We start from the raw sequence: 57,671 nt of genomic DNA on the forward strand, positions 1-57,671 counted from the left end.
CTCTTCTGATAGGCTCTATCAATTCAATTTTGAAAATCATAGTATCTCCCGGAACTACTTTTCTTTTGAATTTTACTTTATCAATTTTAATGAAATAGGTAGAATAATTTTCAGGATCCGGAACGCTAGCCAGTACCAGGATACCTCCTGTCTGTGCCAAAGCTTCTACCTGAAGTACTCCAGGCATTACAGGCTCTTTTGGGAAGTGGCCTACGAAGAAAGGCTCATTCATCGTTACGTTTTTCAAACCTACCACATGGGAATCTGAAAGCTCGAGAACTTTATCAATCAGTAAGAACGGAGGTCTGTGCGGCATAAGACGCATAATTCCGTTGATATCGAAAACTGGTTCTTTGGTAAGGTCGAAATCCGGTACATTTTTCTTTTTCTGAAGCTTCCACTGACGGTTCAGTTTTTTTGCAAACTGGGTATTTACAAAGTGACCCGGTTTATTGGCTATAACTTTTCCTTTTATCTTTACACCAGCCAATGCAAGGTCTCCAATCACATCGAGTAATTTGTGTCTTGCCGCTTCGTTAGGATAATTTAATGTAAGATTATCTAAAATACCGTTGGGTCTGATCGAAACATTGTCTTTCCCAAACGCTTTTTTCAGTTTTTCGGTAGTATCCGGAGTAAGGTCCTTATCTACATAAACGATAGCGTTAGAGATATCTCCACCTCTGATCAAGCCATGATCAAGAAGCATTTCCAGTTCATGCAGAAAGCTGAATGTTCTGGCAGAGGAGATTTCGTCTTTAAATTCTGAAATATTTTTAAGAGTGGCATTCTGTGTACCTAATACTTTGGTTCCAAAATCCACCATGGTTGTTACTTCGTAAGTATCTGAAGGAATAATTGTAATTTCCGATCCTGAAGCCGGATCTGTGTAGCTCAGCACTTCTTTTATGACCAGGTATTCTCTGGCGACTCCCTGCTCTGCGATTCCCACACTTTCAATAGCTTCAACAAAAAACTTTGAAGATCCGTCTAAAATCGGGGGTTCAGAGGCATCCATTTCCAGGATGGCGTTATCGATATCACATCCTACCAACGCCGCCAACAGGTGTTCACAGGTAGTGATTTTTACGCCTAATTTCTCAAGTGTTGTTCCTCTTTCTGTAGCTACTACATAATTAACATCAGCTTCTACCTGAGGGTGTCCCTCTAGATCTGTTCTTACGAACACAAAACCTGTATTTTCTTTGGCAGGTTTGATGGTAAGTTTTACTTCTTTACCTGTATGAAGGCCAATTCCGGAAAGTGTTACTTCTTTCTGGAGTGTTTTTTGCATATCACTCATTAGTTTTATCTTTTGAGATATCCTCAAGATTATTTATTCTCTTTACAATTTCAGTAAAATTCCTGAAATGGACATAGTTTCTAAGATAGTCATTATAGCTTATCGCCGGGGATCCGTACAATGTTTCTTTGTCATTAACACTGGAGTTTACACCACTCTGGGCCTGGATTTTCACCTGATTACCAATTTTAATGTGGCCTACCACTCCTACCTGTCCGCCAATCTGGTTCCAGTCTCCTATTGTAGTAGATCCTGCAATTCCTGCCTGCGCTGCAATAACGTTGTTCTGTCCGATTTTCACGTTATGAGCAATCTGGATCAGATTATCAATCTTTGTTCCTTTTCCGATAACGGTGGAACCGATGGTAGCTCTGTCGATGCTGCAATTGGAGCCAATCTCCACATCATCTTCAATAATTACGTTTCCTAGCTGAGGAATCTTCTTAAATCCTTCCGGAGTAGGCTGAAAACCGAACCCATCTCCTCCTACAACCGTATTAGAGTGAATCACGCAATTATCACCTATAATACAGTAATCGTAGATACGGGCTCCACTGTCAATTTTACAGTTTTTACCGATCTTAACTCCTTTACCGATGTATACATGCGGATAAATTTGTGAGCCTTCCCCGATTTTGGCTTTTTCCGAAACATAAGTAAATGCCCCTATATAGACCTTTTCACCAATCACAGCAGTATCATGAATAGAAGAACCGGTTTCGATTCCCTCTTTTCTTCCCTGCATTTCCTGGTACAGATTCATTAAAACCTGGAAAGAAAGGTAAGCATCCTTTACAACAATTAAGGTAGGATTATAATTAACTTTATCTATAAGTTTTTCCGAAACAATAATTACGGAGCATTTTGAGGTATTTAAAAAATGTGAAAATCGATCCTGTGCTATAAAAGAAAGATGTCCTGATTCACCATTTTCAATTGGTGAAACCCCTGTAATAACCGTGCTTTCGTCGCCTATTATCTGTCCGTTAATAAAACTTGCAATTTGCGAAGCTGTAAATTCCATATTCTGCAAAGATAAGAAATTCTATAATTCGCAAACATTTTTTGATTTTCGGAACGTGAATTTTAAGATTATTTAAGATATTATCTTGGAAATATCCCTTGGAAAGGTAAGAATATACCTTGCCGTCTTGTGTACCATAAGCCCGGATAACAGCTGGTCCTGCGACTCTTCCAGCCTGATTTTTTTGCCATTTTTCTGAAGGAGATAAATAGGCTGCTTTTTGGTATCATAGGGCAGCAATTTTCTTTTAATCTCATGTACAAGCTCTTTTCCATTATCGATTCCGAAAAATTCATTGGTTTTTTTTACTTTTTCCTCAATAAATTTTCGCTTAAAAGGATGGGTTGAAATGACCGTTTTCGGGAGGTTTCTCTGGATCACACATCTGCACCAATAGGAAAGAATAAAGTCTTCAGAATCCTGCCATGATTTCATCGCATGAATTATATCATTGTCGTCAAGTTGTGTAAATCTGTAAATATCTTCATCGGTCGCTGAACTTTTCCCACGGTTCAGGAAGTATTTCAGGTTTTCTCCCGCAGGCAGATCCATCCCTTCAGAAATCAGGTATTTTGCTCTTTCCAGGATTTTAACCAGAAGAAATTCTGCCAGTGCCGAAGTTTTATGATAATACACCTGCCAGTACATGAACATTCTGGCGGTCAGGAAATTTTCAATGGAATATACTCCTTTGGCATCGATAACCAATTCGCCTTCACTGCAAACATTCATCATGGAAATGATCCGCTGTGTATTGATATTCCCTTCCGAGACACCGGTAAAAAAGCTGTCTCTGTTCAGGTAATCAAGCCTGTCTACATCAAGCTGGGAAGAGATAAGCTGGTTGAAAAATTTCCTGTGGTATTTTCCCTGAAACATTTCAATAGCTACGGAAAGCTGTCCATCAAATTCCTCATTTAATTTATTCATCAGCAATAGGGAAAGCTTTTCATGGTGCCAGTCGTCCATCAGCATATTTTCCAATGCATGGGAAAATGGCCCATGCCCAATATCGTGCATCAGGATGGCAAGCATTGCTCCTTTTTCTTCTTCCTCTGTAATTTTTACTCCTTTCTGACGTAAGGTTTCCAATGCCGTAAACATCAGGTGCATCGCTCCCAGTGCATGATGGAACCTTGTATGGGTAGCTCCCGGGAAAATAAGATTCAGAAGACCGGTTTGCCCTATCCTCCGCAATCTTTGAAAGTAAGGATGTTCGATAACGTCAAATAAAATTTCATGTGGGATCCTGATGAAACCATGAACGGGATCGTTGATGATCTTTAGCTTATTCTGCATTGAAACGTCGATATTTAGTAAACAAAGTTAGGGATTTTAAATTGTAAGCGTCATTAAATTGGTGTTAAAGAATGCCTGCCCGCTAAAAGAGATAAAATTTTTCTGATGAATCTATGTTTTATTTTTAAACAAAGATTGTAAGGATTTGCACAGATGTTTTCTGCATATTCTGTTTTAAAAATATATCTTTGAGCTATTAATAACTCTTCATTTTAAATGAGAAAAGTTTCTCTTTTTATTTTACTTTTTTTCAGTTTACTTTTTTCCGCCCAGACTCTATCAGAAGTACAAAAGCTTGAATCATTGTGCAGGGTGTGGGGATTTTTGAAATATTACCATCCTCATGTGGCCAAAGGTAATTTTGATTGGGACCAGCAGCTTTTTCAAAAGATTGAGGAGCTTGAAAACATTCAAGATAAAAGCCAGCTGAACGAATTATATTCCCAATGGATCATCAGTCTTGGAAAAGTGGAAGAATGTAAAAAATGTCTGAAAGAAGATAAAGCAAAAGTATATTTTCTGAGAAACTTTGATCCTGGCTGGATGGGTAATGAACAAATATTCAGTAAAACAGTCACCGAACAGCTCTTATTTATCCAGAACAACAGAAATTTAGGAAGCAGCCATTATTTCGGAAGAGGCGGAAAAAAGGTTTTCTTCAGGAATGAAAATTCATACGGTTCAAAATTCATTTCAAAAAAAATTGGACTTTTGGAACTTTTCAGATACTGGAATCTGGTAGAATATTTCTTTCCGTATAAATATCTTACTGATGAGAACTGGAATGATGTATTAACGGAAATGATTCCCAAATTCCTCAGCATTGATAATGATGAAAGCTATCATCTCAACCTTGCGGAACTGGTCACAAAAACTGATGATTCTCATGCCTTTTTATACTCGCCCCTGATCAATGCCAACCAATACGGAAGAAGAAAGGTTCCGGTAGAATATCTCTATGCGGAAGGAAAGCTGGTTGTAACAAAGATCAGAAAAAATAAATTCAATGAAGAAACACCCTTGAAAACCGGTGACATTATTTATGATGTGAATGGAAGGACAATTCCTCAGCTGGTCAACAATTTTGCCCGATATGTTCCTGCTTCCAATTCCTGGGGTAAGATCACAAAAGTGAAAAACCTTTTCCTGTTCAGCAATAATGATTCTATTTCCCTTAAAATAGAGCGTGACGGACAAAATCTGGCTGTGACTGCAAAAACCTATCTCCTTACGGATATTACAGGAGAAAAGCCGGCGATTCAGCAGAAGTGGAAATTTTTAGATACGGATAAAAAGATTGGCTACGTTAATATGGGGATTCTTGAAAAAAGTGATGTGGATGATATGTATAAGGACCTAAAATTTTCAGCATCCATCATTTTTGATCTCAGAAATTACCCGAAACAGACCATTTTTCCTTTGAGCAGGCTGATTCTTCCTGAAAAAACAATTTATTATCAATTTAATTTTCCCGAGACGGATTATTTGAGTAAATTTTATAGCTTAAAAAACAGCATCGGCAGAAAGAATCCGGATTACTATAAAGGAAATGTTATCGTACTGGTAGACGAGAGTACACAGAGCCAGGCAGAAACAACAACGATGATGTTTAAGCAGCATCCGAAAGCCAAAGTAATCGGAAGCAATACTTCAGGGGCCAACGGAGATGTTATCCGGTTTAAAATTGCCGGTCTGGATACGTGCTTTACAGGGCTCGGTGCCTATTATCCGGACGGAAAGGAAACGCAGAGGATCGGAATTATCCCGGATATTATTGTAAAACCCACTGTGAAGGGTATACACAACAAAAAAGACGAAGTTCTGGAAAGAGCTTTAGACTATATAAAGACCGGTTTTTAAAGAAATTGAATATCAGTAATAATGAACAGGGTTTCATTTAACTAATATTTAACTTTTAGCCTCTCTAATTTGTGAGAAATTAAAAGGAATTGGTCAACATTTTGATGCAATAACCATGTAAAAAAATAAATTATGTCGGAAAAGATATTATGGATAGATGATGAAATAGATTTACTCAAACCCCATATCGTATTCTTAGAAAAAAAAGGTTATCAGGTAACCCCTGTTAACAATGTGAATGAAGCTCTGGAACTAATGGATTCGGAGAAGTTTGCATTAACGCTTATTGATGAAAATATGCCCGGTATTTCGGGGCTGGAAGCCATTCCCATGATCAAAGAGAAAGATAACTCTTTAAAGATCGTGATGGTAACAAAAAGTGAGGAGGAACATATTATGGAAGAAGCTATCGGATCACAGATTGCGGACTACATTCTAAAACCTGTAAATCCTAACCAGATTTTATTATCGTTAAAGAAGAATCTACAGGAGGATAATCTTGTGGAGCAGAAAACAATACTCCAGTACCAGCAGGAATTCAGAAACCTGTCTATGGAGCTTTCCTATATCAGAACTTACCAGGAATGGGCGGAATATTATAAGAAGATATTAAGCTGGGAGATTAAATTTGATAAGGTGGAGGATAATGAATTTTCCGATCTTCTGCAGTCACAGAAAGAGGAAGCAAATATTCAGTTTGCCAAATTCATTGAAAAAAATTACGAAGGCTGGCTTACCGACTCCGATAAGCCTCTAATGAGCCACACACTTTTTAAAGAAAAGGTAAAACCGGAAGTAGAGAAAGAAAAAGTTCTTCTTCTTATGGTAGATAATCTGCGTTTTGACCAATGGAAAGTTATTGAGCCGTTATTTACAAAATACTACAATAAAATTTCAGAAGATTACTATTACAGTATCCTTCCTACCGCTACGCAGTATGCAAGAAACTCTTTCTTTGCAGGACTGATGCCGTCTGAAATCGAGAAACGTTTTCCTGATAAATGGTTCAATGATAATGAAGAGGGAAATAAAAATGAATTTGAGCGTGATTTCCTGGAAGACCAGATGAAAAGAATAGGCCTGGGATCTAAATCCATGAAATACCTTAAAGTTTTGAATGCTGATTTTGAACGAAAAATCTATGATGACTTCAACCAGCATAAAAATAATGACCTTTTGGTTATTGTTTACAACTTTATCGATATCCTTTCGCATGCCAAAACAGATAATCATATTGTAGACCAGCTGATCCGTGATGATAAAACGTTCAGATCTCTCACGCTTAACTGGTTTGAGAATTCATCATTACTGAAGATCATTAAAGCAGCAGCAGAAAACGGTTATAAGCTCGTAATTACCACGGATCACGGAACAGTTTATGTTAAAAAACCGAGCAAAGTGGTTGGTGACCGCGAAACTTCCACCAACATCCGTTATAAAACCGGAAAGAGCTTAACCTATGATGACAGCGATGTATGGGCTGTTACCAATCCTGAAAAGCTGTTCCTGCCCAAAGGAAACCTAAGCTCGAAATACATTTTTGCAAAAAATAATATTTTCCTGGCTTATCCTAAGAATTACAATCACTTTGTGAATTACTATAAAGAGACCTACCAGCATGGAGGAATTTCACTGGAAGAATGTATTATTCCTATCAGTATTTTAGAACCCAAGTAGTTTTTTTCATAGTTTATTTAAAATTTTGGGTTTAAGGCGGCAAAAATCGAATGATTTTTGCCGCCTCTTTTTTTCAACTCCTTTTAATAGTCTTGAAGAGTTCATATCTTAGCAAAAAAACAATGTTTATTATTTCACTGACCTATAAAACCTCTCTGGAAAATGTAGAACGTTTTATTCCGGAGCACAACGATTTTCTTGAAAAATATTACCGTTCCGGAAATTTCATTGCTTCCGGCAGAAAAGAACCAAGAACAGAGGAATCATACTAGCAAATGTCCATTCTAAAAATGAAGTTGAAGAGATCATTAAAGAAGACCCCTTTTATATTCATCAGGTAGCAGATTATGATATTACAGAGTTTTTCCCCACAAAATATAACGAACACTTTAAATTTTTCATCAAAAACCCATGAAGTTAATCACGTACAACGTTAACGGAATCAGAGCTGCCTTTACAAAGGATTTCCTGGGCTGGCTGAAGATTGCTGATCCGGATATTATCTGTATTCAGGAAAGTAAAGCCGGTAACGATCAGATAGACATTGAAAGCCTCGAAAAAATCGGTTATCACAGCTATTGGCATTCTGCAGTAAGAAAAGGCTACAGCGGTGTCGGAATTGCGTCAAAAATCAAACCTAATCATATCGAATACGGATGTGGAATTGAAAGCTATGATAATGAAGGCAGAATCATCCGTGCAGATTTTGACGAATACTCTGTCATTTCGGTTTATGTTCCTTCTGCCAGCAATATCGATAGGTTAGAATTCAAAATGCAGTTCTGCCATGATTTCCTGGCTTATATAAAAGAGCTTAGAAAAACGATCCCTAACCTTGTTATTTCGGGAGATTTTAATATTTGTCATCAGGCAATTGATATTCATGATCCGGTCCGTTTAAAGAACGTTTCCGGCTTTCTACCGATGGAAAGGGAATGGATGACTAATTTCATTGAAGAATGCGAGCTGATCGACAGTTTCCGTTTTTTCAATAGCGAACCTGATAATTATACCTGGTGGAGCTACAGGCAAAATTCCAGAGCTAAAAACAAGGGCTGGAGACTTGATTATAATTTTGCTACCTATACCTTAAAAGATAAGCTTTCAAGAGCCGTTATATTAAAGGAAGCCGTACATTCAGACCATTGTCCTGCTTTATTGGAATTAAATGTCTAAATGACTATATAAAAGTAAAAGCCAGCTGAATCAGCTGGCTTTTTAAATTTAAATCATAAATTTAGTCGACAATTTCATATTCAACCGGAATGGTACCACGACTGGTATCCCCGATTTCATCGAACGCAGCTTTAGAAATATCTAATGCTCTTGATGCATGGAAAGGTCCTCTATCATTAATCTTCACTATCACCTGTTTTCCATTGTTCAGATTGGTAACTCTAATATTAGTTCCAAACGGAAGCGTTCTGTTTGCAGCAGTAAACTTTGAATTACTAAAGATTTCTCCGCTTGCTGTTTTTCTACCGTTAAATTTATCGTGGTAGTACGATGCATAACTTGTTTTCTTCGCATCTAAGGTGTTACCTGTAAAAGAATAAACACCTAGGGTTGAAATCATCATTATGATTACGAGAATGAATCTTTTCATCATCTTGAATTTTATTGGTTTTGACGGAGCAAAAGTATAAGGAATGTTGTAAAGTCCCTACTCCATATGTTAAAAACCGTTAACGAAAAGTAAATAATATGTTAATAAGTCTTGTAACTGCCTATTATCAGGGGTTTTAAATACCACTGTTAAAAAACGTTAAAAAAAACACTTAAAAGTTAACATATTTAACTTTTTGTCAATAAAATCCAAAATTCAATTATCTTATATTGTTGTAATTCAATACTTTATAAATTTTACAAAATTATAATATTATCTATTTAAATAGTTAGAAGACTAAAATAATTTAAGATATCAAATGGTATGAAATACTTTTAATAGAAGCAATTTAAAGTTATGAAGTAAATCACTCATATTTATTTTAACAGTGACTTTACCATCCAAATAACACTTTAATTATTTCTAATCAATTACTTCATTTTCTTCCTTATATTAGTATGAATATCAAATTAAATACCAATAAGCAAGTTCTTAACCTAAAAGCAAGTATATATAAAAAAACAAAACCAATGATTGCTCATTGGTTTTAGTATATTAATAAGTATTAATCTTATTTCAAATATTCTATTACATAGTCATATGTTCCAGCAGGATATACTACTGACATACTTGGAGAACCTGTAATTGCATTTCCTGCAGTGGTTGCAATTGTATAAGAGTATAAACTTCTGTCATAAACAGTGTTTGTACCTGCTTTATAAATAGTAATACCATATAAAGCAGTCATACCTGTCGGCGCAGGAATATTTACTGCTGTTGAGCTTCCTGTAGCTGCAAATGTTCCTTTGATAGCATAAACCTGCTTGCTTGCTACTAATGTATTGGTAGCTGTTTCAGCAGAGGTTACATCAAATTTAGCACTACCTCCTCCTAGTGGTCTCCAAACTCCTGAAGTTACATTACCGTTTGATGCACCATTTGGATTATAGAAAAAATAATATCCTGGTGTTACGGCTGTTGATGTTGAAGATCTGTTACCTGTTGTAAGGGTATTTCCTGTAGCATTATTATATACAATCATACCGTCGAAGTAAGTTGGGAAAGTAACACTATCCGCCAATGTAAGATCAAACTGGAAGTTAACCAAGTCTACACTTGGAATAATAACTCCTTTACCAACATATGGCTGAGCACCAGCTTCAGTACTGAAGTTTGTACTTCCGTCTAGTAAAACGTTAGAGTTTGTAATGGTAGCATTTGTTGGTTGGTTAGTAAGAACCTGGGCATAGCTGACTGTTCCAAGTCCGGCTAATAGTAAAAGGCTAAATATATTTTTCATCGTTGTATAAAATTTAAAAATTAAATATTGTTTCTATTATATATTATAATCCAATACTTACCCAATTGGTTCCTGTCCAAACTAATGTTCTACCTCTAAGTTGATTATTACCTAACTGTCCTATTGGACCAACAATTGTATTTGCTGCAAGTGAAGGGTTATTATTAAATACAAGTACTGTACGTCCTGCATCAGCAGCTGTTAAAGGAGGGAAAGTAAGAGTGGCACCTCCGGCCGCAACAGTTGTTACTATTAAATAATCGTTTGCAGCAACAGTATAAGCTCCTGCACTGGTAGTTGTTACCGTTCCTTTAATTGCTTCATACTTCTGAGTTGGGGCAGCAGCACCTCCTCCTACAGCAACCCAAACAGAGTTTGGAGCGTCATAGTAATAGAATCCTGTTGCAGTTACATTCACTGTTTTACCAGCTGCAGAACCATCCAGAGTATTAACAAATGTAAGGGCGCCATTTTGAGCAGTTGTATATGCTGCATCTTTAGCTGCTAACTGAGCTCTTGACAAACGAGGGACTAGTAAGGCATCAGGTCTAGCATTGTCAGTAGTATTAGCTACTACGTCTAGTGTTGCGGCTGGTGTAGTTGTGTTAATACCTACACGACCCGTTGTCTGAGCCTTGGAAACTGCCGAAAGGCCAACGAGCATCGTCGCTGTTAATAAAAATTTTTTCATAAGTTTTTAAGATTTAAATTACACTATTTTCCATCAATATTTCCAAAACGGAAAATGCATACCAACTTGTGCTCATCTTCAAGGTTAGACATTTAAACTTGTCAGAACGGCAACTTATTGAAGCATTTGATTTTAAAACATTGCTTATTGCGCAAATTTAAGATATAATTTTGAAATTTATTCATTTTATATAAAAAAATAAATGACATTTATTAATCAAAAATATAAAACATTGAAAATCAACACTATCAAAAATTAACAATCGATAAAAAATACTGTTAAATTTTAGTAATATTAGGAAAAATGATCGGTTAGATATTGGATGTAAAATGCGGATTATCAGATCAGTTCTCCATATAAATCAAATTCCTCCGCCGAAGTTATTTTAACATTAGCAAATTCACCTATAGAAATATATGTTTCTTCTGCAGAAACCAGAACCGTATTATCCACATCAGGCGAATCATATTCTGTTCTTCCAACAAAATAATTTCCTTCTTTTCTGTCGAAAATGCATCTGAATACTTTTCCGATCTTCTCCTGATTCTTTTCCCAGGAAATTTGTGACTGAAGTTCCATGATTTCCTCCACTCGTGCTTCTTTTACCTCCTGCGGTATATCATCTTCAAGCACGTAAGCTCCTGTATTTTCTTCATGAGAATAGGTAAAACATCCCAATCTGTCAAATTTTTGTTCTCTTACCCAGTCTTTCAATTCCTGGAATCTTTCCTCAGTTTCTCCCGGATACCCAACAATCAAAGTGGTTCTAACCGCCATATCCGGAACTTTTTCTCTAAACTTTGCTAATAATGCATTGGTTTTTTCATGAGTGGTTCCACGTTTCATGGATTTCAACAGGTCAGAATTGATGTGCTGAAGAGGAATATCAATATAGTTGCAAACTTTAGGTTCTTCACGGATGATATCGAGAACATCTTCAGGGAAACCACTTGGGAAAGCATAATGAAGACGGATCCACTCTATCCCTTCAACTTTTACCAGCTCTTTTAAAAGCTCTCCAAGAGCACGCTTTTTATAAAGATCAAGACCATAGTAAGTAAGATCCTGGGCAATAAGGATAATTTCTTTAGTCCCTTTTTTTGCCAGTTTTTGAGCTTCTAAAACCAGTTTTTCAATAGGGGTGGAAACATGTCCGCCTCTCATTAAAGGAATAGCACAAAAAGAACAAGGACGGTCGCAGCCTTCTGAAATTTTAAGGTATGCATAGTGTTTTGGAGTAGTAGTTAATCTCTCTCCTACCAGTTCATGCTTATAGTCTGCACCAAGGTGTTTAAGAAGAACCGGAAGATCTCTTGTTCCGAAGTATTGGTCTACATCTGGAATTTCTTTGATAAGATCCGGTTTATATCTTTCAGAAAGACAGCCTGTAACAAACACCTTTTCAACCTCGCCTCTGTTTTTTGCATCTACATAATCAAGAATGGTATTGATAGATTCTTCTTTAGCATTGTCGATAAACCCACAAGTATTGATGACCACAATATCTCCGCGGTCTTCATGAACCACTTCTTTTCCATTGGCTTTCAGCTGGCTCATTAATACTTCAGAATCGTATACGTTCTTGGAACATCCAAGAGTAACAACATTGATTTTCTTCTTCCCTACAGATTTTGTGCGCATCGTTTTGATTTTGAGTGTGCAAAGATACAAAATAATAAAAGAGTAGGCTCAAAAAATAAAAACCACTTTAGGAAAGTGGTTTTCAATATATTATTTAAAAATTTTGTTCAGCGAATTTAGGCAATACCTTATCTTTTTCAGAAAGGATAACAACGTCAAGAGGTAATTTCCAGTCAATATTCAAATCCGGATCGTTCCAGATTACACTGCCTTCAGAATCTTTGTTATAAAAATTATCGCATTTATATGCAAAAACTGCTGTTTCACTCAAAACCGAAAAACCATGTCCAAAGCCACGGGGAACATAAAGCTGAAGTTTATTCTCCGGCGTAAGCTCAACTCCGAACCATTTACCAAATGTCGGTGAATCTTTCCTAAGATCAACTGCCACATCAAAAACTTTCCCTTCCAGACAGGATACCAGTTTAGCCTGAGCATGTTCTCCCTTCTGCAAATGAAGTCCTCTAAGTACACCATATGAAGATTTTGAAATATTATCCTGAACAAAATGTCCATTCATTCCAGTCAATTCTTCAAATTTTTTTTCATTAAATTTTTCGAAGAAGTATCCTCTTTCGTCTTCGAATATAGTTGGCTCAATAATATAACAATCTTTTAATGGTGTTTCTTTTATTTTCATTTTTTGTTGTTTTTATAAATTATATTCTTTTTTTAAATTCCATTTTAATCCTAAATACATTCCACCCGTGGGAATAAATATAATCAATATAATAGCCCAAAGAGGAAATTGTGAATGAATCAAAAATATATTAATCAATAACTGAACAATTGCATACACAGAACTTATGATTAGATGAGAAATTTTTTTCTCATTAGCAAAGAGCTGGTAAAGATGTCTTCTGTGGGCTTCAAATATATTTTCTTTTAATAATATACGCTCAATAATAGTAAGAACAACTTCCATCCCGTAAATTGAAAGTAATAAGATGTATTTGTATTCTCCAGTTCTCATAATAAGAAGGGTAATAAGACCAATTACCCAAAAGCCGATTCCCATGCTGCCTACATCTCCCGCAAAACATTTCGCTCTTTTTCTGAAATTGAAAAAAAGAAAAACAAGACAGGCTAAAACGGGATAAATAATAAAATCCAGATCTGTAAACTCAACAATATCTTTATTGATATAAGCCAGAGATAAAAGGGTAACAAGGCTGTATAGACCTGTCATACCATTAATTCCATCCATAAAATTGTAGGCATTAAGCGTTCCAATTATTAAAACAAACAAAATCGGCCAGACCCAAAATGGCATTAGAATAAAAGCACCCGTAAAATACAGAAGAAGCATAACGGAAACGAAATGAACAGAAAGTCTGATTTTATTGGATAAAGTTATTACGTCATCAATAAAACTAATTGTACAGATTGCAAGAAGCCCCAGGCCGAAAGACCAATAATGCTCAGCAATCATATGCATATTAAAGCAGCAAAAAACAATAAATGCAATAGGAAAGATAATTCCTCCGCCTCTTAGAGTAACCTGTGTATGTGCACTTCTATGGTTGGGTTTATCAATGATATCATACTTATCTGCTAAGTTGAAATAAGAAATCATTGCTATGAAAAGTATTAAAGTTAGTAATATAAAATGCATTTAATTTGCTTGAATTATTTTATTATTTTTTCCTTTATTTTGATTTAGATTATTCATAATGTCATTTGTAACTTTTGGCAACTCAAATATTACTCCTTCACCATAAAGATTGTCTTTATTTTTAATAAAGTTTTTAAACTTTGTACCAATATAAGCATTGCCAAAACCGAACTTAATATTATTTAACGGCAAGCCTTTATATTCCAAAAGATACACATTATCATCATTCAGAAAATTAAAATAATTACCTTCTAAAACAGTCGCATTAGAATAATTTTCAAAATTAAGTGCCACCTTAAAATTTTCAAAGTAACTGCTTCTTATTGTTACTCCCGCTAATTCACTATTAAAATATATACCTGTATTACATCCTTCTACAGATAAAGTTTCCAGATTTAATGCTGCAAGTAGCCCATTTTCGAAACTAAAACAAATATCTGAATTACCAGCAACCAATTTCGTAAATTTATTTAATCCATGATATCCTTCAAATTTAAATCTTTTACCTTCTCTAAGTTTACTATTCAAAAGAGAATTTATATTATATAGTTCTAAATAGTAATTATTAACAGAATGCAATAGATTTTTTGAATAAAATGAGCTCACATTTTGTAATTTAGTTCCTTGGTGGTAATCCTGAATTTTAATTGCATAACTATTCAGGTTTCCAATTTCACTAATAATTTCAAAATTTTCTATTGTCATACCAGTAGTAAACTTTGAATCCAATTTTGTTCCCCAATTGTCACTTTGCAAAAGTGTAATATCTTTATTTAAAATAAGCTTAGAATTTGAGAAATCAATCACCATATTTCTCATAGAGAAACTAAAATGCTGAGGAATAAAAATAGTCTTACTAATATTATACCTACCAAAAGGAAAGACTAAATTCTGGCTTGTAGAAACAGCATAGTTTATCGCTTCCTGAATAGCGTTAGAATCATCAATATCGTCATTGGGTAAAGCCCCAAACCATCCTGCATTTAATGCTCTATCATAATATCTTCTATAATACTTATTATCCTTCTTTATATAGATAACTCCATCTACCTTAGCCTCTGTCATGTTTTTACCATCTTCCCACTTATCAACAGAATTATAGACAAAAGTTTCTTTTGTATATTTATCAACTAGGCTTAGAGATTGGGCAAGGCTTAGTTGGGCTAATAAAACAAAATATAAAATGATTATTCTACTCAACATTATTAAAGCTTTTAATTGTTTTCTCAAGACCGTCTGAAGCAGAAAGTGGCAATTCTTTTATACCAAGAGAGTGTTTTATTTTTTCATTAGATATAATAAGATTTGAAGTCATTTTTTTTAATCTTTTTGTATTAAAAGGCAATTTAAGTAAATCTCCTGTTTTTGCAAAAAAATTAATTAAAACAATAGGCAAATATAAAATAATAGCTTTTCTTCCTTGACTCTGAGCTATTATCTCAATAATTTGTTTGGTAGATATTGGATAATCATCACATATATTATATATTCCACTATTAATATTTTCCCATCTAATTATTATTTCATTTAATAAATAAGCAACATTATCTACTGAAATAAATGATCTCAAATTATTAAAACTACCTAAGGGATAAGGGATCCCTTTTGAAATAATCTTATAAAGAAGCTTTAGATTTCCTTTATCTCCATCTCCATGAATCATTACCGGTCTTAAGATAATCAACTTTTTGCCCTCTGGTATCTGTTGGGCTAAAAGATAATCTTCAGCAGCTTTTTTAGATTTGCCATAATGAGAAACAGGAAAGCATTCTGATTGTTCATTAATAATTCCAGCTCTTTCATTCTCTTCTACTACAGCAATTGAACTTATATGAATGAATAAAAAAGCTTTACTATTTATAAATTCTTTAAAAAGTGATTTTACTACTTCAAAATTTGCTTGATAAAAATCTTTTTCAGTAGCTATTCCCGAATGATCATGGGCTTTCCCTATACAATTTATAAAAACACTAACATCATATGGCATTTCTTCTTGCCAATTTTCTTTCCTGATGTTTACAGGTACAATATTTTGGGGCAATGATTTTTTCAAGTGTGACCCTAAAAACCCAGAAGCACCAAAAAGCAAAATATTCTCCATTATCAATTAAACCAATAATTATCCTGATGTTCAAAAAATAAGCACTCTAGCCAACTATCTAAAGACATTTTGTAAAGACTATCTTGCCCAATATCCACAGTATCTGATTCAAAAAATAATTTAGATAATTTAATATTTTCCCGGTCAATAATTAAAATATTCTGCGCATTGTAAAACGGGTAATATTTAATTTCAGAATTAGTAGTAATCAATTTCCGTCCTGCTCCCAAAGCTTCAAAGGTCCTCATTGTAAGACCCTTTTGCCAAGGATGATTAATATCTAAAATTGCCTGGGAACTTTTATATAAATCGATTATCTCAGAATGTTTTAAACTCTGAAAACTAATTTTGTTTATATCAAATTCTTTAAAAGTTGATTCAAATAGTTTTTTAAACAAAAAAACAAATCTGCTAGGTGAAAAATAAAAGGCAAAAGAGCTAAAATTATTCATTTCACACCATTTCTTTACAGCCTCACTTATCACATATCTATCCGAATGAGCAGTTCCTATAAACATAGTATTGTAAGTAACCGTATTTTTATAATCTCTTATTTCTTCATATTCTTTAGAATAAAAAAGTGGTCTAAAATGAATATTATAACTTAAAGCATCATTTCTGTCAAACGTAAATTTTTCATCAAAAAAATGTAAGATATGCTCAGCATTCGGATTGTTTTTAAATGAATCATAATTATAATAAACAGTCTTAATATCTTTATTTATTTTTTTTATGCTTTCAATAAAAAATGGAGGGATTACTTCACCTTTAATTAATAAAAAATAGTCATATTGATTATCTTTTATTTCTTCCAATATTTTCTGATAGTATTTATTAATTTGAGTCTTATAAAAATCTTTTTTTATTCTTATTATTCCTTTAGCCAATATTGAATTAGAAGGTCTTTCATCATAAAAGTCCACAGTAGCGCCTAGCTCTCTAAGACGCTGAGCAATTATCTTTTCATAATTGAAAAAACTAACTGTTAGCAAAAGAACTTTTTTATCCTTAAAATTCATATCTCTTTTCATTTATACAGCCCTTTTTTCTTCATCTCTTCCAACGAATCATTAAGCTTATCCTCCTGAATTTCTTGTTGTAAAACCCATTCTGAAAACCTTTTAATTCCTTCCTCAAAATATACAATAGGTTTAAATCCTAATTTAGAATTTATCTTTGAAAGATCAGCAAAATTGTGGCGAATATCTCCTAGTCTAAAATTCCCAGTGACTGTAATTGGAACTTTAATCTCATAGGAATTGATTAATGTGTTAGCTACAGTGAGTACATCTGTAGGAACTCCTGTCCCCACATTAAACACTTCTCCATTGGCCTCTTCTTTTTCAATTCCCAATATAGTTGCATTTACAACATCATCAATATAAACAAAATCTCGGGTCTCTTTACCATCCTCAAAAATTTTTATCCCATTGCCATTTCTTATTTGTGTAGAAAAAATCGAAAGAATCCCTGTATATGGATTAGACAATGATTGTCCTGGCCCATATACATTTTGATATCTAAAAGCAACAGGAGCAATTCCAATTGTTGGGCAAACAGTCATAATCATTTGTTCCTGATTTTGCTTTGTAATGCCATAAACAGAAGATGGATGAATTTTGGACTCTTCATCTGTTGCCATAAGCTCTACATCTACTCCATTATATTTGACTTCAAAATCTCCATCCAACATTTCTTTTTCGTTTCTATGTGTTGGATATACTGCTCCCAATTCGGGATGCTTATATTTTCCTTCCCCATATATTGAACGGGATGAAGCAATAACTATCTTTTCAACCGTCCCATTATTTGTATTAGCTAATATATCTAGCATAATTGCTGTTCCTTGTATATTAACTTCAGTATACTTTTCTATACAATACATAGATTGCCCAGTCCCTGTTTCAGCTGCTAAATGAACAATTACATTTTGACCTTCGAGAGCCTTTTCCCAATCGCCTCTAGAAGTTACAGTACCTTTAATAAAATTAACTTTATCTTTTATGCTGTTATAAAGCGGTGATGTTCTTTCAGGATCATTCCCATGAATTTGAGGTGATAGATTATCCAATATGGTAATATTATAGCCTTTTTCAATTAATTTCAAGGCCAAATTACTTCCAATAAATCCGGCACCTCCTGTGATTAGTATATTTTTCATTAATTCGATATTTTTTCCCATTTTTGAGTTTCAAAATTATATTTTTTAATTGGTTTAGCAGGTACTCCTACGATTACACAATAATCATCAAACTTACCTCTTACTACAGAATTTGCACCTACAATGCATTGCTTCCCCAATATTGTTCCTGCCTGAATTGCTGCACCTATACCGATAAAACAGTTTTCTCCAATTTCTGTTTTTTTTATTATATTTTCCTGTTCTAAAATAGGAACACCAATTTTTTCATAATTATGATCTATATCTGTTATAAAAACATTGGCTAAAATAGTGGTCGACTTTCCAATAACTAATGTAGACCCCGTAGTTATATGAACATTCTGACCTATTGCAACATTATCACTAATTATCAATTTTGAATTTTCCCCATGAGCTTCTAACCTAACATTTGGGTAAATTCTTACTTTTTTTCCTATAAATATTCTTTTTAAGCCATAAATAAATGTTGGTTTTCCTATGTAAGATGGAAAACGAACCTTTCCTAAGAAAGGAGCATATATAATCATCCTTAGCCCCCAAAAGATTTTTTTCATCATTCTTAATTCTTTACAAATATATTCTTCTTATATACTTTATCTTAGAAAAAAAATTAAAAAAAAGATATTCTAAAACATTAATTTTCTTCAAATAAAACATTTCTTTAATATTTTTTTGTACACCTAATTCCATTTCTGAAAAGTTTGAAGAAAGCCCTTTCTGTCCATAATCATTATCTGTTATTACAAGTTTTTGATTCAATAATATCATTTTATTGTTTAAGGATATCCTTAGCCAATAATTTGCGTCTTCTGAATACTTTTGTTTTTCATCAAAATAACCTGTATTTTCAAGAATCTTTCTTTTAAAAATAGCTGTTGATGTTTGTCCTACTGTCTTCAATAATAATTTTCTTAATGTAATCTCAGCTATTCCATTTTTTACTTTGTAGGGATAAGTAATATGATCATTATTCCTTAAGGCGCAGATAAAATCTATATCATCATTGAAATTTTCCATTTGTACTTCCAATTTATTATTTAACCATACGTCATCAGAATCCAAAAAACAAATATATTCTCCCTTGCTCCTCTTTAGTCCTTCATTTCTAGCTTTAGAAACTCCACTATTTACCTGGTTTATCAAAATAAGATTAATATTCTTATTTTCATTTTGATAGTTCTCAACCATATTTTGTGTACTATCTTTGGAGCCATCATTAATTACAATAATCTCAATATCACCTTTATAAGTCTGATTTTTCACAGAGTTAAGAGCTTTTATTATTGTATCTTCAGAATTATATGCTGGTATTATTACACTTATCATGTATTTGTCTTAAAATTAGAATCAACCAAATAATTTAATCTTTCACTTATTTTCTTACTTGAGAATTTAGTTACATTTAATCTTGCATTTTTTCCTAACATTCTGCATATGTCTATGTTGGCGGTAAGAAGATTTACTTTATCAATGAATCCGACTTCATCACCTACTTCTACCAAATATCCATCATTCCCATTTGTAATTATATCTCGAGGACCACTTGGACAATTAAAGGATATACAAGGCAAAGCGCAGGCCATAGCTTCTGCAAGTACTAAACCAAAGCCTTCAGCCCTAGAGGTAAAAAGAAATAACGAGGCATTTAAATATTCTTCAATAATATCTTTTGTAGGAGGAGTTATAATAACATTATTTTCTATCCCTAGTTCTATAATTTTAAGTTTAATTTTATCATAGTTTTCACCCTTTCCGATAATTTTTAGAGTCCATCCTTCTTTTATAGCATTAGATCTTGCCCATAAATCCAATAACAAGAGATGTTGTTTATCATCTGTAAATCGTCCGATATTTAATGCTACTTTATTTTTATATAAAGTAGTTTCTTCCGGATAAAAGGGTAATGGATTTGGCAAATACTCATTTTTAATTCCATTCTGGTTATATATTTCAGAATCCAGTGTTGTAGGTACTGCTAAAAGCTTAATTTTTTTATAAAAAACAAATGCTATTTTTTTATATATGGAATTATATCCCGTAATAGATGCATGCTCAGTTACAAAAATCTTTTTATAATTTCTTATACTAAAAATTACTTTTAATAAATTCAAAGGGTGAGCTGTATATACACAATCTGGATTTATTTCTTTAATTTTTTGTCTCAATAAATTTACATTTTTAAAAAAAGAGTAACTAATTTTAAAAATTCTCTTAAGACGACTTTCGTTTAATAAAAGTTTGGTATCTATATTAAGATAAATATGTTTAACGTTTGCAGGTAGCTTATAAAAAGAAGCCTCTGAATCATCGGTAATGAGTATTAATTCATTTTTTCCAGAAAGAAAATGCATATGTTGAGCTATAACACGCTCAATTCCACCTGCAGGGGCCATTGAATTTATGTAAAATATGATTTTCATAATTTAAAAAATAAATTTATATTGGTATGATTCAAGTCCTGTATAGGTATATATTTTATATATCACAACAATACTATAAACAGCTGTGATAAAAATCTTTTGGTGCAGTTTTTTAGAAAGATATAACATGTTACCTACTAATATAGTATCTAAGACCAGATAGTAACTTCCAAATCTTACCCCAAAATCTGCCGATATTAAATAGGTTGAAACATAAATAATAAAACCTAAAAGATATAGATTAAAAAAATAAACAAATCTATCATCATTAAAAAATGATTTTCTGAAAATAAGGACTAAAAAGATGACAATAAATCTCTTTAGTAATCCTACAGTATAAGCAACATATATATTACTTTCTACTTCTTGAATCTCAGAATAAAAAATAAATTTTTTGTTTAGGTATTCAACATTTTCTATTAAAAATCCAATTCCTAAAAAAGCCAAAACAGACAACATAATAAATTTTACATAATCTTTTAACTTAAGACTATTTCTAGGGATAAAGATTGCAAGTGCAAACACTATTGCTGTAATATGAAATAACGAAGCACATATTATAAGGAAAAAAAACTTTTTATAGTTTAAATTTATAGCATAATAAAGAGATACACATGTAAATGACAAAGCAATTGCCTGCCTTATACCACTAAAATTGTAATATAGAAAGAAATCTGAAAAATAAATTAATAATGGAAACAGATAGAAGTAAGAATTTAATTTGATAAATCTAGCTATTAATATTAATGATAAAGAATTAATAAAAAGAAGAAAAATAGTATAATCTGCATGCAAAACTTTTGAAAAGAATGTATTCAAAAATTCATATCCAAATTCCGTACTCCAAAATCCCGCAATATAGTTAAAACAGTATGCAGGTGAATCAGTCCCTACTGTACAACCATCTCTTAATCCAACGAAAAGGATCATTATTATAGAGAAAAAAATTAAAAAAAGGTTCGAAAACCATTTATTATATTTAAGAATCTCTATGTAGGCAAAAAGCATAATAAAAATCCCGACAACCAGATAAATCACTACTGTTTTCTTTATTCTATTATCTAAACTATAAATTTACCAAAGTAAGTATATCTTTTAACTTGTTATATACTATCTTTAACCTCTTTAAATTTTTCAAGAAATTGAGTTCCATAAACATAGTCTGGTTCGAGGTAATTCCCTTCAGCCCATTCATTCCATGATTTTATAAAAACAAGATTATTAGTTGAAGATTTATTTTTTACAACATCCAAAGTACTTTTAACATGTTCTTTAAAAGCTTCTGGTGTAAAATCTGTTAATACTAATGCCTCTTTCCCACTTCTTGGTGAGTGATCCCAGCCCGTAATAATTGTAGGGTAAATATTCTCTTTTGAATCTATTTCCGTATTTATAAAATACTTTGCTACAGTAGAATAATCATATAACTGAGGAATATCTGCTAAAAACTTTTTCAAATGCTTTGTTGCCTTTTCAGCAACAGATCTTACATTAACCTGATATGAATCTAAACGAACCGTATTAACAGCATCTACACCAGTATTTAGAACGTCATTAAGGTCAATCCTAGAATCAATTACTTGACCAATAAAATGAAAGTCTTCCAAGCCATTCTCTTTAGCAAGTTTTCTCCAGGTTTCAATAAATAAGGGAATTGAAGCATCTGCTAGTGGTCTGTAAATCATAAACAATGGCTTCCCGTCGACTTTAATATATCTTTTATCTTTAAAAGCAGGCAGCAATTCATAAAAATGATTTTTGAAATCTTCTACTCCCGGATATAATTGCTCAATAAGAGTATTTCTATTTTTTAAACCATGAGCAAAACCTTTCCAAGTTTCATTTGCCCAAGCTAAACAAAAAGGAAAATCTGGTTCCCCTAAAGCAACAACTTCATTGAAAGGACGTTCTATTAATCTCTTTCCATTTCCAAACCAATAATGCCAATAACAAAATCCATCAATTCCAAATTCTTTTGCCATATTGGCTTGAGCTGCTCTTGTTTCAGGAACCCTTAAATCATAATACCCCAGGTCTTTTGGAACCCTTGGCTGATAGTGACCTTTAAATAAAGGTTTTGCTTTACCCACATTGGTCCATTCTGTAAAACCTTTTCCCCACCATTCATCATTTTCAGGAATTGGGTGAAATTGAGGTAAATAAAATGCTATAGCTTGAATATTCGATTCCATAATTTTTTTATTTGTTTGTTTTTTTTAACTTATTTAATCCTATATATACAAATTCAGAAATAGTAGTTTCCCTTACTATAAATAATAATAAATAATATAGTATATATGATAAAGCCAGGCTAATTAAAAGTATAAATACATTTGATAAATCAATTTTAATTTTAATTAACAATGCAATACTAAATACAATAATTGAGCAAAAAATAATTTTAATAAAATTCCTATTAAATATTGACATTTTCTTAACCTCTTTCCTTTCAATATAAAACATAATAACAATTGCAAAAAGTTCTGCCAATACAGAAACTAAAGCTGCACCGTTATGATAATATAATTTTATTATAAAAAAATTAACCGAAAGACTGAACAGAGCTGAAATGATAACAGCAATAGTATATATTTTTTCCTTATGTTGTGTATACAATAATAAATATCCTATAAAATAAGCAAGCCCTACTATAATACATAAAGGAGACATAATCTGCATTGTAACTATTGATTCTTTAAATTCAGGACCGGCCATTAAATTTATAATGTTCTCTGCATAGACTAAAAATATTATAGTTGAAGGTATGGCTAGCAACAATATAATATTAAAAGATTGCTTCAAATACATATAATATGATTTTAAATCTGTATTATATAAACTGGAAAGTCTTGGAAGCATGACTGTGCCAATAATTGTAATAAACGATATAACAAATCTTACCAATTTATTAGAAACACTGTAGTATCCAACATATTTATCTCCTACCAACGAGCCTATAAGAAAATTATCAAGCTGTAAATAAATATTAACCGAAATGGTTGCCACAAAAATTGTAAGCACAGGCTTCATGTGTCTTTTAAGATGAAGTTCTCGAATCTTTATACTTTTAAAATTTAATGTTTTAACAAGATAAAATAGATTAAATAAATTAGAACCACAAATTGTGAGAACCATTATAAAGGCATACATTAAATAGTCATCTGGACTATTTATTGAATAAAAAATCAAGAATATAGTTACAACTCTTACAATAACATATCTTACAGTAATATATAATTGATCTTCCATTCCCTGAAAGTACCACTCTGCTCCAATATTAGTAAGAAATATCATACTACTCATCAGCAGAATAAGATCTTTATAACTAGCAAAATAATTTAAATTATATAGAACTCCTAGCAAGATAATATAAGAAAGTATAGACGTTATGAATAAAATACTCAATAACTCAACTGTTGCTTTAGTTCTTTCCTCAAGATTATTCTTTACCTTCGATATTTCCCTTATTCCATACATAGGAATACCTAAAGCTGAAAATAGAATAAAATAATTAATAATAACATACACATATTCAACTTTCCCTATGCTTTCTGGACCTAAAATCTTATTAATATAGGGCATTATAAAAACTCCTACCAAAGCTGAGGAAGCAACTCTGAATAAGTTTAAGAAATAATTAGTTTTTACACTTCTTTCCTTCATCAAATTTGTAAATACTGCTATTATATAAGTTTCGAAAAATTGTTGACAAAAATAACTTACTTAAAGATGTTCTTAAGTCTAGTCAAAATACTTTTATGTTCTGTATTAGTATAACCATAACCATATTTATTTCCATATCCAAAATAATCTCTTGGAACATCATTTAAAACAAAACCTACATTTTTAATCTTATTAGAATCTATATTTTTATTTGCAAAATCTATTAAAGATCTTTCTGTATATCCTGATCTAGCAACATAAATAGTAACTTCTGCAAATTCAGAAATAAGAAAAGTATCTGTCACTAACATTAATGGAGCAGTATCTAATATAATATAATCATACTTATCTTTTAATTCTTCGATCAATTTTTCATATCTTCCATTAGTAAGAAGTTCTGTCGGATTTGGAGGAATACTACCTGAATAAATCACATCTAAATGTGGATTAAAACTTGAAACATGAACAATATCAGTAATAGAAGTCTTTTCATCATATAAATACTCAGTAAGTCCTTGCAAACCCTTTCTTGCTCTATTGTATCTTTGAAGTTGAGGATTTCGAATATCAGACCCAATAATAATAACTTTTTTGCTAGGTGTCGCAAGTGTAAGTGCTAAATTCACAGAAATAAAAGTTTTTCCTTCCCCTTTTACCGTAGATGTTACAAAAACAACTTTTGCTTCTTTCTTTTTAGGAAGCATAAAATTCATATTAGTTATGAGAATTCTAAAAGCTTCTGCTAAAGGTGATAAATCATTAACTTTTACCAACTCTTCTTCTCCTCTTCCCATACTCGGTATTTCACCAATAACTGCCTTACCGTGAGAAAGTTTTTCTAAATCATGTTTTGTCTTTATTTTATCATTAAATAATTCTTTAAGATAAATAAAAATGAAAGGCAAAAGAACTCCTACTAATAAGGCAACCAATAAAAAGATTAACTTTTTGGGAGCTACTGGTTTAGGAGAAGCATAGGCATAATCTATTATTCTCGCCTTACTTGCCGTAACAGCCAACGAAATTGCAGTTTCTTCTCTTTTTTGTAATAAAAGCAAATATAAATTTTCTTTTATTTGTTGCTGTCTTTCAATACTCCTAAACATTTTTTCTTGGGCAGGAATCTTTGTAATTTTTGAGCTGATCTTATCCTGCTCACCTTGATATTGATTCTTAGCCAGCTGTAATCCCGTTTTATTTTTTAATAAGCTTTCCATAATAGACCCCCTAAGAGAGGATATTTGCTTATTAAGATCAATAACCAAAGGATTTTGTGGAGTAGCATTTTCAAGCAGCCTATTTCTTTCTAATACAAACTGATTATAAGCCGAAATATTAGCAGATGTTGTTGCGTTATTTAAACCAATATTAGAAGGTAGTACTTGGGTATTATTTTGTCTCCCCATAAAATCGATCAAAGCGTTAGTTAATTCAAGCTGAGATTCTAAATCGATTTGTTTACTTCTTGCTTCTGCTGATGTTTCAAGATTGATTTTAGCTTCCGTTGACAAATCTGTAATCTGATTGCTTGATTTGAAACGTTCCTTTTCATTTTCAACCTGTCCCAATTCTTTTGAAATAATGTCTATCCTATCATCAATGAAATCTTTCGTTTTCTTGGACTCAGAATTTTTGTCATAAATAGCATCATTATTATATACTTTTACTAAAGTATTAACAATGTCTTTCGCCTTATCAATATTTGCGTAATTTAATGACAAACCTATAACAGTTGCATCTTTATTAACTAAATTTACGCTCAACATATTTTGAAAACGATTTACAGTTCCGTCAAGCGAAGAATAAGTAAAATACATATCACCTATATCTCCGGAATTAGATTTATTATACCCCGGATTTTTAATTATTAATAGATTAGCATAAGGGAGGCTTATTGTTTTGCTTAATTGTGTTTTGATTTCTGAAAAATCCTTACTTGTTAAAATAATATTATCACCAGAAACCTGAATTGCCACAGGATGTATTTCTTTTGTATAAAGCTTTTCATTAATAATCTGAATAATTATCGGTGATGTATCTTTATAAAGTTCCCTATCACTAAACTTGGATTTAATATATATTGAAGTTTGTAATTTATTTTGTTTTACAACTTCATACATTAATTTTTTAGACTTAAAAATTTCAATTTCATTTTCAATACTATTAGTTCCCATACCTCCGAATCCAGATAAATCTTTTAGAACCCCAATTTCTGAAGAGACGGTAGGGTTCTTTTTGGCATCCTTAATTAATACTGATGACTGAATATTGTAAATAGGTGTTGCGAACCTTAAATAAAAATAAGTTATAATTAAAGAAATTATAGGAACAATAACAAACCATAACCAATTTTTTAAATATGGTTTAATTATTTCCTGAATATTAATTTTTTTTTCTGATTCCTCAATAACTGGATTATCCATTATTTAGTTTTAAATTTTACAAGTTATTCTGTTATATATTAGCAACAGAGATTAATTAGTTTATTATCTTAGATTATAGTCTTGCATCTACCAAACTTCTATCAATACAAGCTTTAGCATCAAAAATAACGCTATTTTCCTTTTTCATTTTCTTAAAGTCTAATGTAAGAAATTCCTTATGAGATACTGCTATGATAATAGAATCATATTTCTTACCTTTCGGAAATTGATCCAAGATATCAACTCCATATTCATGTTTAACTTCCAATTTATTTGCCCATGGATCAAAAATATCTACTTCTATACCGTATTCTGTTAATTCGTTATAGATATCGATTACTTTTGTATTCCTAATATCAGGGCAATTTTCTTTGAAAGTAATCCCTAAAATTAAAGCTTGTGAGTTCTTAATAACCTTACTCTTTGATATTAATAATTTAACGACTTTCGAAGCTATAAATTTTGTAATTGAGTCATTTACTCTTCTGCCGGATAGAATAACATCGGGATGATATCCTAGCTGTTCAGCCTTGTGAGCTAGATAATATGGATCTACAGAGATACAATGCCCACCGACCAATCCTGGCTTATATTTAAGAAAATTATATTTTGTTCCTGCTGCTTCGAGAACATCATTTGTATCAATCCCCATTCTATCAAATATTAATGCTAATTCATTAACAAAAGATATATTTACATCTCTTTGAGCATTTTCAATTGCTTTAGATGCTTCAGCTACCTTAATGCTAGGTGCTTTATGAGTTCCTGCTATAATAATTTTCTTATACAGATTATCTATCTCTTCTGCTATTTTTTTTGTAGACCCAGAGGTAACCTTTTTTACATTTATTAAAGTATTTACTTTATCACCTGGATTAATTCTTTCAGGAGAATATCCCACAAAAAAATCTTGATTAAATTTTAGCCCAGAATATTTTTCTAGTACCGGAACACACTCTTCTTCTGTACATCCAGGAAAAACAGTAGACTCAAATATTACTATATCACCTTTTTTTATAATTTCACCAAGCATTTTTGAAGCAGAAATTAATGAGCTTAAATCTGGGGCCTTATATTTATCAATTGGTGTAGGCACAGTTACTATAAAAACATTGCAATCAGAAATATCATTCAATTCACTAGTCCCTTTATAGCCTACATTACCATTTGAGTCTTTATATTTTTTTAAACATTCCTCAAGCTTCTTTGTATTTGCTTCAAGAGTTACATCAATGCAATTATTAAGTTTATCAATTCTTTCTGTATTTATATCAAACCCTAAAACCGGAAAGTAATTTGAAAACTCCAAGGACAGGGGTAAACCAACATATCCCTGTCCAATAACAGCTATTTTATATAATCTAATTTCATTCATTTGTGTTTAAGCTTGCTAAAAGATTTAAAAAAAGAGCATACTTACTTTAGATCATTCAAATTTTACCCCTATTTTTTAATTAAACTTACCACAACTGCAACTGCAGTTACAGCAATTGATATAGCCGTTAAATATATTCCTGTATTTGGATTTTGTTTTGATATTATATCTTTAGTATTATTTGCAGGAACTATAATTGCATCTCCTTGTTTTAAATTGTAATATGGTGAATTAATTAGATTTGCATCTAATAAATTTACTTTTCCATGGGTAACATTACCATTTTCTGTTCTAATAACTAAAACATCATCTCTCTTTCCATACACCGTCAAATCTCCTGCTAAACCTAATGCATTTAAAATTGTAGCCTGGCCATTTGAAACAGTATAGTCTCCTTGTCTATTTACTTCTCCAAGAACTGTAACTTTAAAGTTGGTAAGCCTTATATTCACAGTAGGGTTAATTACATACTGCGCCATTTTATTTCTTAATTCTTCTTTAAACTCAACCAATGTTTTATTTGATGTACTAAGTTTACCCAATATCGGAAAATCGATATTCCCTTCAGAATCCACAATATAAGTAGGCCCTGTAATACTATTTGATCCTTGATTAGGAGTATTTCCGCCTGCAAGAGCATTTGTCTGAACAAGCTCCGATGAAGAATAATTTTGATTAAAAGGCTTTACTACGTCCATATCCTTAGCTGTCACCAATATCACCAATTGATCCCCAGTTTGAATCGTATTACTAGAATTTCTGGAAGAAGACTCAACAGCTACCTTCTCTATATTCTGCATATAATTGAGGTCATTTTTGGCATTCGGATTAGTTTTGCAAGAAACTAACCAAAATGCAACTAATACAACCAATATTTTACTTTTCATATCTTAAAAATTGTACAAATATACATTTATTTATATTTTTTATTTATCTAAGGCCTCGTAGATGGAATTATTACTTCTAAACTCAGGCACAATTGTTTTTAAAAGCTTCACTACATTCACTTTATCTTCCATTACAGAAGCATCTGTTACCAGATTTATCAGGGCTTCTATTTCTGAGAATGACATTGCAGGATCCTTAGAAATCATGATCTTGTCATTATGGGTTGGAAGTGTTTTTGCGTTATCACTCAAAAGCTCTTCGTATAGCTTTTCACCAGGTCTTAAGCCTGTATAAATAATTTTTATATCTATATTAGGTTCAAAACCGGATAATTTGATCATTCTTCTGGCCAGGTCCAGAATTTTTACCGGCTCTCCCATATCAAAAACAAAGATTTCACCTCCTTGCCCCATTGTTCCTGCCTGAAGAACAAGTTCACAGGCCTCCGGAATGGTCATAAAGTATCTTACAATATCCGGATGGGTAATGGTTACGGGACCTCCTGCCTCTATCTGTCTCTTAAAGTGGGGAATAACGGAACCGTTTGATCCTAATACGTTTCCAAATCTCGTTGTAATGAATTTGGTAGTATTTCCCTCAACATGATGTAAGGACTGAACAAAAAGTTCAGCTGCTCTTTTGGAAGCCCCCATTACATTCGTAGGATTTACAGCTTTATCCGTAGAGATCATTACAAATCGGTTCACTTTATAACGGCTGGATAAAACAGCAATATTTTTTGATCCTAAAACATTGACGCGGATAGCTTCATTGGGGTTTTCCTCAACCAACGGAACATGTTTATAAGCAGCTGCATGGTATACCATTGAAAAATTGTAGATCTGGAATACCGGCTCAACACGGTGTATATTAGAAACATCTGCTAATACAAATTTAAATCTGATATGAGGAAATTTCTCTTTCATTTCAAGCTCAATATCATACAAAGGTGTTTCTGCCTGATCCAAAACAACAATCAATGCAGGATTAAACTGGGCGACCTGTCTTACAATTTCACTTCCGATAGATCCGGCACCCCCTGTTACCAGTATATTTTTGTTGAAGTGTCTGCTTTTAACTTCTTCACTTTCAATTTTTATCGGTTTTCTGTTGAGAAGGTCTTCAATCTGAAGATTTCTGATGGCTCCTCCCAGATCACTGTCTCTTAATTTCTGTACGGATGGAGCTTTGAATATATTTAAGTCTTTTTCTAAAAATAAATTCACCCAGGAATTCATTTCGTCTTTAGACATCATTTCTTTAACAATGATAACTCCGTCGATAATAAGATCTTCTTTTGTAGCTTCCTCTATCCTTTTCTTCTCATAAATAGGTTTTCCCAATAACGAGGCTCTTTTTGAGTCTGTTCTCTGAGTAAGGAAGCCCACTACCTGATAAGGCAGGCTTGGATTATCCAAAATAGCACGGGCTATAGCAATGGACTGTTCGTCGATACCAAGGACCAAAATTCTTTTTTTCAGGGCACTCCTTCTATATTCCCGGACAATATGGAAAAACTCTTTCACATATAACCTGAAAAGGAATAATCCCATAAAAGAAATAATGAAGTATAATATAAGGAATGGGGTAAGGATAAATTTTCCTCCGGTAGACCAGAAATAGATCAGGTTTACTAATCCTACTACAGTCATGGTACAAAAACATGACACAAGCAGTTTAAAAAGGTCAATAAAAGTAGAGTGCCTTATAATTCCTGCATAGGTTTTGAATAAATACATAAAGATTGTATTTACCAAAATAATAAAGCCAAAAACAATACTTTTATCTTCATGATAAATGAACTCTTTCTGGGTAATTTTTTCTATAGTATAGGTGGAAAGAAATAAAGACATGACCAGAATAATAATATCTATTACGAGTATTATCCATCTGGGTAGATATCTTACGTCTGAGAGATTGACAACATTATCACCTCCGAATATTTTTTTTCTAAGAGAGCTGTACATTGTCTTTGTTTGTGTTCATATTCAAAATGGGGTTAAACCCTGTTTTATTAATACTCTTTTTAAGAATGGATACAAAAATAAAATAAAATCCTATCTATCCATAAATTTTAAAAACAAATTTAGGGAATTTCATTTTCTAAAACTTCAGAAATTCTATTTCTGCAATCATTCGTTAAGTTGGTTCCTGACGGTAGGCAAAGTCCTGTGTCAAAAAGCGTACCAGATAAATTATTTCCAAAAAATTTGCAATCTTTATACAGGGGTTGAAGATGCATTGGTTTCCATAGATATCTGGTTTCTATATTATTCTGTGAAAACTTATCCCTAAGTATTTCCTTTGAAAGTGTGTTTTTCAGAATAACAGTATTGAGCCAATAATTTGAATAAAAATCAGTGCTTGGAGCAGAAAATAAATCAATATTTTCATTATTCTTCAATAGTTCGTGATAAAAATCATGATTTTTTCTCCGTGCGATGATTTTTTCTTCAAGTGTTTCCAACTGCCCTCTTCCAATCCCGGCTGCAATATTATCCATCCTGTAATTGTATCCTAATTCGGAATGGTTATAAAATTCTTCGTTGTCTTTACCTTGTGTGGCAAGAAAAAGTGCTCTTTTCTTTACCTCCTGGTTTCTTGAGATCAACACTCCCCCGCCTGCAGTAGTGATAATTTTGTTTCCGTTAAAACTTATAACGGAAAGATCTCCGAAAGTACCACAAGGCTGGCCTTTATATTTACTGCCTAATGCTTCTGCACTGTCTTCAATTACGGGAATATCATATTTCTTTGAAATCTGGAGTATCTCTTCCGCCTTAAAAGGCATTCCATACAGGCAAACTGCGATAATTGCTTTTGGTTTTTTTCCTTGTTGAATACAGTATCTCACCGCATCTTCCAAAGCGTCCGGGCACATATTCCATGTTTGGGCCTCACTGTCGACAAATACCGGAACGGCTTTGAGGTAAAGAATAGGATTGGCAGAAGCCACAAAAGTAAAAGACTGGCAGATAACAAAGTCTCCTTCTTCAACATTCAACAATCTAAGGGCCAGATGAATAGCTGCAGTTCCTGAAGATAAAGCCGTTACATGAGAATTGTTTCCCAAATAGCTTTCCAGGCTATGTTCAAATTCATCTATATTGGAGCCGTATTGGGAAATCCAGTTGGTATCAAATGCATTATGCACGTATTCAAGCTCATTTCCCCCCATATGCGGAGGTGAAAGCCAAATCTTATCTTTTTTCAATTACTTATTTATGTTTCGTCAAAAGTATCATTTATTTTTTCATATTCAAAGCCCCGACTCATTAAATATTTTATTGTTTTAGATTTTTTTTGATACTCTTTCATCCCTTTCTGCCTTGAATAGTAGTCTTCAAAGGTTTTTCGGATCATTTTTTCATAATCCGATTCATCTATTTCATCGAAACAGCTGTTGATGAGTTTTTCAGAAATCTGTTTCTGCTTAAGGTGCATTTTTATTTTATTCCTGCCCCAGTGTTTGATGTAAAACTTTCCTCTGATATAGCTGCGTGTAAATCTTTCTTCGTTAAGATAGTTTTCTTTCAAAAGGTAGAGGATAATTTCATCCTTTGCTTCATCAATGAGCATAAATTCTCTCATTTTCTGCTCAACTTCTGCATGACAGCGGTCCTGATAGACACAATAGTTTACCAGTTTCTGTTTTATTTCATCAAAGGTGAAAGATTTTTTCTCCATAACAGATGTATATGAAAAAGAATGGACAGGCCGCCCATTCTTTATGATAATATTTTAATTCTGATTAATAATTGAACAGGGCTTTACCTTCCATCAGTTCATTTACTTTCTTTCTTACAGAACCTATAACTTCTTCATTTTTGATATTGTCTACCACTTCAGAGATGAATCCCGCAATCGTGTCCATATCGTTTTCTTTAAGACCTCTTGTTGTGATAGCTGCAGTTCCCAATCTGATACCGGAAGTTGTGAACGGCGATTTATCATCAAAAGGAACCATATTTTTATTACATGTGATATCTGCAAGTACCAGAGCCTTTTCTGTTTCTTTTCCGTTGACGTTCTTGTTTCTAAGGTCTACCAGCATTAAATGGTTATCTGTACCTCCGCTTACAATATCGAATCCTCTGTTGATCATCGCTTTTGATAATGCCTGCGCATTGGCTTTAACCTGTTTCGCATAGGTTTCAAACTGAACGTCTAACGCCTCAGCGAAAGCAACAGCTTTACCGGCGATAACATGCTCAAGCGGTCCTCCCTGAATACCCGGAAAAACAGCACCATCCAATACCTGACTCATCATTTTCGTTTCTCCTTTCGGTGTTTTGTGGCCGTATGTATTTTCGAAGTCCTTACCCATCATGATCATTCCTCCTCTCGGGCCTCTTAAGGTTTTGTGAGTGGTAGTGGTCACTACATGGCAGTGCTCGAATGGAGAATTTAATAATCCTTTTGCCACTAAACCAGCCGGATGAGCAATATCTGCCCAAAGCGTAGCTCCTATTTCATCTGCAACCTCTCTGAATTTAGCATAATCAAGATCTCTTGAATAAGCGGAGAAACCTGCGATAAGCATTTTCGGTCTTTCTCTTAAAGCCACTTCTCTCATCTGATCGTAATCGATAAGACCTGTTTCTTTCTGAACCCCGTATGAAACCACCTGATACTGAATTCCGGAGAAATTTACAGATGAACCGTGGGTAAGGTGTCCTCCCATTGAAAGGTCCATTCCCATAATTTTGTCTCCGGCTTTCAAAACTGCAAGATAAATGGCAGCATTAGCCTGTGAACCTGAGTGCGGCTGTACATTCACATAATCTACACCGAAAAGCTCTTTGGCCCTGTTAATGGCTAATGTTTCAACCTCATCTACTACTTCACATCCTCCGTAATATCTTTTTCCGGGATATCCTTCAGCATATTTGTTGGTCAGTACACTTCCCATTGCTTTCATTACGTTCTCAGAAACAAAGTTTTCTGATGCAATAAGCTCTAATCCATGGGATTGTCTTTGTCTTTCTTTTTCAATCAGGTCGAAAATAATGTCCATTTTACTTTTAGTTTTTGAAATTTTTCACCCCAAATGTACGGAATTTCCTGCTAGATTTTGGCATCCTGAAATATGATTTTAACTCTGTAATTTTATAAAAAATCAGAATTCTTCATCTGCAAGCTCCTTATTGACAATAGCTCCGGTGAAATTCCCCTGTGCAACGGCATTGGCAACAGATCTCATCATAGTCACATTATCTCCGGCTGCAAAAACACCAGGAATATTAGTTTTATGCATATCATCAATTTTAATAAATCCGTGCTCGGTAAGCTCACACCCCAGATCATCAGATACATTGATATTCTGTTCAAAAGGTATTTTAGCATACAGGGCCTGTAAAGAGATTTCTTTTCCGCTTTTAAAGATTATTTTCCGGATATAGCCGTTTTCATGCTCTATTTTTTCAATTTTATCTTCAACTAAACTGATATTATTCTGAGCGAGTTTATTTTTCTGATCTTTTGAAAGCTCCGACTGTCCATTGCTGAATAAAAAAAGATCTTTGGTCAAGTTATACACCACCTTTGAAAATTCGTAGCCCATATCGCCATCTGAAAGTATTCCCGTTACCTCATTTTTCACTTCATAACCATGGCAGTAGGGACAATGCAGTACTGAAATCCCCCAGCATTCTGCAAATCCGGGAATTTCCGGCATAACATCCTTTACTCCTGATGCCAGGATCAGCTTTTTAGCATAAAATTTTTCTCCTGTAGAAGTTTCTGCTTCAAAACCTTCATCTGCTTTCTTTAAAGCTGCTACAAAACCTTCATGAAACTTCACGGTATCATATGCTGCAACCTGCTCCCGGGCAAGGTCCGAAATTTCTTTTGGTGTTTTCCCATCGTGAGTGATAAAGTTATGGGAATGTGGAGTCTGCCTGTTGCATGGCTTACCCTTGTCAATAATCAATGTGTTTCTTAATGATCTTCCCAGGGACATGCCTGCGGACAATCCTGCGTAGCTCCCTCCTATAATGATGACATCAAAATTTTTCATTTAAATTAGGTATTGATTGATGGTTAATGGTTGTAGCTAAATGAACAATTTCACTTTTTTATTGATCCATTTGAATTACAAAGATAAAATAATATTTTATTAATGAAACATTGTTGCATTAATATTTATTAATATATAGTTGGTTGAAACTATCAAACCGAATCAGCTTACTTTAACCTGTAAAACTTTAAAATCAGCTGTTATTTTATTAATATCTGTTCTTCACTTCTTTGATTTCATCCGCAATTTTGGGGCGGATATCAATTTTCGCTCCTTTAAAGCTGAAAATAGTGGTTCCTTTTTCCCGGGCAAATCTATTGACAACAGAATCTGCTACTTTGGAGGTTTCAAAATAAGGACCTGTTTCTTTCAGTTCATTATCTTCAGTGGAAGCTTCTTTTACACGGATCAGGTTATCAAATTTTTTACCAAGATCAAACCAATTGATATAATCTGCATTAAAAGAAACTGCCTTTACTCCTTTTTGGGAATAGTAATTAATAGCTCCTGCCTGCCCATAATTATCACAAAGCACTAAAGTCCTGCCACTTCCGGAAAGCATGGAATATTCTTTATCAACTTTCTGCGCAAGTTCCTTCCATCCCTGCATATCTGCAAAATCCTGGGGCAGCAGATGGTCTTTACCATCTTCCCAGCGGAGCAGTCCCATTTTCTTATATTTTTCAGGATGGCTGACTATATATTCCGGCCTTTTATTGGGAAAAGCCAGGTTATACAAAGGCAGGAACAGAAGAACAGGAATAAGGATAAAAACCGGTTTAAGAAACTTCTTCCAGCCTTTATCAAAGATATGCGCCAGAAAAACAGCACCGAACGCTATGAAAACCGGATAAAGTCCAACAGCATAATAATCTTTAGCCCTGAAAAATAAAAACAAGGCAATAGTTATAACATATGCCCAAAAGAAGGATCTGAATTTCTCAAACGGTTTATAAAACAGCAGCGCATAAAAGCCGGCAATAATTACCAACAGAGAGCCTATAAAGAAAAGGACCTGTGATTTAAAGAAATCAAACCTGTCGACATGCACCAGCTGTCTTTCTGAAAGTTCTTTCATGTGCGAAACAACCGGAAAGTCGAATTTATATTGCCAGATCAGGTTAGGAAGCATGATTAATACAGCAACCAAAGCAGCACCGTAAAGATGAGGCTGAAGAAAAATTTTTCTTTGTCTGGACAGAAGGATAGCAGGAATCAGTCCGAGCACGGAAAAAGCTATATTATATTTATTCAGAAAACCTATTCCAAAAACTACGGCTGCGCTATAAAGCCATTTTACTTTTTCTGAATTAAAATACAGGATCAGCATATAATACATAAGTGTCCACAGCAGGATTTCCAGGGAAGTAGGCTGAAAAAGCATATTGATCCGGAGAAGTACGGAGAGTAAGATACCGGTTGAGGCTAAGATTTTAGCATACAAGCTTCCCTGAAGCTCTTCAATGATTTTCCATACGACAGCAAGGGTGAGCGCTCCAAAAAGAGCAGGAAAGAATTTTACCCAGAATACGGACCCTCCGAGTAATTTAATAAGCCACGCCAGCCATGAATTCACAGGAGGTACAGAAAGATATCCCCATGCAAGATGATTAGCCTGGTCCAGATGCAGGTATTCGTCCCTGTGAAGTTCGTATTCAGGGCTGATCAGGGAGTATTGAAGGATGAATTTTGCAATTATAAAGAAAATGAGAAGGAGGTAGTTTTTCTTCATCAGCTATGATGTTGTACGGTTATTATTCTATTTTAAGACAATTTATTAAAAATATTCATTACATCGGTTTCGTCAATAAAAAATCCCGGGAAAGTTTTCCCGGGATCATACAGTTTAAATATATAGTGATGGTTTACTATTTTTTCTTTTCTTTAAGTTCTTCTTTATCTTTATCGGAAGGGTTCCAGACTTTCACTTCAGAGTCTTTGGTGATTCCTGAAAGGATCTGAACATTGATTCCATCGCTGGCACCTAATTTCACATATACTTTTTTGAATTTTCCATCAGGCTGCTTCACTTCTACGAAAGGGGTGTCCTTACCGTTTTTCTTTTCGTACTGAATAAGGGATTCGTCCAACAGCAATGCATTTTTCTCAGATTTCAGCACAATTTCACCATTGGCAGAAAACCCTGCTCTGATGTATTCGTTGTTAGGGTTGTTCACATCCCCTTCCACCGGGAATTTTATGGTTCCGAGATTATCTTTTCCTTTAGGGGCGATCATCGTCAGCTTTCCCGGGAACGTTTTGTTCTGAAGGGCTCCGATTACGATTTTCATATCCATTCCCTGCTTCAGCTTTCCGGCCTGGGCTTCGTCAATTTCTCCCTGGAAGATCAAAGAATTAAGGTCCGCAATGGAACAGATTGTTGTTCCTGCATTGAACGAGTTGGCTTCAATTACCTGGCTTCCTACTTTCACAGGAACCTCAAGAACGGTACCTGCTGCTTTGGAACGGATCTGTGTTGTTGCAAGACCCTGAAGTTCAGGGGTAGCTCCCGTTTTTACAATCTGTAATCTTTTTTGAGCGGTAGCCAGCTGCTGATTGGCATTTCTAAGGGCCTGCTGCTGTGAAAACAGTTGCTGCTGCGAGTTTAAATACTCCTGCTTGGAAATAACACCTTGCTTATACAGTTTTTCCTGCATAGCATATTGCTTCTGCATGTTATCCACATTCATTTTAGCATTGCTGATCTGCAGCTGGGAATTCACTACTTCCTGCTGAGCATTGTTTACATCAGCAATATTAGGAATGATTCTCACGGTTGCAATCAGCTGTCCTGCTTCTACCTTATCTCCTTCATCTACCAGAATCTTATCGATGATTCCTGCAATATTAGGTTTGATCTCGATCTCTTCTTTCGGAATAATTTTTCCTGTAGCCATTACCTTGTCTTCCATATCCTGGTACTTTGGTTTTCTGGTCAGGAAAGCTTCACTCTGTTTAGAATTTGATTTCACGAGATACCCGATCCCGGAGAACAACGCCACTGCAAATAAAAGCCCGAGTACAATATAAATGGCCTTTTTCCAAGTGAATTTCTTTTTCATATATCTAGTTTATTTTTACTATTAAAGGTTATTAGTTTATTTAAATATTTAATGATTAAAAAATTTAAACAAATCGTCATTTTAAATTTTTCAAATTAATATCATCCCGTTATTACTCTGACCTCAGTGCTTCAATCGGGCGGATTTTTACTGCACGCTGTGCCGGGATCATCCCGATAATCAGGCCAAGGATCACCATCACAGCCATGGCACCGAATACGTTTCCATAATTTACGGTCGGGTTGTAGAAAGGAAAATCGTCCTGATTCTGGGTTACTACATTTAAAATAATGAGGACAAAAATTCCGCACATAAACCCGAGAATTCCTGATGACAGCGTAATCACTACACTTTCCAGAAGAATCTGGTTTCTTACTTCAGCCGGCTTTGCTCCTAAAGCTCTTCGTATTCCTATTTCTTTGGTTCTTTCCTTTACGGTAATCAGAAGGATATTTGAGATGGCGATAACTCCTGCAAGAATGGTAAGCGTTCCTACAATAATCGTTAAAAGCTGCATTCCCGTAAGAAAACCTGTAAGTTTCTTAAATTCTTTTCCAAGGTTGAAGCTTCCGAAGGCATTGGTATCTTCCGGAGATACTTTGTTTTTATTCTTCAGGACCTGTTTTACATCTTCTTCCACTCCGTTGACGTTAGCATTGGGTTTGCTCACAATCGCAAACATATCAATCTGTTCTCCGGCATTATACATTTTTGTATAGGTTGAAAGAGGTATAAAAGCAGTTCTGTCGTTTTCAAATCCACCGCCCTTTTTTACTCTGAAAACACCGATCACATTAAAAAATATCCCTTTTATATTAACCTGTTTCCCAACGGGATCTTCTTTTTTCTTGGCATCAAAAAAATTCTTATAAATCTCTTCTCCAATAACTACCACATTTTTATTTCCCTGAACATCCGCATCATTAATGTAACGCCCGAAAATAAGTTTCTTTTCAGAGATTTTATTCCCTACCGAATAGTCTCCGGTAAGAGAATAGGTTCCGTTTTTACCATTTCTCGACATGGATTCTCCTGGCGTACCGGTAAAGCTTCCTCTTGCATTTTGCGGTGAGATATAGTCTATGGCAGTCACTTTTCTTTTCAGCATTTCCATATCGGACAGATTGAGATGCACTTCTCTTCCTTTAGGAAATCCGTCGTATGGAATGGAGGTTTTCTGAGCCCAAAGAAAAATGGAGTTGGTGGCAAATCCGGAAAATAATTTATCAAAACCGTTTTCCATCCCTTTTGCAGCTCCAAGAAGACTCACATACAAAAACATTCCCCAGCCCACACCAATCATGGTAAGGAACGTCCGAAGCTTATTATTCCTCAGTGAATAATAAATTTCCTGCCACGTATCTTTTTTAAATAAAATGTTCACTTCTTTGAGTTATAAGTTTTATTATTATAAATGATCATTGATGAATGATAAGTGATGTTTTGATTCGTTTTATCATTTCATCTTCGGATCAACCAATCCTTCACATTAACACATCATCATTCCGTTCTCAGTGCCTCTATCGGTTTAATCCTTGAAGCCCTGTATGCCGGAACAAATCCTGCAATAAGTCCTGAACATACCAGTGCTATAAATGCCATAAAAATGGTTCCCCATCCTACGCTAGGGTTTTTAATAAAATATTCTTCAAGGCTGTCTCCTATTAAGCTAAGTGCCAATACTCCTACGGCAACTCCTATAATTCCTGAAATTACTGTTATCACAACACTTTCCTGAACAATAAGGGCAACAATACTTCTGGGTTTGGCACCAATTGCCTTTCGGACACCTATTTCCTTGGTTCTTTCTTTTACGATATAAACCATGATGTTACTAATCCCGATAATCCCTGCCAGCAATGTTCCCAGCCCGATAAAACCTACAATAAGGGTAAGGACTGCCATAAACTGAAAGGTCTCGTTCATATTCCGGGCATTATTCCAGACGCGGACCCCGTTTTCATCGTCAGGGGCAACGTTTTTTCTTGCTTTTAACCTATCTTTCAGCTCGTCACCATATTTAATGGCTTCCTGAGGGGTTAGCTTTTCGTTGTAGGCAATAAATGTGGTAGATACTGTATCAGAACCTTTTTTCATTTGCTGAAGGGTGGTAATGGGAACCGTGATATGTCTTTCATCCCAGTCGCCTCCATCATCGGAAAAAACGCCTACAACTTTGAACATGGTTCCATTGATATTGAGGTCCTTTCCTACCGGGCTTCCGTTTTTGATCAGGTCACGCTGAACCATTCTCCCGATTACAGCTACATTCAGCTTTCTCTCAAGGTCCATCGGCGAAAGATAGCGTCCGTCAATCATCTTTCGGTTTTCAATAACCTGCTCCCCGGGTTCTGCTCCGTTGATCTGGTAAGTTCCGCTTTCTTTCCCGTATTTCACCATTAAGTTGGTGGTGTATCTTGGACTGGCATCCCCTACTTTTTCTTTGTCGGTATTGATCAGAAAATTATAGTCATCATTATCCATTGTGACTGTCCTGTCAGACTGAAGTCCTTTATAAGCTATCGTGGTTTTACCCGTAAGTATCGTGATAAGATTCTGTGCATCTCTTGCAAAACCTTCGGTAAAGGCATTCTGAAGTCCTCTTCCTATCCCGAAAAGAACAACAAAAATAAACAGCCCCAAAGCCACCGTAAACCCCGAAAGCACTGTCCGCAATACATTACTGCGGATAGAACTGAATATTTCCTGCCAACGATCTAGGTCAAACATTTTTTATTGGTATTAAAAGATTGAAAAAATTTAAAGATTAAAAACAGTAGGCTCTAAATTTTCAAATTATCTCATTATCAAATTTTAAAATCAGCACATTTACAAAACAATCTGCTTAATAAACTCATCACTTTCTATGATGCCATCTTTCAGGATCACATTTCTTTTCGTTTGTGCAGCTACATCAGGTTCATGGGTTACTACAATGATGGTTCTTCCCTCGTTATTGATATCCTGGAGAAGTTTCATAATATCGTGTGTTGTCTTGGAATCCAGTGCTCCGGTTGGTTCATCGGCAAGAACGACCTTAGGATCTGTAATCAGAGCTCTTGCAATAGCTACTCTCTGTTTCTGTCCTCCCGAAAGTTCATTGGGAAGATGGCCTGCCCATTGTCCGAGACCTACTTTCTCAAGGTATTCCAATGCTTTTTGGTTACGTTCTTTCCTGGGAACATTCTGATAGTATAAAGGAAGGGCTACATTTTCAAGGGCTGTTTTGTAGTTGATCAGGTTGAAAGACTGAAAAATAAAGCCCAGAAACTTACTTCTGTACTCTGCGGCTTTCACCTCAGACAGATGCTCAATCGGTACACCATCCAATTCATAAGTCCCTGAATCTTTTTCATCCAGAATACCTATGATGTTAAGAAGTGTGGATTTTCCGGAACCGGAACTACCCATAATGGAGACAAACTCGCCTTCGGAAATATTAAGATTAATTCCCTTCAGAACGTGCAGCTTGCTTTTTCCTGTGTCGTATGATTTATGTAAATCCTGAATTACTAACATTAAGTGATGCTTGTTTTATACCCAATAAGTAGATGATATTTTCAATTTGTTACAAGAACAATAATTTATTCGAATATTTTATTGTTTAACTCATTAATCCTTTATTAGTAATACATTACATACAAGTGTTTAACTGTAACTTGAATTTTTCATTCATTTTTTGCCTGTAACCCTCCGTAAGCCATTATCTGTGCTGGTTTCATGTAAATGTGGAAAACTTTTACAGTTAAAACTCAGCCAATTAGTATTTACCCCTTTCAAAATCGTTTCTTTTTTTCGAACTTTGTCATTAGTTCTTTACAAGAAACCGACACCAGTCAATGTGAATATGTTTCATATGTAAATACCAAACATACAACAAGTTAAGCATTGCTTCAAAGTTATCCACAGTGATGCAAATTATTTAATTTTAAAGATATTTTAAATATGGGAATTTTCGATAAAAGAGTAAGTTACAAGCCATTTGAATACCCTGAGGTTCTTCAGTTTGTAGAGGCGATCAACAAATCGTTCTGGGTACATTCGGAAGTGGATTTTACTGCAGATGTTCAGGATTTTCATTCACAGTTGGAGCCACACGAAAAACATGCTGTGAAAAACGCACTTTTAGCGATTGCACAGATCGAGGTGTCTGTAAAGACATTCTGGGGAAACCTATACAACCACTTGCCAAAACCTGAACTTAACGGGCTTGGAGCTACTTTTGCAGAATGTGAATTCCGCCACTCGGAAGCCTATTCCCGACTGTTGGAGGTTTTAGGATATAATGAAGAATTTAATTATGTTGTGGAAATTCCTGCCGTGAAAAAGAGAATTGACTTCCTGTCCAATGTACTGAAGCACGCCAATTCCACTACGCCGAAAGAATACGTTTCTTCTCTTTTATTATTCAGCATCCTGATTGAAAACGTATCGCTTTTCTCACAATTTGCCATCATCCTTTCTTTCACAAGATTCAAAGGATTTATGAAGAATGTTTCCAATATCATTGCCTGGACTTCTGTAGACGAACAGATCCACGCCAATGCAGGAATCTACCTGATCAATAAAATCCGTGAAGAACAGCCGGATCTGTTAACAGATTCAGATATCGAAGACATCTACACATTGGTAGATCAGTCCATCGAGCTGGAAGGTGAAATCCTTGACTGGATCTTTGAGTTAGGAGAACTAAGCGTTTTCTCCAAAGAAGACCTTCTGAACTTTATGAAGTACCGTGTAGACGACAGCTTAAAGAAAATCAACATGGAAACCCGTTACAACGTTTCCCCTGAGCAATACCGTCCAATGAAATGGTTTGAAGAGGAAGTTTTCGCAAACTCTATGGACGATTTCTTCGCAAAAAGACCGGTGGATTACACGAAACACGATAAGAGTATTACGGCGAACGATTTGTTTTAAATCAGGAAAAGCGCGAGCGAAGCGAGCGGCAAAACAGTTAGTATTAGCAATGTCATGCTCAGCTTGCCGAAGTATTATTTAATAAATTCATTAAAATAGCTTAATGTACAATAATGATCAATGTAATTGTAACCTACACCGTAAACCCTGACTACGTTTCAGAAAACAAAACCCATATTCAAAAGTTTCTGGAAGATTTCAAAAACCTGGATCAGGAAACATTTGAGTATAAAGTTTATGTAAAAGAAGACGGTGTTACTTTTTTACATTATTCAAATTATATCAATGAAGAAGTTCAGCATGAGGTTTTAAACACACCTTCTTTTAAAGAATTTCAGCGGTTAAGAGATGAAAGCGGCCTGAACGGTACGCACAAAGTGGAAATATTACAATCAATATAAGCAACAAAATTCCGGAGTATAAAAACTGCCCCGGAATTCGAAAATATAACATCTATGGAAGAACAAAATACAAATATATGGTGGCTCAATGAAGAGTCTGAGCAGATGCTGAACAGAGGCTATCTGTTAAAAGGAGAAACTGTGGACGGAGCCATCGACAGAATCACTACTGCTGCTGCAAAAAAACTATACAAGCCAGAATTACAACCTGCTTTCAAAGAAATGATCACCAAAGGATGGATCAGCTTCTCATCCCCTGTCTGGGCGAATATGGGAACGCAGAGAGGTCTTCCTATTTCATGTTTCAACGTGCACATTCCGGACAGCATTGAAGGAATTACCCACAAAATGGGTGAAGTAATCATGCAGACAAAAATCGGCGGTGGAACTTCAGGATATTTCGGAGAACTGCGAAACAGAGGAACTGCTGTAACAGATAACGGAAAATCCTCAGGAGCGGTTTCGTTCATGAAATTATTCGACACTGCAATGGACGTAGTTTCTCAAGGAGGTGTTAGAAGAGGGGCATTTGCCGCTTATCTGGATATCGACCACGGTGATATTGAAGAATTTTTATCCATTAAAGATATCGGAAGCCCGATCCAGAACTTATTTACAGGAATTTGCGTTCCTGATTACTGGATGCAGGATATGATCGATGGAGATATGGACAAGCGTAAGATCTGGGCAAGAGTTCTTGAAAGCCGCCAGCAGAAAGGCCTTCCATATATTTTCTTTACCGACAATGTGAACAGAAACAAACCGCAGGTTTATAAAGACCTTGGAATGCCTGTTAATGCAAGTAACCTTTGCTCTGAGATCATGCTTCCTTCTACAAGAGAAGAATCTTTTATCTGCTGTCTGTCTTCCATGAACCTGGAATTGTATGACGAATGGAAAGATACAGATGCCGTAAAACTCGCTGTTTACTTCCTGGATGCTGTTTTAACCGAGTTTATCGAAAAAACAGAAGGAAACTACTACCTGCAGGGAGCAAGAAACTTCGCATTGCGTCACAGAGCCCTTGGATTGGGAGTTTTAGGATATCATTCTTATTTACAGAAAAATATGATTCCTTTTGAGAGTTTTGAAGCTACTCAGTTCAATGCAAGAGCTTTCAGACACATCAAAGAACAGGCGGAAACCGCTTCAAGAGAGCTTGCCAACATCTATGGTGAACCGGAATTACTGAAAGGGTACGGATTGAGAAATACCACAACAATGGCTATTGCTCCTACTACTTCAAGCTCTGCGATCTTAGGACAAACTTCTCCGGGAATTGAGCCGTTTGCTTCCAACTATTATAAAGCCGGTCTTGCGAAAGGAAACTTTATGCGTAAGAACAAATATTTAGCAAAATTACTGGAAGAAAAAGGTCTTGACAACGAAGAAACATGGAGAACGATCATGCTTAATCACGGTTCTGTACAGCACCTTAAAGAGCTTACAGACGAAGAGAAAGCAGTATTCAAAACATTTAAAGAGATCTCTCCGATGGAAATTATCTCTCAGGCTGCTCAAAGACAGCAATATATTGACCAGGCGCAGTCCCTGAACCTACAGATTCCTTCTACAATGCCTGTAAAAGATGTAAATTACCTTTATATCGAGGCCTGGAAGAAAGGTGTGAAAACCCTTTATTACCAGAGAAGTTCATCCGTTTCCAAAGAAATGATGGTGAATTTTGTAACCTGTTCAGCTTGTGAGGCATAACACGTACAAATAATAAACATCACAATAGTTAAAAGCACGCTTTCTGCGTGCTTTTTTTCATAATTGAAATTTTAACAATTTTTAACGTTTTAATTATGAAATTTAAAAATACCCGTCATCTTCCACTGACATTGAAAATACTTGCACCTCATTCCCTGAGCAGTGAATCAAGTTTCTAAAATACAGCCTTTTAATAAAAATTATAGCGCAATTTTATATAAATTTGCCAAAAATTTAATAATAAAATGTTTATTGATATAATATTAACCGCAAAAATTGATATGACATCAATAAACTAATAACATATTATTTTAAATTTAAATATTTACAAATAAAACACCAAATAAATCAACATAATGCACTTTATGTTACTATAAAAAATATAATATATTTATAAAAAAAACACAACTAAAAACAAGAAATATCAAATGAATGAATAAAAAATAAAAACACAAAAACACACAAAAACACATCCACAAATCACCAAATGATGAATTTTTAATTTAAAATAAATATTTAAATTAAAAACCAAACACAAAAAAACCTCGTAAATAATATAAAATAAATAAAATACGGGTTTTAAACAATTAATTTACTATTGGCAAGAAGTTTGCTAATAGTACAGAACACAAAAAAAATTATTTCGAAAATGCACAAGATTATCACTTTAATTTTGGTAATGGCTTTTTGTACCATTACTGCTCAGGTGGGTATTAACACTTCAACTCCTGACCAAAGCTCTGTTTTAGACGTTACAAGTACCTCTAAAGGAGTTCTTTTACCTAGAATCAGCAATCTTTCATCCGTTACTAATCCTGCAACAGGACTGGTTATCTTTGATACCAACAAAAAATGTATCAGTCAGAATGTAGGAACTCCCGCAGCTCCGGACTGGGTATGCCTTTCTCCGTATGTAGCCAAGTTTTTCTATATGCCAAGCGTAGTTTTTGATACAACTACTCCTGCAACAGGACAGACAAAAGATCTTTATACACTGTATAAAAATCAGTTCTCGAATGTACCTGCAAATGCAAGAAGCACATCAGCTCCGGCAACGATTCCGTTTTTCCCTAATGCAACAGATATACACTACTATGTAACGGGATATGACGCTTCTGTTTTCAAAATAAACAGCATCAGCAACACAGGTGTATTGAATTATGACGTATTATCAAATGCTACTTCAGCATCTTTCATCAACATTGTATTTGTTGTAAAATAAGCAGTCATGAAAAAGAATTTTAAAGGGCTGTCTTTGATGAGCCTGGTTTTCGTTCTGCTTACCAACTTTGTGTATGCACAGACAGACAGTACAGAAGTAGCAAGTATTTACGGGTTTTATTCCTATTCAAGTTCACTAATGAATGCTTCTTCGGCATCTGAACTTTCGATACAGGGAAATGCCTCACATACCGCTACAGGCGTGCAGCTTACTCCCGCCACCTCAAGCCAGTTCGGGGGATTGTTTATCAACGGAAGAACTTTTACATCTGTAAACGGCCTTCACGTAGAATTTGAATATGATATGAAAAACGGGGCTCCGCTAAGTGGTACCTACGGAGATGGACTATCTTTTTTCTTATATGACGGAGCTGTAACCAACCCTGTTATCGGAGCTGCGGGTGCCGGACTTGGATATTCTTACAACAGGGCAATGAATACGTATGCCAGTTTAAGAAAAGCCGGTTTAACAGGAGCCTATCTGGGGATAGCACTGGATGAGTTCGGAAACTTTAAATCCAAACGTTTTCAAGGGGATTCCAGAGTGAATGGTATTTCAGGAGTAACCTGGGGGCAGGGAACAAGCCATGTCACTTTAAGAGGAGCAAAAGGTGCGGTTATCAATTCAAATGGTTTAGGAGACGGATTTACAGGATATCCGGTTTTGGTTACCCGCACAACACTGAGCAATACCGGAGCAGTAGGCCGGATCCTGCAGAGCGACAGAAGCTATCTGCCCACTTCAAATACCTTACCGTCACTTTTTGACCTCAGAAATAATGCCGGAGAATTCAGAAAAGTATATCTTGACCTGATCCCGCATTTTATCACGTCAACTACAACGGATGGATTTGATATAAAAGTGGATATTCAGACTACTCAAAATGGGACACCGATCAATGTAATTAATTATTACCACTACAAAACCTCGGTTCCATATAGTGAAAATGCAAATCCGCAAATAACTGATTTCAACACTTCAAACACGGAAGGAACTCCTACCGACCAAACCCTGAATGCAACCGTTCCGGCTTTTTTAAAGCTTGGTTTTGCAGCATCTACAGGAGCAGCATATCAGCAGCATATCATCCGAAATGTAAAGCTTACTCTTCCGTATGCCGCTGTTACCAACGATGATGTGACTTCTACCTGTAAGTTCCAGCCGGTCAATATTCCGGTTTTCAATAATGATATCGCTTACAAAGGCCCTATCAGCATCACCACTCCGCCTACAGGAAGCAGTGCCAATATAGACTATTCTACTTTCAGTTTTACAAAAAACAGTGATACGGATCTTACTCTGTATCGTAAAAAAGTAACTCCTCAGGGAACCTGGACGTATAATAAATCTACAGGAATTGTTACCTTTAATCCTTCAAGCGGATTCACAGGAACCGCAACAATGACTTACACAGTAAAGGGAAGAACTGTAAAAGATTCAAACGGAAAAATTATTGAACCTTACGGTGATACCGCTTACCGATCTGTTCCTGCAACGATCACAGTCAATTTAAAAACTACCGGATGTGTCTATTCTGTGATTTCAAACAGAATGGTAACGCAAGGAGTAAAATAAAAGAATAATTCAAATAATAAAAGGCTTAGCAACACCATAGAAATTTCTATGGTGTTGTGTTTTATTGGAGTATTATTTTCTCCCTAAAAAGGTTTGGGTATAATAAATAACATAAAATCATTACCTGCAGCCTACAAATTTTTATCAAATAGATGAATTCACTTTAAATAGCTAACAAAATAGGATGGGATCAAAAAAAAAATTATTTTTGGAAGCTTAAATTTTATTATAAAACACAAACAAATGAAAAAAACTATTACCATCTCATTGGTAAGCTGTTTTTCTATGGCTTACTCTCAAAACTTGAACTTTGCAGATTCAAAATTTAAAGCTTTAATCCTAAGCTCCAACTCAGGTAATAATATTGCCAAAGACATTAGCGGCAACTCTATTGCTGTAGATGCAAACGAAGACGGAGAAATCCAGGTTTCCGAAGCGCAGCAGGTAAAAATACTTTCGGTAAAACAAGATCCGAACCAGATGTATATTGATCCCAATGGTAATCCCAGCGATATAAATAATATAAACCTAACCTATTATAACAGCCATTTACCCGATGAAATAACTGATGCTCTGCTTTTTCCAAATGTAGAGGAACTGTATTTTTGGACGACAAAATCAGCCAATATCAGCTTTATAAATAACAATAAAATAAAAAAGGTAAAGGGAAGGCCATATTATTATAATATGAACCAGCAGGGGGATTATACTGCCTCTCCGATTAATCTTTCGTTCGATAACTGTTCCGGGATCCAAAATATTACCGATGTAATTGCTTATCAAAGTACCCTGAATCCCTGGTCGGCAGATGAAAATATTTTAAAGATAAAAAACTGTCCGCAAATTAACAGTACGGCAATTGTTGATTCGGCTGAGCTTACAGAACTCTATATTGAAAATTCAGGAATCAGTACTTTAACATTCAATTCATGTAAGTTTCTAAAGAAAATATCTGTTCCCAACCTTAATACAATCACCAAAATATCTGTTTTAGGAGATAACGGAATATCTGCTCCAAACTATATTAACCAGAATATTGAGCTGATTGCCAATAACTGTATCAATCTCCAGGAGATTATTGCTGACACAGATCATTACAATACTTCAGGAGCTTACTTTTCATCTGTAAATCTGAATGGCTGTACTTCTTTAAGAAAAATAAAAGGACTTAATTCTGCGTCCATTAATTTTTCAACAGCAGGACTTATTAATTTAGAGGAGCTGGACTGCTCGTTCTACAACAGATATATTTATAATACAACTTCAGGAACCTATTACGGAGATTTAACTTCTCTGAATCTTGCAGGCCTGCCCAAACTTAAAATATTAAAAGCGTTTAACCAGCCCATCACCAATAATGTCAATTTCAGTGCAGCAACTGCTTTACAAAACATAGACATTACCAATTCATGTGGGTATATGACTGCTTTGAATGTAAGTAATCTTCCCAACCTTACCACTCTGAAATCAAACGTTGTAATGCATCCCAACTCAAGCTATGATCATTATGACCTGCAAAGTATCACTGCCCAAAACTGTACGACACTAACTGATTTACAGATCAACGGAAACTTTAATTTAAAAAGCTTAAATCTTCAGAACTGCTCAGCTTTGCAAACTTTAAACCTTAATACTTATCCAGCTCCTTATTTTTCGTCTTTAAATACTTTAAACATTTTACAGTGTACAGCGCTTGAAAATTTAACCATAGACAATACAAAAATCACAGAACTTATTGCATCGGACTGCATTGCACTTGCTTCGCTTGACCTTACCAGCAACTCAGATCTTACATTTGCAAATATTAAAAACGGCTGTATAGAAAACACCTCAATTTATAATAACAACAGTAATCTGTCTATGTGTGTAGATGCTGCCCAACTCAATGATCTGCAGAGCACCTATCCAGATATTTCTTTTACTTCTAATTGCGGAGGCAGTGTTTTAAGTACAGTGGATAACCTGCCAAAAAAAGCAGATATTATAGCTTCTCCTAATCCTACAAAAGATTTCATTCAGGTCGAATCCCCAAATACTATTCAAAATATACAGTTTTTCGACAGCCAGGGAAGACTGCTTTCAACTCAGAATTTCAAGCAGAATTCAGTCAAAATGAATTTATCAGCCTATCCTAACGGAGTTTATACCATGAAAATAAATGACGGAAAAAAAGTAGTAGTAAAGAAAATTATAAAGAACTAATTCTAAATCTTTAACAAGCAAAACCATAGAAATTTCTATGGTTTTTATTTTTTACAGGTGAAACCCTACAGGTCTATTCTAATAAAAAGGCCATATTATAGAATACACTTTTTAAAACTTTGTCTATGAAATCCGGGTAAGCAGAAGACCATCAAAAATAGATCTTAGCTCTCTAAAAGATTATTTATTATATAGTTAAAAAATAAAATCACTTTTAATAAAATATTTTATTACCTTTATATTAATAAAAAACACACACTTATGAAGTTAAATTTTTCGCTACATCCCTTCTCTACCATTTGTATTTTATAAAATACAGATAAGATTGACAGACTTGGTTCGTAAGTTTTTGATTTAATGTTATAATAGGAAGCATACAAAAAATATCTATTATATGTCTAATGATTTTACTACCAAACATTAAATTGTAAAATTTTCCATACCAATTATTTAAAGATATATACATCCTGCACACAAATCAGTTTAAAATATTCAACTGGTTACTGTAAAGTCTGAATATAGTATAATCCATTTCCACCCTTTTCAATTTTAAAAAGTATTAATGTATTTTGAAATTCATTAATGCCTTTTCAGTCCTGCATTAAATAAATTTTTAATTAAATACAAATAAACAAAATGAAAAAAAGATTATTATTTGGGATTATTGTTTTCCCTTTATTTCACTATGCACAGGTAGGTATAAATACAACTACTCCAGCTGCAACATTAGATGTAACTGCTAAGAACACAACAGGAACTGCTACCAATGTGGATGGTCTGCTAATTCCCCGCGTAGATAGGCAAAGAGCACAAAGTATGGCTTCTATCCCTACTTCAACCATTATTTATGTGAACAGCATCGCAACAGGAACTCAGACAGGAACCGCTGCCAATATAAATGCAGTAGGATATTATTCATACGATGGATCAGTCTGGGTAAAAATAAACACCGGAAATGATGTTAACATTTACAACTCAGACGGAACCCTTACCGCAAACAGAACAGTTGAAATGGGGACCAACTTTTTAAGGTTTCAAAATACTGCATCCGGTCCGTTTTTCAGGATACTTCACACAGCCACTGATGGCCAGGCAACTCTTCAGGGAACCAGCCGTGCTGCTATGACGTGGTCTTCCAATGCCGCTTCTTTCCTCGATATTTTACAGGATGTGGGATCGGCCGCACAAATTTCCATCAGAGGAACTTCTACCGGTTTGTTTTTAGGTTCAGCTACGGGAAGTACCGCTCCTGTTAATCTTATGGCCAATGGAGCCACAGCCCTTACAGTTATTAACGGAGGTAATGTAGGAATAGGAACTGCAACACCGAATGCCAATGCATTATTAGAATTAAGCTCAGCGTCAAAAGGGCTGCTATTGCCTAGATTAGCTTTGACCGCTACGAATAATGCCTCTCCGCTTTCCGCACATGTGGCAGGTATGGAGGTATATAATACGGTAACCAATACATCATCTGCAGGCAATGAGGTTTATCCTGGCGAATACATCAATGACGGTACAAAATGGGGCCGTTCATTAAGCACGAGTGACGTCAGTATACTTGTCGGAGCAGATGGTACAGACGCTGTGGCTACATCAGCAACGATAACAGTACCTAGTGGTTCTAATGTTGGTGTTAACACTAATTTAAGTACGTTTAATTTTACATTGACCAGACCTTCTTTGGTAACTTTCAGCGCCAATGTTTCAGCAAGTTTAACCACCACTACCGGAAGTGCAATAACAGATGGGGTACCAAGACTTTATCGTGTTTATTGGCAGTTTACAACAGTTCCTGCAGGTTCTACAATAACTACCGGAACTGCCTATGGTCCGAGTTCCGGCATTTATACTGGAGCCAGTCCTTCAGGAGGAACAACAGGAAATATGAATACGACTCCCAATATGTCTCTTAAGTTAATTCCGGGTTCATACACTGTAGTTTTAACCGGACTATTAACAAATATTGTTAGCTCCTCCTATAATGGACAATTTGGAGCAGCTGCTAATGACAACGTGAGTATTGTTGCGATCCCGATAAAATAAAATATTTATCCCATTAATTTGATGAACCGCAGAAAATTTCTGCGGTTTTGTTTTATATTTGTTTATAAGTTTAATTTTTTAAAAACTTCAACTATGAAATTCGGCCAAGTAGAAGACCCGTCAAAAATAGATTTCACACTTCCAAAAGATCATTTAAGAACTAAAGAAATTTTAAATCAGAATAAAAAAGGACTTGAAAATATTTCCGTAGGATGTGCAAAATGGAACAAAACCGACCTGAAAGGATTCTATCCTAAAGGAACCAAAGACGAACTGACCTATTATGCCAAGCAGTTTAATTCTATAGAACTGAACGCTACCTTTTACGGAATGCCTACTCCTGAGCAGGTGGCTGTATGGAAAGAAAAAACACCTGACAATTTTAAATTCTTCCCAAAAATCACCAATACAGTTTCCCACTTCAGAAGACTGATTGACGTTACTGAACCGGTCACCAGCTTTGCATCAGCCGTAATGAATTTTGATCAGAAACTGGGAATGGCTTTTCTGCAGCTTCATGATAACTTCAAACCTAAAGATTATGACAGGCTGGAGAAATTCGTGAAAGACTGGCCCAAAGAAGTACCACTCGCTATTGAACTTCGTAATACAGAATGGTTTACCGATGAAGAGATCTTCAATACTACCTGCGAGCTTTTTGAAGCCCATCATATTACCAATATTATAGTAGATACTGCCGGAAGAAGGGATATGCTTCATATGCGCCTTACTACCCCCAATGCATTTATAAGATATGTAGGGGCCAATGCCGAAAGCGACTATGAAAGACTGGATGACTGGATGAAACACCTGACAAAATGGAAAAAAGAAGGCCTTCAGAACGTCTACTTCTTTGTTCATCAGAATATTGAGAAAGCATCTCCCCTATTATCTGCCTATTTTATTAAAAAGATGAATGAAGAATGGAAAACAGATCTTCATATTCCGCAAATGGCTTCCGACAATAATGGAACATTGTTCTAAAAACCGGAAAATATACTCCATTTATCAATAAAACGCGAAAAAAAACTGTTTTTGTGGTAAAAATTTAGTAATTTAGGATAGACTGCCTGTTTATAATACAATAAGCTGTTTTAAAATACAAATGCCATGGAAAAAGAAATTTGCACAATCAGCATCGCCAGCAACTGGCTTGGTGATGAATACACATTCTATGAAGATCACAGAATAAAAAGGGTCTACGATAATCACAGCCTGAGCGTCAACCGTACCGAATGGCTGGAGCCTCACCAGATCAGCAAACAGAACAAGGATAAACTGGTTAAAAGCTGTCCTGAAGAGTTTAAGGAGCAGATTATGCAGATCCTTGACTATCCTTAATGTAATAATATGAGCAATAGGTAATAAGTAATATTAAACTAATGGTTTAAAGAATACTTATTATCCATTACTTATTGCTTATTTTTTCTCAATAAAAGTACAAGATTCAGGAAAAGCAGAAGAAGGTCTAAAGTGACCCAGATTCCCAGCTTTGTATTCTCATAGTTATAAACTTCCAGTTGTTTCTTTGCCGCTTCTGAAAGTTTAACACTTTGGTTAATATAATTCTGAACTTCTACGATCTGGTCTATATTTTTATTCGGAACGGCATGCTGGGAGAAATACACCATATTCTTTTTACCGAGATATCCTATAATCCAGTATTCATCGGATTTATCCATTTTAAGATATTCTATCCTGTAATATTCCGGACGTATTTTACCGATATGCTTAGGTTCTAAATTCCCGTTTTTGGCAGTGTCTACTTTGATAAGGTAAAAATCCAGTGTCTGGGGCAGCTTATTCACGACCTGAAGCCCCACTGAGTTGTCTACAAAACCTATTGTGCTTTTTTTAATGAACCAATAGGTAAATATTGAAATAGAAAAAACTAACGTAAGAATACGAAACAGTTTCGCCCATTTTGCAGCCTTTCCTGATTTTACTTTAAATAAAATCAGAGAAATAACACAAGCCCAGAAGATCACAAAAATGATAAATACCATACTGCAAAGATACTGATTTAAGATTTTTCAGAGGTATCTTAATCTACATTCCATTCTTTATAGAACTGGTCAAGGAATCCCAGCATATAATCGTGTCTTTCCTGAGCCAGCTCCTTCCCTTTTGGGGTATTCATAAGGTCTTTTAAAAGAAGTAGTTTTTCGTAGAAATGATTAATGGTGGTACCGTTGGATTTCTTGTATTCATCTTTGGACATATTCAGGCTTGGCTGAATTTCAGGATCATACATCAGGTTATTTTTAAAGCCACCGAAGTTGAACGTTCTTCCTATTCCAATAGCACCAATCGCGTCTATGCGGTCTGCATCCTGCACGATCTTAAGCTCAGCAGGAAGCTCGGCCGGCATTTCTCCCCTGTTTTTAAAAGAAATATTTTTAATGATAAATAATACCTTTTCTATTACCTCTTCCGGAACATTCTGGCTTTCCAGGAATTCACGGGCTATTTTCGGAGCTATGGTTTCGTCACCGTTGTGAAATTTAGGATCAGCAATATCATGCAGCAATGCGGAAAGTTCTACTACCTCCTGGCTGCAGTTTTCTGTTGCTGCAATTTTTTTTGACAACTTCCATACTCTTTCAATGTGGTACCAGTCGTGTCCTGCTTCAGCACCTTTTAATTTTTCTTTTACAAATTCTACGGTGTTTTCAATCGTACTTTTCATTTATCCATCAGTTCGTTTAAAATAATGTTCCAGAGTTTCTTATTATAACTTCTAAAAAAATTGATGTGTCCGATTTCTTTTTTTTCGGATTCAGATGTTTTCACGAGCCTGTAGGAAGGTCTGAGGTTGGGATAAGTATTGTTCAAAAGGCTTAATACACCTTTTTCTGTCAGCCATACATCGTCTTCTGCCCGGATCACAAACACTTTCTGTGTCAATTTTTTAGAATAGTCATCAATTTTCTCCAACAGTTTGTTGGTTGATTTCCTGTTTAAAATTAAGGTTCTCCAGTCATATGCACAATTTTTTGGAAGACTTTCTCCCAATCCAAACCAATTTGCCGGGAAGTACCCTAATAACCTGGTGGTTAATGGCTGAACAATTCCAAACCCGAGATAGGCTTCAACTTTGGTACCCAACTTCAAATTTCCGACAAATGCATTCTGCGTTCCCACGAAAATAAATTCATCAAACATGATGGAATCTTCATTCATCCCAAGAATCAGTGCTCCAACCGAATGTCCCAGGCAGTATTTTTTATATTCGGTAAACTCTGTTTTGATATACTGAGTCAGTGTTTTGTAATCTTCCGAACCCCAGATCCTCATAGAAGCCCTGTAACCTTTCATTTTTTCCGGTTTTGAAAGACCAATTCCACGGTAATCATAAGTAATCACCGTAAAACCATGTTCCGAAAAGAAACGGGCAAATGAGAAATAAACCTGCTGCTTTACCCCTGTTGCGGAATTGATCAGGAGGAGCTTGCCATTGCTTTTTTCAGGCCTGAAAAGATGAACAGCCAGAGATACACGGTCTTTTGTAATAAGTTCCAGTTTTTCCATAGTAAAAAAGAAAAAATCCACTATAAAAGTGGAGATTTTACTTATCTTTTTATGTTAAGTTTGTAACTTTCGATATGTGGCAAATAGCTTTAGGAAAAGAAATCCGACATTCTCGGAAGTCCCGTCTGCGAGCCTTTCCCTCCGGAAACTCTTGAAGAAACTTCATTTCCGAACTTTACGCAGTCTTCGATGGAGTTCCCGTGGCAGAGTGCGATGGCAAATCCTGAAGTAAAGGCGTCTCCCATTCCCATTTTATAAACGGTTTTATCCTTATCATTTCTGTAATACTTCATTTCCGTCCCATCAAAATAGATCGTGGAATTGGTATCATCCCTTACAAAAACTTTATTAAAGTATTTTTTGAGGATCTCTTCTCTTTTCTCTTCTCCGAAAACAGTATGAAGCTCACTGCTTTTGGTAACGATAAAATCTACATTATCAATAATATCTTCATTTATCCTTCTGGCCGGTGAAGCATAAAGACCAACTTTCTTACCATACTTTTTGGCTTTTCTTATAGTATACTCTACTACTTCCATTGCTACTTCAAGCTGAACGAGAATAAGGTCCACGCTATGAAAATAACGGTCTGCATCTTCCACATGCTGTATACTCAGATGTTTGTTGGCTGCCGGAACTACTACAATAGCTGCATTCCCGTTGCTGGTTGTTACGTATGCTGTCCCGGTAGATTCTGCATCTGTTTCGTGGACAAAGCCTACATTCACACCTTCACCAACGAGATTTCTCATGATCTGCTGACCAAGAGGATCCATCCCCACACATCCGATGAAATAGACGCTTGCTCCAAGTCTGGCAGCACCTACCGCCTGGTTGGCTCCTTTACCACCAAAATAGCTGTCTGAATGAACGGCTAAGACTGTTTCATTGGAATGGGGAATTTTTTCAGTCTCTAAAACCAGATCGATTGAAGAGCTTCCTACAACAATAATTTTGGGTTGTTCTGATGAGAAGTTCATTGGTGTTTTTATGTTAGTTTAATATAATATTCAAGAAAACTAGGTTCCAAAAATAACTAATTTAATTAACTTATTTCAATAAATTCTGTAATTATCTTCACGGGCTTGTGATCTTTGTCATAACCGATATAGCTGGCATAGAAACCTTCTCCGTACCCTGTTTCAAAGGCAAAAATAGTTCCGGGATGATCATCTGAAGGCTTCAGGAATGCATACTGATCTATCGCTCCTTTCTCGTCAAAGAAATAGTCATGGAAAAATTCTTCATAGATTCCCATAAAATCTGCGCCTTTGCTATGATACAGTCTTTTTTCAAGCTCATTAAGGCTGTTCTGGGTATCCACATCCATCAGACATCCCATTCCGCTTTCTACCGGATATCCGAAAACTTCTTCTTCCGCCAGGTCTTTTACATCCTGCCCTTCAGTAACAGCCATCTTCCATTCCTCAATTGCTGCACTGCTGAAAATAACCTCTGCATAGGCTACACAATTGCTTTCTCTTTCTTTATGCAGTAAAACAGAAAAATTCCCTTTCGGAAATTCTGTAGAAAACGGAAGCATATCATTCGTGATCAGAGGATCACAGGCCACCAGCTTTCCACTTGAAAGATAGAGCTTCCCAACTTCAAAGCTTTCCAACAAAGGGCTTTCCACGAAGTTTTTTGAGAATAGTTTTTTTATGTTTTCTATATGTGTCATTTAGTTTTAATTAATCTGTGCTACTTAAAAAAGAAGCGTACAATTTTTCTTTTTACCAACTACTGTTTTCTGTAAAAATTTTAAACAATCCTTCTTTATATGGCAGCTCAATTTGTTTAAGCCTGTCTTCTAAGATATGCCAACTTTCTTCGGAATAAGAATTTAAAACGGCATTCAATTCCGCTTTATTATTATTCATATATTCTAAAGGAACCGGAAAAAAATCATTCCAGTGAGGAGTGCAGCTTTCGG

Annotated in this window: 51 protein-coding genes (2 of these 51 running past the window's edge); 13 read left to right on the forward strand and 38 right to left on the reverse strand. The window is 34.8% G+C overall.

Features of this window, described 5'->3' with window-relative positions; translation table 11 throughout:
- The 3 genes from BUB03_RS05605 to BUB03_RS05615 form a co-directional block, all read right to left on the reverse strand.
- Window positions 1-1,303: the 5' portion of a bifunctional UDP-3-O-[3-hydroxymyristoyl] N-acetylglucosamine deacetylase/3-hydroxyacyl-ACP dehydratase gene (locus tag BUB03_RS05605; RefSeq protein ID WP_040997891.1), read on the reverse strand. Its footprint begins 95 nt before the window's first position; the window shows 1,303 of its 1,398 coding nt (coding positions 1-1,303); its start codon is at window positions 1,301-1,303; its stop codon lies beyond the left edge, outside the window.
- Window positions 1,296-2,327 carry a UDP-3-O-(3-hydroxymyristoyl)glucosamine N-acyltransferase gene (lpxD, locus tag BUB03_RS05610; protein WP_040997893.1) on the reverse strand — a complete coding sequence of 344 codons (1,032 nt, stop codon included), beginning with the start codon at window positions 2,325-2,327 and terminating at the stop codon, window positions 1,296-1,298. The genes BUB03_RS05605 and lpxD overlap by 8 nt, the downstream gene beginning before the upstream one ends.
- 72 nt (window positions 2,328-2,399) lie before the next feature.
- Window positions 2,400-3,626 (reverse strand): HD domain-containing protein, encoded by a 1,227-nt coding sequence (locus BUB03_RS05615; RefSeq protein WP_073060921.1) that lies wholly within the window; start codon window positions 3,624-3,626, stop codon window positions 2,400-2,402.
- A gap of 216 nt (window positions 3,627-3,842) precedes the next feature.
- Between BUB03_RS05615 and BUB03_RS22010 the strand changes: the two genes are divergently transcribed.
- From BUB03_RS22010 to BUB03_RS05635, 4 genes are all read left to right on the forward strand, one after another.
- Window positions 3,843-5,486 carry a S41 family peptidase gene (locus BUB03_RS22010; RefSeq protein WP_073060924.1) on the forward strand — a complete coding sequence of 548 codons (1,644 nt, stop codon included), beginning with the start codon at window positions 3,843-3,845 and terminating at the stop codon, window positions 5,484-5,486.
- 132 nt (window positions 5,487-5,618) lie between these two features.
- Window positions 5,619-7,163: a T9SS response regulator signal transducer PorX gene (gene porX, locus BUB03_RS05625; protein WP_040997898.1), complete on the forward strand. Its 1,545-nt coding sequence runs from the start codon at window positions 5,619-5,621 to the stop codon at window positions 7,161-7,163.
- 122 nt (window positions 7,164-7,285) lie between these two features.
- On the forward strand, window positions 7,286-7,435 hold the full coding sequence (locus BUB03_RS22230) for a YciI family protein (RefSeq protein WP_317041468.1): 150 nt from the start codon (window positions 7,286-7,288) through the stop codon (window positions 7,433-7,435).
- Window positions 7,436-7,574: 139 nt separating this feature from the next.
- Entirely contained in the window at window positions 7,575-8,339 is a 765-nt protein-coding gene (locus tag BUB03_RS05635) for an exodeoxyribonuclease III (RefSeq protein ID WP_073060927.1), read from the forward strand.
- A 61-nt stretch (window positions 8,340-8,400) separates the two neighbouring features.
- On the opposite strand, the gene BUB03_RS05640 is transcribed toward BUB03_RS05635, so the two are convergent.
- The 29 genes from BUB03_RS05640 to BUB03_RS05780 form a co-directional block, all read right to left on the reverse strand.
- Entirely contained in the window at window positions 8,401-8,772 is a 372-nt protein-coding gene (locus BUB03_RS05640; protein WP_040997902.1) for a septal ring lytic transglycosylase RlpA family protein, read from the reverse strand.
- A 568-nt stretch (window positions 8,773-9,340) separates the two neighbouring features.
- On the reverse strand, window positions 9,341-10,069 hold the full coding sequence (locus tag BUB03_RS05645) for a hypothetical protein (protein ID WP_040997903.1): 729 nt from the start codon (window positions 10,067-10,069) through the stop codon (window positions 9,341-9,343).
- Between the two features lie 43 nt (window positions 10,070-10,112).
- Window positions 10,113-10,733 carry a hypothetical protein gene (locus tag BUB03_RS05650; protein WP_139258773.1) on the reverse strand — a complete coding sequence of 207 codons (621 nt, stop codon included), beginning with the start codon at window positions 10,731-10,733 and terminating at the stop codon, window positions 10,113-10,115.
- Between the two features lie 366 nt (window positions 10,734-11,099).
- Window positions 11,100-12,401 carry a 30S ribosomal protein S12 methylthiotransferase RimO gene (rimO, locus tag BUB03_RS05655; RefSeq protein WP_073060930.1) on the reverse strand — a complete coding sequence of 434 codons (1,302 nt, stop codon included), beginning with the start codon at window positions 12,399-12,401 and terminating at the stop codon, window positions 11,100-11,102.
- 94 nt (window positions 12,402-12,495) lie between these two features.
- Window positions 12,496-13,041, reverse strand: coding sequence for a dTDP-4-dehydrorhamnose 3,5-epimerase (gene rfbC, locus BUB03_RS05660; RefSeq protein ID WP_073060932.1), 546 nt, complete (start codon window positions 13,039-13,041; stop codon window positions 12,496-12,498).
- A gap of 12 nt (window positions 13,042-13,053) precedes the next feature.
- Window positions 13,054-13,977, reverse strand: a complete 924-nt coding sequence (locus BUB03_RS05665) for an MraY family glycosyltransferase (protein WP_228417773.1) — start codon at window positions 13,975-13,977, stop codon at window positions 13,054-13,056.
- A gap of 39 nt (window positions 13,978-14,016) precedes the next feature.
- Entirely contained in the window at window positions 14,017-15,219 is a 1,203-nt protein-coding gene (locus tag BUB03_RS05670) for a glycosyl hydrolase family 28-related protein (protein WP_139258775.1), read from the reverse strand.
- Window positions 15,209-16,117 carry an NAD-dependent epimerase/dehydratase family protein gene (locus BUB03_RS05675; protein ID WP_073060947.1) on the reverse strand — a complete coding sequence of 303 codons (909 nt, stop codon included), beginning with the start codon at window positions 16,115-16,117 and terminating at the stop codon, window positions 15,209-15,211. The genes BUB03_RS05670 and BUB03_RS05675 overlap by 11 nt, the downstream gene beginning before the upstream one ends.
- Window positions 16,118-16,119: 2 nt before the next feature.
- Complete coding sequence (locus tag BUB03_RS05680; protein WP_073060950.1) at window positions 16,120-17,148, reverse strand: WaaS/CpsH family glycosyltransferase; 1,029 nt, start codon at window positions 17,146-17,148, stop codon at window positions 16,120-16,122.
- Entirely contained in the window at window positions 17,145-18,299 is a 1,155-nt protein-coding gene (locus tag BUB03_RS05685) for an NAD-dependent epimerase/dehydratase family protein (RefSeq protein WP_228417775.1), read from the reverse strand. The genes BUB03_RS05680 and BUB03_RS05685 overlap by 4 nt, the downstream gene beginning before the upstream one ends.
- Window positions 18,278-18,835 carry an acyltransferase gene (locus BUB03_RS05690; protein WP_073060953.1) on the reverse strand — a complete coding sequence of 186 codons (558 nt, stop codon included), beginning with the start codon at window positions 18,833-18,835 and terminating at the stop codon, window positions 18,278-18,280. Before BUB03_RS05690 ends, BUB03_RS05685 begins: the two co-directional genes overlap by 22 nt.
- Window positions 18,836-18,845: 10 nt before the next feature.
- Window positions 18,846-19,604: a glycosyltransferase family 2 protein gene (locus BUB03_RS05695; RefSeq protein WP_073060955.1), complete on the reverse strand. Its 759-nt coding sequence runs from the start codon at window positions 19,602-19,604 to the stop codon at window positions 18,846-18,848.
- Window positions 19,601-20,698, reverse strand: a complete 1,098-nt coding sequence (locus tag BUB03_RS05700; RefSeq protein ID WP_083538867.1) for a glycosyltransferase — start codon at window positions 20,696-20,698, stop codon at window positions 19,601-19,603. Before BUB03_RS05700 ends, BUB03_RS05695 begins: the two co-directional genes overlap by 4 nt.
- 3 nt (window positions 20,699-20,701) lie before the next feature.
- Window positions 20,702-21,706: an EpsG family protein gene (locus tag BUB03_RS05705; RefSeq protein ID WP_073060961.1), complete on the reverse strand. Its 1,005-nt coding sequence runs from the start codon at window positions 21,704-21,706 to the stop codon at window positions 20,702-20,704.
- Window positions 21,707-21,801: 95 nt separating this feature from the next.
- Window positions 21,802-22,890 (reverse strand): glycosyltransferase WbsX family protein, encoded by a 1,089-nt coding sequence (locus tag BUB03_RS05710; protein WP_073060964.1) that lies wholly within the window; start codon window positions 22,888-22,890, stop codon window positions 21,802-21,804.
- A 7-nt stretch (window positions 22,891-22,897) separates the two neighbouring features.
- Window positions 22,898-24,361, reverse strand: coding sequence for a flippase (locus tag BUB03_RS05715; RefSeq protein WP_073060966.1), 1,464 nt, complete (start codon window positions 24,359-24,361; stop codon window positions 22,898-22,900).
- A gap of 56 nt (window positions 24,362-24,417) precedes the next feature.
- Entirely contained in the window at window positions 24,418-26,784 is a 2,367-nt protein-coding gene (locus BUB03_RS05720; RefSeq protein ID WP_073060969.1) for a GumC family protein, read from the reverse strand.
- A gap of 73 nt (window positions 26,785-26,857) precedes the next feature.
- On the reverse strand, window positions 26,858-28,159 hold the full coding sequence (locus BUB03_RS05725; RefSeq protein WP_175547483.1) for a nucleotide sugar dehydrogenase: 1,302 nt from the start codon (window positions 28,157-28,159) through the stop codon (window positions 26,858-26,860).
- A gap of 68 nt (window positions 28,160-28,227) precedes the next feature.
- A complete protein-coding gene (locus BUB03_RS05730) occupies window positions 28,228-29,046 on the reverse strand; it encodes a polysaccharide biosynthesis/export family protein (protein WP_073060972.1) in 819 nt (272 codons plus the stop codon).
- Between the two features lie 39 nt (window positions 29,047-29,085).
- The gene (locus BUB03_RS05735) at window positions 29,086-31,014 is read right to left on the reverse strand and encodes a polysaccharide biosynthesis protein (protein WP_073060974.1); all 1,929 of its coding nucleotides are present in this window, start codon (window positions 31,012-31,014) and stop codon (window positions 29,086-29,088) included.
- Window positions 31,015-31,133: 119 nt separating this feature from the next.
- Window positions 31,134-32,225: a DegT/DnrJ/EryC1/StrS family aminotransferase gene (locus BUB03_RS05740; protein WP_073061341.1), complete on the reverse strand. Its 1,092-nt coding sequence runs from the start codon at window positions 32,223-32,225 to the stop codon at window positions 31,134-31,136.
- A 44-nt stretch (window positions 32,226-32,269) separates the two neighbouring features.
- Complete coding sequence (locus tag BUB03_RS05745) at window positions 32,270-32,734, reverse strand: regulatory protein RecX (RefSeq protein WP_042279707.1); 465 nt, start codon at window positions 32,732-32,734, stop codon at window positions 32,270-32,272.
- 64 nt (window positions 32,735-32,798) lie between these two features.
- Window positions 32,799-34,064 (reverse strand): serine hydroxymethyltransferase, encoded by a 1,266-nt coding sequence (gene glyA, locus BUB03_RS05750; protein ID WP_073060977.1) that lies wholly within the window; start codon window positions 34,062-34,064, stop codon window positions 32,799-32,801.
- Window positions 34,065-34,166: 102 nt separating this feature from the next.
- On the reverse strand, window positions 34,167-35,066 hold the full coding sequence (locus BUB03_RS05755; protein ID WP_073060979.1) for an NAD(P)/FAD-dependent oxidoreductase: 900 nt from the start codon (window positions 35,064-35,066) through the stop codon (window positions 34,167-34,169).
- A 208-nt stretch (window positions 35,067-35,274) separates the two neighbouring features.
- Complete coding sequence (locus BUB03_RS05760; protein WP_073060982.1) at window positions 35,275-36,798, reverse strand: glycosyltransferase family 39 protein; 1,524 nt, start codon at window positions 36,796-36,798, stop codon at window positions 35,275-35,277.
- Window positions 36,799-36,934: 136 nt separating this feature from the next.
- On the reverse strand, window positions 36,935-38,128 hold the full coding sequence (locus tag BUB03_RS05765; RefSeq protein ID WP_040997938.1) for an efflux RND transporter periplasmic adaptor subunit: 1,194 nt from the start codon (window positions 38,126-38,128) through the stop codon (window positions 36,935-36,937).
- A 112-nt stretch (window positions 38,129-38,240) separates the two neighbouring features.
- Window positions 38,241-39,512, reverse strand: coding sequence for an ABC transporter permease (locus tag BUB03_RS05770; protein WP_073060984.1), 1,272 nt, complete (start codon window positions 39,510-39,512; stop codon window positions 38,241-38,243).
- A gap of 116 nt (window positions 39,513-39,628) precedes the next feature.
- Window positions 39,629-40,858: an ABC transporter permease gene (locus BUB03_RS05775; RefSeq protein WP_040997939.1), complete on the reverse strand. Its 1,230-nt coding sequence runs from the start codon at window positions 40,856-40,858 to the stop codon at window positions 39,629-39,631.
- 99 nt (window positions 40,859-40,957) lie between these two features.
- Window positions 40,958-41,647, reverse strand: coding sequence for an ABC transporter ATP-binding protein (locus BUB03_RS05780; protein WP_040997940.1), 690 nt, complete (start codon window positions 41,645-41,647; stop codon window positions 40,958-40,960).
- Between the two features lie 426 nt (window positions 41,648-42,073).
- Between BUB03_RS05780 and BUB03_RS05785 the strand changes: the two genes are divergently transcribed.
- The 9 genes from BUB03_RS05785 (at window position 42,074) to BUB03_RS05825 (ending at window position 53,548) form a co-directional block, all read left to right on the forward strand.
- Complete coding sequence (locus BUB03_RS05785) at window positions 42,074-43,048, forward strand: ribonucleotide-diphosphate reductase subunit beta (protein WP_040997941.1); 975 nt, start codon at window positions 42,074-42,076, stop codon at window positions 43,046-43,048.
- Between the two features lie 113 nt (window positions 43,049-43,161).
- Window positions 43,162-43,449 carry a hypothetical protein gene (locus tag BUB03_RS05790; protein WP_073060987.1) on the forward strand — a complete coding sequence of 96 codons (288 nt, stop codon included), beginning with the start codon at window positions 43,162-43,164 and terminating at the stop codon, window positions 43,447-43,449.
- Between the two features lie 45 nt (window positions 43,450-43,494).
- Window positions 43,495-45,162 carry a ribonucleoside-diphosphate reductase subunit alpha gene (locus tag BUB03_RS05795; protein WP_262483350.1) on the forward strand — a complete coding sequence of 556 codons (1,668 nt, stop codon included), beginning with the start codon at window positions 43,495-43,497 and terminating at the stop codon, window positions 45,160-45,162.
- 649 nt (window positions 45,163-45,811) lie between these two features.
- Window positions 45,812-46,384 (forward strand): hypothetical protein, encoded by a 573-nt coding sequence (locus tag BUB03_RS05800; protein ID WP_073060989.1) that lies wholly within the window; start codon window positions 45,812-45,814, stop codon window positions 46,382-46,384.
- A 6-nt stretch (window positions 46,385-46,390) separates the two neighbouring features.
- Entirely contained in the window at window positions 46,391-47,959 is a 1,569-nt protein-coding gene (locus BUB03_RS05805; protein WP_040997946.1) for a hypothetical protein, read from the forward strand.
- 243 nt (window positions 47,960-48,202) lie between these two features.
- Entirely contained in the window at window positions 48,203-50,161 is a 1,959-nt protein-coding gene (locus BUB03_RS05810) for a T9SS type A sorting domain-containing protein (protein WP_073060992.1), read from the forward strand.
- 636 nt (window positions 50,162-50,797) lie between these two features.
- Window positions 50,798-52,207, forward strand: a complete 1,410-nt coding sequence (locus BUB03_RS05815; protein ID WP_073060994.1) for a hypothetical protein — start codon at window positions 50,798-50,800, stop codon at window positions 52,205-52,207.
- A 93-nt stretch (window positions 52,208-52,300) separates the two neighbouring features.
- Entirely contained in the window at window positions 52,301-53,191 is an 891-nt protein-coding gene (locus tag BUB03_RS05820) for a DUF72 domain-containing protein (RefSeq protein WP_073060998.1), read from the forward strand.
- Between the two features lie 126 nt (window positions 53,192-53,317).
- On the forward strand, window positions 53,318-53,548 hold the full coding sequence (locus BUB03_RS05825; RefSeq protein WP_040997952.1) for a hypothetical protein: 231 nt from the start codon (window positions 53,318-53,320) through the stop codon (window positions 53,546-53,548).
- Between the two features lie 71 nt (window positions 53,549-53,619).
- On the opposite strand, the gene BUB03_RS05830 is transcribed toward BUB03_RS05825, so the two are convergent.
- The 6 genes from BUB03_RS05830 to BUB03_RS05855 form a co-directional block, all read right to left on the reverse strand.
- Window positions 53,620-54,213 (reverse strand): hypothetical protein, encoded by a 594-nt coding sequence (locus BUB03_RS05830; RefSeq protein ID WP_083538868.1) that lies wholly within the window; start codon window positions 54,211-54,213, stop codon window positions 53,620-53,622.
- A gap of 38 nt (window positions 54,214-54,251) precedes the next feature.
- Complete coding sequence (locus tag BUB03_RS05835) at window positions 54,252-54,896, reverse strand: HD domain-containing protein (protein WP_040997953.1); 645 nt, start codon at window positions 54,894-54,896, stop codon at window positions 54,252-54,254.
- Window positions 54,893-55,738, reverse strand: coding sequence for an alpha/beta hydrolase family protein (locus BUB03_RS05840; RefSeq protein ID WP_073061001.1), 846 nt, complete (start codon window positions 55,736-55,738; stop codon window positions 54,893-54,895). Before BUB03_RS05840 ends, BUB03_RS05835 begins: the two co-directional genes overlap by 4 nt.
- 89 nt (window positions 55,739-55,827) lie before the next feature.
- Window positions 55,828-56,718: a ribokinase gene (locus BUB03_RS05845; RefSeq protein WP_040997958.1), complete on the reverse strand. Its 891-nt coding sequence runs from the start codon at window positions 56,716-56,718 to the stop codon at window positions 55,828-55,830.
- A gap of 65 nt (window positions 56,719-56,783) precedes the next feature.
- Window positions 56,784-57,419 carry a DUF4241 domain-containing protein gene (locus BUB03_RS05850; protein ID WP_073061004.1) on the reverse strand — a complete coding sequence of 212 codons (636 nt, stop codon included), beginning with the start codon at window positions 57,417-57,419 and terminating at the stop codon, window positions 56,784-56,786.
- A 52-nt stretch (window positions 57,420-57,471) separates the two neighbouring features.
- Window positions 57,472-57,671, reverse strand: the end of a protein-coding gene (locus BUB03_RS05855) for a hypothetical protein (RefSeq protein WP_073061007.1). The gene runs 415 nt beyond the window's last position; only the last 200 of its 615 coding nucleotides appear in the window; its start codon lies beyond the right edge, outside the window; the stop codon is at window positions 57,472-57,474.

This window comes from Chryseobacterium oranimense (assembly GCF_900129755.1).
Lineage (GTDB): Bacteria > Bacteroidota > Bacteroidia > Flavobacteriales > Weeksellaceae > Chryseobacterium > Chryseobacterium oranimense.

Excerpts from the sequence above, each read along its gene's own strand:
- BUB03_RS05720 (WP_073060969.1), bottom strand. The coding sequence starts at position 26,784 with ATGGATAATCCAGTTATTGAGGAATCAGAAAAAAAAATTAATATTCAG.
- BUB03_RS05800 (WP_073060989.1), top strand. The coding sequence starts at position 45,812 with ATGCACAAGATTATCACTTTAATTTTGGTAATGGCTTTTTGTACCATT.
- BUB03_RS05705 (WP_073060961.1), bottom strand. The coding sequence starts at position 21,706 with ATGCTTTTTGCCTACATAGAGATTCTTAAATATAATAAATGGTTTTCG.
- BUB03_RS05615 (WP_073060921.1), bottom strand. The coding sequence starts at position 3,626 with ATGCAGAATAAGCTAAAGATCATCAACGATCCCGTTCATGGTTTCATC.
- BUB03_RS05825 (WP_040997952.1), top strand. The coding sequence starts at position 53,318 with ATGGAAAAAGAAATTTGCACAATCAGCATCGCCAGCAACTGGCTTGGT.
- BUB03_RS05730 (WP_073060972.1), bottom strand. The coding sequence starts at position 29,046 with ATGAAAAGTAAAATATTGGTTGTATTAGTTGCATTTTGGTTAGTTTCT.
- BUB03_RS05695 (WP_073060955.1), bottom strand. The coding sequence starts at position 19,604 with ATGATAAGTGTAATAATACCAGCATATAATTCTGAAGATACAATAATA.
- BUB03_RS05745 (WP_042279707.1), bottom strand. The coding sequence starts at position 32,734 with ATGGAGAAAAAATCTTTCACCTTTGATGAAATAAAACAGAAACTGGTA.
- BUB03_RS05785 (WP_040997941.1), top strand. The coding sequence starts at position 42,074 with ATGGGAATTTTCGATAAAAGAGTAAGTTACAAGCCATTTGAATACCCT.
- BUB03_RS05740 (WP_073061341.1), bottom strand. The coding sequence starts at position 32,225 with ATGGGGGGAAATGAGCTTGAATACGTGCATAATGCATTTGATACCAAC.
- BUB03_RS05735 (WP_073060974.1), bottom strand. The coding sequence starts at position 31,014 with ATGTACAGCTCTCTTAGAAAAAAAATATTCGGAGGTGATAATGTTGTC.
- BUB03_RS05830 (WP_083538868.1), bottom strand. The coding sequence starts at position 54,213 with ATGGTATTTATCATTTTTGTGATCTTCTGGGCTTGTGTTATTTCTCTG.
- glyA (WP_073060977.1), bottom strand. The coding sequence starts at position 34,064 with ATGGACATTATTTTCGACCTGATTGAAAAAGAAAGACAAAGACAATCC.
- BUB03_RS05680 (WP_073060950.1), bottom strand. The coding sequence starts at position 17,148 with ATGAAAAGAGATATGAATTTTAAGGATAAAAAAGTTCTTTTGCTAACA.
- BUB03_RS05700 (WP_083538867.1), bottom strand. The coding sequence starts at position 20,698 with ATGAAAATCATATTTTACATAAATTCAATGGCCCCTGCAGGTGGAATT.
- rimO (WP_073060930.1), bottom strand. The coding sequence starts at position 12,401 with ATGCGCACAAAATCTGTAGGGAAGAAGAAAATCAATGTTGTTACTCTT.
- BUB03_RS05780 (WP_040997940.1), bottom strand. The coding sequence starts at position 41,647 with ATGTTAGTAATTCAGGATTTACATAAATCATACGACACAGGAAAAAGC.
- BUB03_RS05790 (WP_073060987.1), top strand. The coding sequence starts at position 43,162 with ATGATCAATGTAATTGTAACCTACACCGTAAACCCTGACTACGTTTCA.
- BUB03_RS05640 (WP_040997902.1), bottom strand. The coding sequence starts at position 8,772 with ATGATGAAAAGATTCATTCTCGTAATCATAATGATGATTTCAACCCTA.
- BUB03_RS05645 (WP_040997903.1), bottom strand. The coding sequence starts at position 10,069 with ATGAAAAATATATTTAGCCTTTTACTATTAGCCGGACTTGGAACAGTC.
- BUB03_RS05690 (WP_073060953.1), bottom strand. The coding sequence starts at position 18,835 with ATGATGAAAAAAATCTTTTGGGGGCTAAGGATGATTATATATGCTCCT.
- BUB03_RS05715 (WP_073060966.1), bottom strand. The coding sequence starts at position 24,361 with ATGAAGGAAAGAAGTGTAAAAACTAATTATTTCTTAAACTTATTCAGA.
- BUB03_RS05725 (WP_175547483.1), bottom strand. The coding sequence starts at position 28,159 with ATGAATGAAATTAGATTATATAAAATAGCTGTTATTGGACAGGGATAT.
- BUB03_RS05710 (WP_073060964.1), bottom strand. The coding sequence starts at position 22,890 with ATGGAATCGAATATTCAAGCTATAGCATTTTATTTACCTCAATTTCAC.
- rfbC (WP_073060932.1), bottom strand. The coding sequence starts at position 13,041 with ATGAAAATAAAAGAAACACCATTAAAAGATTGTTATATTATTGAGCCA.
- BUB03_RS05635 (WP_073060927.1), top strand. The coding sequence starts at position 7,575 with ATGAAGTTAATCACGTACAACGTTAACGGAATCAGAGCTGCCTTTACA.
- BUB03_RS05810 (WP_073060992.1), top strand. The coding sequence starts at position 48,203 with ATGAAAAAAACTATTACCATCTCATTGGTAAGCTGTTTTTCTATGGCT.
- BUB03_RS05835 (WP_040997953.1), bottom strand. The coding sequence starts at position 54,896 with ATGAAAAGTACGATTGAAAACACCGTAGAATTTGTAAAAGAAAAATTA.
- BUB03_RS05685 (WP_228417775.1), bottom strand. The coding sequence starts at position 18,299 with ATGGGAAAAAATATCGAATTAATGAAAAATATACTAATCACAGGAGGT.
- BUB03_RS05760 (WP_073060982.1), bottom strand. The coding sequence starts at position 36,798 with ATGAAGAAAAACTACCTCCTTCTCATTTTCTTTATAATTGCAAAATTC.
- BUB03_RS05850 (WP_073061004.1), bottom strand. The coding sequence starts at position 57,419 with ATGACACATATAGAAAACATAAAAAAACTATTCTCAAAAAACTTCGTG.
- BUB03_RS22230 (WP_317041468.1), top strand. The coding sequence starts at position 7,286 with ATGTTTATTATTTCACTGACCTATAAAACCTCTCTGGAAAATGTAGAA.
- BUB03_RS05815 (WP_073060994.1), top strand. The coding sequence starts at position 50,798 with ATGAAAAAAAGATTATTATTTGGGATTATTGTTTTCCCTTTATTTCAC.
- BUB03_RS05755 (WP_073060979.1), bottom strand. The coding sequence starts at position 35,066 with ATGAAAAATTTTGATGTCATCATTATAGGAGGGAGCTACGCAGGATTG.
- BUB03_RS05820 (WP_073060998.1), top strand. The coding sequence starts at position 52,301 with ATGAAATTCGGCCAAGTAGAAGACCCGTCAAAAATAGATTTCACACTT.
- BUB03_RS05805 (WP_040997946.1), top strand. The coding sequence starts at position 46,391 with ATGAAAAAGAATTTTAAAGGGCTGTCTTTGATGAGCCTGGTTTTCGTT.
- BUB03_RS05775 (WP_040997939.1), bottom strand. The coding sequence starts at position 40,858 with ATGTTTGACCTAGATCGTTGGCAGGAAATATTCAGTTCTATCCGCAGT.
- porX (WP_040997898.1), top strand. The coding sequence starts at position 5,619 with ATGTCGGAAAAGATATTATGGATAGATGATGAAATAGATTTACTCAAA.
- BUB03_RS05765 (WP_040997938.1), bottom strand. The coding sequence starts at position 38,128 with ATGAAAAAGAAATTCACTTGGAAAAAGGCCATTTATATTGTACTCGGG.
- BUB03_RS05845 (WP_040997958.1), bottom strand. The coding sequence starts at position 56,718 with ATGAACTTCTCATCAGAACAACCCAAAATTATTGTTGTAGGAAGCTCT.
- lpxD (WP_040997893.1), bottom strand. The coding sequence starts at position 2,327 with ATGGAATTTACAGCTTCGCAAATTGCAAGTTTTATTAACGGACAGATA.
- BUB03_RS05665 (WP_228417773.1), bottom strand. The coding sequence starts at position 13,977 with ATGATTTCTTATTTCAACTTAGCAGATAAGTATGATATCATTGATAAA.
- BUB03_RS05675 (WP_073060947.1), bottom strand. The coding sequence starts at position 16,117 with ATGGAGAATATTTTGCTTTTTGGTGCTTCTGGGTTTTTAGGGTCACAC.
- BUB03_RS05670 (WP_139258775.1), bottom strand. The coding sequence starts at position 15,219 with ATGTTGAGTAGAATAATCATTTTATATTTTGTTTTATTAGCCCAACTA.
- BUB03_RS22010 (WP_073060924.1), top strand. The coding sequence starts at position 3,843 with ATGAGAAAAGTTTCTCTTTTTATTTTACTTTTTTTCAGTTTACTTTTT.
- BUB03_RS05840 (WP_073061001.1), bottom strand. The coding sequence starts at position 55,738 with ATGGAAAAACTGGAACTTATTACAAAAGACCGTGTATCTCTGGCTGTT.
- BUB03_RS05650 (WP_139258773.1), bottom strand. The coding sequence starts at position 10,733 with ATGCTCGTTGGCCTTTCGGCAGTTTCCAAGGCTCAGACAACGGGTCGT.